General features: G+C 70.9%; 50 protein-coding genes. 34 read left to right on the forward strand and 16 right to left on the reverse strand.

Annotated features, from left to right (window positions below):
• From AC156L_RS16170 to AC156L_RS16185, 4 genes are all read left to right on the forward strand, one after another.
• The coding region (locus tag AC156L_RS16170; RefSeq protein WP_484406979.1) for a sodium:solute symporter family transporter at positions 1-1455 on the forward strand (1455 nt) is incomplete at its 5' end.
• Positions 1456-1467: 12 nt separating this feature from the next.
• Positions 1468-1746: a hypothetical protein gene (locus AC156L_RS16175; protein ID WP_330873804.1), complete on the forward strand. Its 279-nt coding sequence runs from the start codon at positions 1468-1470 to the stop codon at positions 1744-1746.
• A 403-nt stretch (positions 1747-2149) separates the two neighbouring features.
• Positions 2150-3160 (forward strand): DUF3558 domain-containing protein, encoded by a 1011-nt coding sequence (locus AC156L_RS16180; protein ID WP_330873805.1) that lies wholly within the window; start codon positions 2150-2152, stop codon positions 3158-3160.
• Between the two features lie 65 nt (positions 3161-3225).
• The gene (locus AC156L_RS16185; protein WP_330873806.1) at positions 3226-4734 is read left to right on the forward strand and encodes an aldehyde dehydrogenase family protein; all 1509 of its coding nucleotides are present in this window, start codon (positions 3226-3228) and stop codon (positions 4732-4734) included.
• Positions 4735-4774: 40 nt separating this feature from the next.
• On the opposite strand, the gene AC156L_RS16190 is transcribed toward AC156L_RS16185, so the two are convergent.
• Complete coding sequence (locus tag AC156L_RS16190) at positions 4775-5785, reverse strand: ABC transporter substrate-binding protein (protein WP_330873807.1); 1011 nt, start codon at positions 5783-5785, stop codon at positions 4775-4777.
• A gap of 140 nt (positions 5786-5925) precedes the next feature.
• Between AC156L_RS16190 and dhaK the strand changes: the two genes are divergently transcribed.
• The 5 genes from dhaK to AC156L_RS16215 all read left to right on the forward strand — a co-directional run bounded on the left by dhaK (position 5926) and on the right by AC156L_RS16215 (position 10924).
• Complete coding sequence (gene dhaK, locus AC156L_RS16195) at positions 5926-6927, forward strand: dihydroxyacetone kinase subunit DhaK (protein ID WP_330873808.1); 1002 nt, start codon at positions 5926-5928, stop codon at positions 6925-6927.
• 5 nt (positions 6928-6932) lie between these two features.
• Positions 6933-7571 (forward strand): dihydroxyacetone kinase subunit DhaL, encoded by a 639-nt coding sequence (gene dhaL / locus AC156L_RS16200; protein WP_330873809.1) that lies wholly within the window; start codon positions 6933-6935, stop codon positions 7569-7571.
• A gap of 43 nt (positions 7572-7614) precedes the next feature.
• Complete coding sequence (gene dhaM, locus AC156L_RS16205; protein ID WP_330873810.1) at positions 7615-8319, forward strand: dihydroxyacetone kinase phosphoryl donor subunit DhaM; 705 nt, start codon at positions 7615-7617, stop codon at positions 8317-8319.
• Positions 8320-8422: 103 nt separating this feature from the next.
• The gene (locus tag AC156L_RS16210; protein WP_330873811.1) at positions 8423-10198 is read left to right on the forward strand and encodes a 3-hydroxyacyl-CoA dehydrogenase family protein; all 1776 of its coding nucleotides are present in this window, start codon (positions 8423-8425) and stop codon (positions 10196-10198) included.
• A gap of 174 nt (positions 10199-10372) precedes the next feature.
• Entirely contained in the window at positions 10373-10924 is a 552-nt protein-coding gene (locus AC156L_RS16215; protein ID WP_330873812.1) for a DUF3558 family protein, read from the forward strand.
• Here the strand turns inward: AC156L_RS16215 and AC156L_RS16220 are convergent.
• Positions 10921-11124, reverse strand: a complete 204-nt coding sequence (locus tag AC156L_RS16220; RefSeq protein ID WP_330873813.1) for an FmdB family zinc ribbon protein — start codon at positions 11122-11124, stop codon at positions 10921-10923. The two genes, AC156L_RS16215 and AC156L_RS16220, sit on opposite strands and share 4 nt — an antisense overlap.
• A gap of 47 nt (positions 11125-11171) precedes the next feature.
• On the opposite strand from AC156L_RS16220, the gene AC156L_RS16225 reads away from it, so the two are divergent.
• Both AC156L_RS16225 and AC156L_RS16230 read left to right on the forward strand, forming a co-directional pair.
• A complete protein-coding gene (locus AC156L_RS16225) occupies positions 11172-11468 on the forward strand; it encodes a hypothetical protein (protein WP_330873814.1) in 297 nt (98 codons plus the stop codon).
• A 712-nt stretch (positions 11469-12180) separates the two neighbouring features.
• Positions 12181-12813, forward strand: coding sequence for an alpha/beta hydrolase (locus AC156L_RS16230; protein WP_330873815.1), 633 nt, complete (start codon positions 12181-12183; stop codon positions 12811-12813).
• Here AC156L_RS16230 and AC156L_RS16235 read toward each other — a convergent pair.
• From AC156L_RS16235 to ccrA, 3 genes are read right to left on the reverse strand one after another with little or no spacing between them, the layout of a single operon-like run.
• Positions 12789-13301 (reverse strand): GNAT family N-acetyltransferase, encoded by a 513-nt coding sequence (locus AC156L_RS16235; RefSeq protein ID WP_330873816.1) that lies wholly within the window; start codon positions 13299-13301, stop codon positions 12789-12791. The genes AC156L_RS16230 and AC156L_RS16235 overlap by 25 nt on opposite strands.
• Before the next feature lie 29 nt (positions 13302-13330).
• Positions 13331-14545, reverse strand: coding sequence for a chromosome segregation protein (locus tag AC156L_RS16240; protein ID WP_330873817.1), 1215 nt, complete (start codon positions 14543-14545; stop codon positions 13331-13333).
• 54 nt (positions 14546-14599) lie between these two features.
• The gene (gene ccrA / locus AC156L_RS16245) at positions 14600-15946 is read right to left on the reverse strand and encodes a crotonyl-CoA carboxylase/reductase (protein ID WP_330873818.1); all 1347 of its coding nucleotides are present in this window, start codon (positions 15944-15946) and stop codon (positions 14600-14602) included.
• 170 nt (positions 15947-16116) lie between these two features.
• On the opposite strand from ccrA, the gene AC156L_RS16250 reads away from it, so the two are divergent.
• Together AC156L_RS16250 and AC156L_RS16255 are read left to right on the forward strand one after the other, a co-directional pair.
• On the forward strand, positions 16117-16485 hold the full coding sequence (locus tag AC156L_RS16250) for an SPW repeat protein (protein ID WP_330873819.1): 369 nt from the start codon (positions 16117-16119) through the stop codon (positions 16483-16485).
• Positions 16486-16551: 66 nt separating this feature from the next.
• Positions 16552-17106, forward strand: coding sequence for a TetR/AcrR family transcriptional regulator (locus tag AC156L_RS16255; protein ID WP_330873820.1), 555 nt, complete (start codon positions 16552-16554; stop codon positions 17104-17106).
• Here the strand turns inward: AC156L_RS16255 and mce are convergent.
• On the reverse strand, positions 17090-17539 hold the full coding sequence (mce, locus tag AC156L_RS16260; protein WP_330873821.1) for a methylmalonyl-CoA epimerase: 450 nt from the start codon (positions 17537-17539) through the stop codon (positions 17090-17092). The two genes, AC156L_RS16255 and mce, sit on opposite strands and share 17 nt — an antisense overlap.
• Positions 17540-17658: 119 nt before the next feature.
• On the opposite strand from mce, the gene AC156L_RS16265 reads away from it, so the two are divergent.
• The 6 genes from AC156L_RS16265 to AC156L_RS16290 all read left to right on the forward strand — a co-directional run bounded on the left by AC156L_RS16265 (position 17659) and on the right by AC156L_RS16290 (position 25939).
• Positions 17659-18846 carry an acetyl-CoA C-acetyltransferase gene (locus AC156L_RS16265; protein ID WP_330873822.1) on the forward strand — a complete coding sequence of 396 codons (1188 nt, stop codon included), beginning with the start codon at positions 17659-17661 and terminating at the stop codon, positions 18844-18846.
• A 3-nt stretch (positions 18847-18849) separates the two neighbouring features.
• Positions 18850-19815, forward strand: a complete 966-nt coding sequence (gene meaB / locus AC156L_RS16270) for a methylmalonyl Co-A mutase-associated GTPase MeaB (protein WP_330873823.1) — start codon at positions 18850-18852, stop codon at positions 19813-19815.
• Positions 19816-19897: 82 nt separating this feature from the next.
• Positions 19898-20323, forward strand: a complete 426-nt coding sequence (locus AC156L_RS16275) for a pyridoxamine 5'-phosphate oxidase family protein (RefSeq protein WP_330873824.1) — start codon at positions 19898-19900, stop codon at positions 20321-20323.
• A gap of 96 nt (positions 20324-20419) precedes the next feature.
• The gene (locus tag AC156L_RS16280) at positions 20420-22096 is read left to right on the forward strand and encodes a GAF domain-containing sensor histidine kinase (RefSeq protein WP_330873825.1); all 1677 of its coding nucleotides are present in this window, start codon (positions 20420-20422) and stop codon (positions 22094-22096) included.
• Positions 22093-22749, forward strand: a complete 657-nt coding sequence (locus AC156L_RS16285) for a response regulator transcription factor (protein ID WP_330873826.1) — start codon at positions 22093-22095, stop codon at positions 22747-22749. Before AC156L_RS16280 ends, AC156L_RS16285 begins: the two co-directional genes overlap by 4 nt.
• A gap of 79 nt (positions 22750-22828) precedes the next feature.
• Positions 22829-25939, forward strand: coding sequence for an amidohydrolase family protein (locus AC156L_RS16290; protein WP_330873827.1), 3111 nt, complete (start codon positions 22829-22831; stop codon positions 25937-25939).
• A 45-nt stretch (positions 25940-25984) separates the two neighbouring features.
• Here the strand turns inward: AC156L_RS16290 and AC156L_RS16295 are convergent, their stop codons facing one another.
• A complete protein-coding gene (locus tag AC156L_RS16295) occupies positions 25985-27568 on the reverse strand; it encodes an alpha/beta hydrolase (RefSeq protein ID WP_330873828.1) in 1584 nt (527 codons plus the stop codon).
• Positions 27569-27723: 155 nt separating this feature from the next.
• Between AC156L_RS16295 and AC156L_RS16300 the strand changes: the two genes are divergently transcribed.
• On the forward strand, positions 27724-28722 hold the full coding sequence (locus AC156L_RS16300; protein ID WP_330873829.1) for a hypothetical protein: 999 nt from the start codon (positions 27724-27726) through the stop codon (positions 28720-28722).
• Positions 28723-28725: 3 nt separating this feature from the next.
• On the opposite strand, the gene AC156L_RS16305 is transcribed toward AC156L_RS16300, so the two are convergent.
• A complete protein-coding gene (locus tag AC156L_RS16305) occupies positions 28726-30945 on the reverse strand; it encodes a GH92 family glycosyl hydrolase (protein WP_330873830.1) in 2220 nt (739 codons plus the stop codon).
• Positions 30946-31181: 236 nt separating this feature from the next.
• Between AC156L_RS16305 and AC156L_RS16310 the strand changes: the two genes are divergently transcribed.
• From AC156L_RS16310 to AC156L_RS16345, 8 genes are all read left to right on the forward strand, one after another.
• Positions 31182-32165: a LacI family DNA-binding transcriptional regulator gene (locus AC156L_RS16310; RefSeq protein ID WP_330873831.1), complete on the forward strand. Its 984-nt coding sequence runs from the start codon at positions 31182-31184 to the stop codon at positions 32163-32165.
• Positions 32162-33169, forward strand: a complete 1008-nt coding sequence (locus AC156L_RS16315) for a class I mannose-6-phosphate isomerase (protein ID WP_330873832.1) — start codon at positions 32162-32164, stop codon at positions 33167-33169. The genes AC156L_RS16310 and AC156L_RS16315 overlap by 4 nt, the downstream gene beginning before the upstream one ends.
• 11 nt (positions 33170-33180) lie before the next feature.
• Positions 33181-33945, forward strand: coding sequence for an ATP-binding cassette domain-containing protein (locus AC156L_RS16320; protein ID WP_330873833.1), 765 nt, complete (start codon positions 33181-33183; stop codon positions 33943-33945).
• The gene (locus AC156L_RS16325; RefSeq protein WP_484406983.1) at positions 33942-34955 is read left to right on the forward strand and encodes an ABC transporter permease; all 1014 of its coding nucleotides are present in this window, start codon (positions 33942-33944) and stop codon (positions 34953-34955) included. The genes AC156L_RS16320 and AC156L_RS16325 overlap by 4 nt, the downstream gene beginning before the upstream one ends.
• A 10-nt stretch (positions 34956-34965) precedes the next feature.
• Positions 34966-35943: an ABC transporter substrate-binding protein gene (locus tag AC156L_RS16330; protein ID WP_330873835.1), complete on the forward strand. Its 978-nt coding sequence runs from the start codon at positions 34966-34968 to the stop codon at positions 35941-35943.
• Between the two features lie 117 nt (positions 35944-36060).
• On the forward strand, positions 36061-36963 hold the full coding sequence (locus tag AC156L_RS16335) for an ABC transporter ATP-binding protein (protein ID WP_330873836.1): 903 nt from the start codon (positions 36061-36063) through the stop codon (positions 36961-36963).
• A complete protein-coding gene (locus AC156L_RS16340; protein WP_330873837.1) occupies positions 36960-38009 on the forward strand; it encodes an ABC transporter permease in 1050 nt (349 codons plus the stop codon). The genes AC156L_RS16335 and AC156L_RS16340 overlap by 4 nt, the downstream gene beginning before the upstream one ends.
• Positions 38010-38055: 46 nt before the next feature.
• Complete coding sequence (locus AC156L_RS16345; protein WP_330873838.1) at positions 38056-38373, forward strand: DUF3817 domain-containing protein; 318 nt, start codon at positions 38056-38058, stop codon at positions 38371-38373.
• Here AC156L_RS16345 and AC156L_RS16350 read toward each other — a convergent pair.
• Positions 38355-39446, reverse strand: coding sequence for an aminoglycoside phosphotransferase family protein (locus tag AC156L_RS16350; protein ID WP_330873839.1), 1092 nt, complete (start codon positions 39444-39446; stop codon positions 38355-38357). The two genes, AC156L_RS16345 and AC156L_RS16350, sit on opposite strands and share 19 nt — an antisense overlap.
• 43 nt (positions 39447-39489) lie before the next feature.
• On the reverse strand, positions 39490-39993 hold the full coding sequence (locus AC156L_RS16355; protein ID WP_330873840.1) for a MarR family winged helix-turn-helix transcriptional regulator: 504 nt from the start codon (positions 39991-39993) through the stop codon (positions 39490-39492).
• Between the two features lie 48 nt (positions 39994-40041).
• Here AC156L_RS16355 and AC156L_RS16360 point away from each other — a divergent pair, with 48 nt between their 5' ends.
• The 3 genes from AC156L_RS16360 to AC156L_RS16370 all read left to right on the forward strand — a co-directional run bounded on the left by AC156L_RS16360 (position 40042) and on the right by AC156L_RS16370 (position 43735).
• Positions 40042-40341 (forward strand): MTH1187 family thiamine-binding protein, encoded by a 300-nt coding sequence (locus tag AC156L_RS16360; RefSeq protein WP_330873841.1) that lies wholly within the window; start codon positions 40042-40044, stop codon positions 40339-40341.
• A gap of 71 nt (positions 40342-40412) precedes the next feature.
• Complete coding sequence (icmA, locus tag AC156L_RS16365; RefSeq protein ID WP_330873842.1) at positions 40413-42146, forward strand: coenzyme B12-dependent isobutyryl-CoA mutase large subunit; 1734 nt, start codon at positions 40413-40415, stop codon at positions 42144-42146.
• Positions 42147-42769: 623 nt separating this feature from the next.
• Positions 42770-43735 (forward strand): tetratricopeptide repeat protein, encoded by a 966-nt coding sequence (locus AC156L_RS16370; RefSeq protein ID WP_414720079.1) that lies wholly within the window; start codon positions 42770-42772, stop codon positions 43733-43735.
• A 45-nt stretch (positions 43736-43780) separates the two neighbouring features.
• Here AC156L_RS16370 and AC156L_RS16375 read toward each other — a convergent pair whose 3' ends face one another.
• Both AC156L_RS16375 and AC156L_RS16380 read right to left on the reverse strand, forming a co-directional pair.
• The gene (locus AC156L_RS16375) at positions 43781-45217 is read right to left on the reverse strand and encodes a neutral zinc metallopeptidase (protein WP_330879942.1); all 1437 of its coding nucleotides are present in this window, start codon (positions 45215-45217) and stop codon (positions 43781-43783) included.
• A 137-nt stretch (positions 45218-45354) separates the two neighbouring features.
• Positions 45355-46743 carry a neutral zinc metallopeptidase gene (locus tag AC156L_RS16380; protein WP_330879940.1) on the reverse strand — a complete coding sequence of 463 codons (1389 nt, stop codon included), beginning with the start codon at positions 46741-46743 and terminating at the stop codon, positions 45355-45357.
• A gap of 86 nt (positions 46744-46829) precedes the next feature.
• Here AC156L_RS16380 and AC156L_RS16385 point away from each other — a divergent pair, with 86 nt between their 5' ends.
• Positions 46830-47339 carry an N-acetyltransferase gene (locus AC156L_RS16385; RefSeq protein WP_330879938.1) on the forward strand — a complete coding sequence of 170 codons (510 nt, stop codon included), beginning with the start codon at positions 46830-46832 and terminating at the stop codon, positions 47337-47339.
• On the opposite strand, the gene cas6e is transcribed toward AC156L_RS16385, so the two are convergent.
• On the reverse strand, positions 47314-47967 hold the full coding sequence (gene cas6e, locus AC156L_RS16390; RefSeq protein WP_330879935.1) for a type I-E CRISPR-associated protein Cas6/Cse3/CasE: 654 nt from the start codon (positions 47965-47967) through the stop codon (positions 47314-47316). The two genes, AC156L_RS16385 and cas6e, sit on opposite strands and share 26 nt — an antisense overlap.
• Positions 47968-48492: 525 nt before the next feature.
• Here cas6e and AC156L_RS16395 point away from each other — a divergent pair.
• A complete protein-coding gene (locus AC156L_RS16395) occupies positions 48493-48714 on the forward strand; it encodes a hypothetical protein (protein WP_330879933.1) in 222 nt (73 codons plus the stop codon).
• Positions 48715-48782: 68 nt separating this feature from the next.
• On the forward strand, positions 48783-49700 hold the full coding sequence (locus AC156L_RS16400) for an SDR family oxidoreductase (RefSeq protein WP_330879931.1): 918 nt from the start codon (positions 48783-48785) through the stop codon (positions 49698-49700).
• 211 nt (positions 49701-49911) lie between these two features.
• Here AC156L_RS16400 and glgB read toward each other — a convergent pair whose 3' ends face one another.
• From glgB to treS, 3 genes are all read right to left on the reverse strand, one after another.
• Positions 49912-52107, reverse strand: a complete 2196-nt coding sequence (gene glgB, locus AC156L_RS16405) for a 1,4-alpha-glucan branching protein GlgB (RefSeq protein ID WP_330879929.1) — start codon at positions 52105-52107, stop codon at positions 49912-49914.
• 7 nt (positions 52108-52114) lie between these two features.
• Entirely contained in the window at positions 52115-53446 is a 1332-nt protein-coding gene (locus AC156L_RS16410; protein WP_330879927.1) for a maltokinase N-terminal cap-like domain-containing protein, read from the reverse strand.
• A gap of 5 nt (positions 53447-53451) precedes the next feature.
• On the reverse strand, positions 53452-54826 hold a 1375-nt coding region (gene treS / locus AC156L_RS16415; protein WP_484406985.1), incomplete at its 5' end, for a maltose alpha-D-glucosyltransferase.

Genomic DNA, 54826 nt, shown 5'->3' on the forward strand with positions numbered 1-54826 from the left:
CACTACTTCTGGATCGGCGCGGTGCCGGCCATGTTGTTCCTCGGCGTGGTGATGATGCCGTTCTACTACGGCTCCAAGGTGCGCAGCGTGCCGGAGTTCATGCGCCGCCGTTTCGGCAAACCGGCGCACCTGGTCAACGGGATCAGCTTCGCGGTCGCCCAGGTGCTGATCGCGGGCGCGAACCTGTTCCTGCTCGCCTCCGTCGTGAACCTGCTGCTCGGCTGGCCGATCTGGGTGTCGGTCATCGTCGCGGCCGCGATCGTGCTCAGCTACACCGCGCTCGGCGGGCTCTCCGCGGCGATCTACAACGAGGTCCTGCAGTTCGTCGTCATCGTGGCCGCGTTGCTGCCGCTGACGATCGTGGGTCTGTACAAGGTCGGCGGCTGGCAGGGGCTCGTCGACAAGGTGTCGGCGGGGCCGGGTGGCGCGGAACAGCTCGAGAGCTGGCCGGGCAACCAGCTGACCGGGTTCACCGACAACTTCCTGTCCGTCCTCGGCCTGGTGTTCGGGCTCGGGTTCGTGCTGTCCTTCGGTTACTGGACGACGAACTTCGTCGAGGTGCAGCGGGCGATGGCGGCTCACAGCATGTCGGCGGCGCAGCGGACCCCGATCATCGGCGCGTTCCCGAAGATGTTCATCCCCTTCATCGTGATCATCCCCGGCATGATCGCCGGTGTCGCGGTCACCGAACTGCAGGGCGAGAACAAGGCAGCGCTCATGGCGGGCGAGGCGGCACCCAGCGGTGCCACCTTCAACAACGCACTGCTGCTGCTGATGCGGGATCTGCTGCCCAACGGCATGCTCGGCATCGCGATCGCCGGTCTGCTGGCCTCGTTCATGGCGGGCATGGCGGCCAACCTCAGTTCGTTCAACACCGTCTTCACCTACGACATCTGGCAGACCTACATCCGCAAGGACCGGCCGGACGGCTACTACCTGACGGTCGGCCGGGTGGTGACGGCGATCGCGACCGTGCTGGCCATCGGCACCGCGTTCATCGCCTCCACCTACGCGAACCTGATGGACTACCTGCAGCAACTGTTCTCGTTCTTCAACGCGCCGCTGTTCGCCACGTTCATCCTCGGCATGTTCTGGAAGAGGATGTCCGCGGCGGCGGGCTGGATCGGCCTCGTGGCGGGCACGCTCGGCGCCGTCGCGGTCTTCGTGATGGCGGACCCGAAGCTGCTCGGCGTGCTCGACCTGCCGGGCCAGGGCGCCAGCTTCGTCGGCGCCAGCGTCGCGTTCGTGCTCGACATCGTGGTCAGCGTGGTCGTCACGATGTTCACGAAGCCGGTGCCGGAGAAGCAGCTGGGCGGGTTGGTCTACAGCCTCACGCCCAAGGCGGACCGCACCCACTCCACCACGGGCGACGACGCCGGGTGGTACCGCTCGCCCGCGCTGCTCGGCGGCGGGGTGCTCGCCCTGACCGCCGCGCTCTACATCATCTTCGGCTGAGGGAGGTAGACGATGGCCGAGAAGGGACACCGGGCGGGTCTGTTCGACCTGCGCCTGATCATCGCCGTGCTGTTCGGCGTGTACGGGGTCATCCTGACGATCGTGGGGCTGGGCTTCACCAGCGACGAGGACCTGGCCAAGGCGGACGGGTTGAACATCAACCTCTGGTCCGGGCTCGGGATGCTCGCGCTCGCCGCGTTCTTCGGCGTGTGGACGTTCACGAAGCCGCTGATCGTGCCCGACGAGGTCCCCGAGGGGACCAGGGCCGGGGAAGCGCCCCACCAGGGGTGAGCCTCGGCGACGCTGCCGGGCTCGTGACGGGTCGGGGGAGTCCTCGGCCGGTCACTACCGCGGGTAGGACTCTGAACGCGCAGCGTTCGAAGGGAAGGCGTTTCGAACGCTGCGCGTCCGGGGGTTGAACGCCTCGACGGTCCAGTCGTCGATCCAGCGGACCGCGCGGCCCACGGTGCGACCGATCGCCGAGCGCTTGTTCCGGTGCTTGCCCAACACGGGTTCCTTTCGACGGGGAGTGCTTCCACCAGTTACATCGCGTCGATCTTCTGAATCGTTCCCGAAGCCCTCCGTGACCTCGACCACGCTCCCGGTGTCGGTCGGACGACGAACCGCTGTCGATCGCCTGTGGGTTCGGGGGTTCGGTCCGCGCACGTCAGCACCGCTCGCTACCGTGCACCTCGTGCCCCGTCCCACCCGCACCTTCCCCGCGGTCGCCGCAGCCCTCAGCGCGCTCGCCCTGCTCGCCGCAGGGTGCGGGTCCGACGCGCTCGCGAAGCAGCCGCCGTTCCCGCGCAGCACGATCCAGGCGAACGCCGCCGACCCGTCGGACAAACCCGTGACCGGCACCACGACCACGGGTGAACCCGCCGACCCGGCGTTCTCCGTCGACAAGCTGCGGCTGCTCGACCCGTGCAAGCTCCTGGACGCCGACGCGCTCAAGGAGCTGGGCAAGCCGGACGAGGCCGTGCCGGGCGGGTTCAGCCGCTGCTCCAACTTCATGCAGGACAAGGACGGCAAGGACCTCTCGATCACCGTCGAGGTCGGGCAGACCATGACCAGCGAGATCAAGAAGGCGGACAAGACGCTCGCCGGTCTGCGCAGCTACGAGCAGGTGCTGGAGGGCAGCGCGTGCTTCGTCTCGGTCATCACCCAGGAGGAGCCGGGCCTCGCGTTCACCGTGCAGATCGGCTACAAGGACGGCGACGGGTGCGTGCCCGGCCGCAAGGTCGCCGAGTCCGTGGTGAAGCTGGCCAAGGGCAAGACGGCCGTCCGGACCGCGCCCAAGGGCTCGCTGATCACGCTCGACCCGTGCGCGCTGCCGTCGGACGCCGCCGTGGTCGAGGCGTCGGACAAGTCACCGCGCGTCTACCCGTACGGCCTGCACAACTGCTCGTGGGTCGGCGACGACGCCGAGATGACCCTCGACTTCCGCGGCGGGTTCGTCCCGAAGGACGACAAGTTCGACTCCAAGCAGACCGAGATCGACCTCGGCGGGGTGAAGGCGTACCAGGTCGACACCGCCACCTCGTTCCCGTCGTGCACGATCAAGTGGGTCCAGCTCAGGGGTGAGGACGACGACGGCGAGGTGGTCGAGGTGAAGTCCGCGGGCCCGAAGGACGCGCAGTTCGACCGCTGCGCGAAGGCCCAGGCGTTCGCCAAGGCGCTCCTGCCGAAGCTCCCCAAGCCCTGATGGGGCTTACTGTGGTGCGGAATTCCCCTACTCTTGGGTAACCCCGCAGCACCTCTGGAGGGCTCATGACGCAGACCGCCCCGGCCGAGTCCACCGAAGCGGACGGCGACCAGACGCGGTTCGCGTCACTGGACCCGCGCACGGGCGAGGTCGTCGGCCACCACCCGGTGCACACCGCCGCCGACGTCGAGGCCGCCGTGGCGCGGGCCCGCACCGCGGGCGAGGAGTGGGCCGCGCTGGGCTTCGACGGCAGGCGCGCCCGGCTCGACGCGTGGCGCAAGCTCCTGGTCCGCAGGCTCGACGAGTTCCAGGCGCTGATCAGCAACGAGACCGGCAAGTCGGCCGACGACGCGCGCACCGAGCTGGCGCTGGTCGTCGACCACCTGCACTGGGCGGGCAAGCACGCGAGCCGCGTGCTCGGCAAGCGCCGCGTGTCGCCCGGCATGCTGATGTACAACCACGCCGCGAGCGTCGAGTACAAGCCGCTGGGCGTGGTCGGCGTGATCGGCCCGTGGAACTACCCGGCGTTCACGCCGCTGGGCTCCATCGCGTACGCGCTCGCCGCGGGCAACGCCGTGGTGTTCAAACCCAGCGAGTACACCCCCGGCGTCGGCGAGTTCCTCGCCAGGACGTTCGCCGAGGCCTCGCCCGAGCACGCCGACCTGTTCCAGGTCGTGACGGGCTTCGGCGAGACGGGCGCGGCGCTGTGCCGGGCAGGCGTCGACAAGGTCGCGTTCACCGGCTCCACGCCGACCGGCAAGCGCGTCATGGCGGCCTGCTCCGAGACGCTGACGCCGGTGCTCGTGGAGTGCGGCGGCAAGGACGCGCTGATCGTCGCGGACGACGCGGACGTGAAGGCCGCCGCCGCGGCGGCCGTGTGGGGCGGGATCTTCAACTCCGGCCAGACCTGCGCGGGCGTGGAGCGCGTCTACGTGGCCGAGGCCGTGGCGGACGAGTTCATCGAGCTGGTCACGAGGCAGGCGTCGAAGCTGCGGCCCGGCGGTGAGCCCAACGCCCCGTTCGGGCCGATCACCATGCCGCGCCAGGTCGAGGTCATCCAGGCGCACGTGCGCGACGCCCTGGACCGGGGCGGCCGGGCGGTCGTCGGCGGGCTGGACTCGATCCGGCCGCCGTACGTCGCGCCGATCGTGCTCGTGGACGTGCCGGAGGAGTCCACGGCCGTGACCGAGGAGACGTTCGGCCCGACCCTGGTGATCACCAGGGTGCCCGACGCCGACGAGGGCGTCCGGCTGGCCAACGCGCTGCGCTACGGGCTCGGCGGCTCGGTGTTCTCCCGCGGCCGTGGTGAGGAGCTGGCCCGCAAGCTGCGCTGCGGCATGGTGTCGGTGAACGCCGTGCTGGCGTTCGCGGCGATCCCCGGCCTGCCCTTCGGCGGCGTCGGCGACTCCGGGTTCGGCCGCATCCACGGTGACGACGGGCTGCGCGAGTTCACCACCCCGCAGTCGGTGACCCGGCTGCGCTTCCGGGCGCTGCTGAACCCGATGACCTACGACCGCGGCTCGCGGACCGTGCGCCACGTCGTCCGGCTCACCAGGCTGCTCTACGGCCGGTGACCGGCGGCCCGGTGCGGAGACCCCGCACCGGGCGCCCGGTTCAGTTCGAGACCTGCTTCTCCAGGTCGGTCAGCACGGCCTCGGCGCCGATGACGCCCAGCCCGAGGAACCACGTCTCGTCCGCGACCGGCTTCGCGTGGCCCGCCTTCACCGCGGTCAGGCCCGCCCACAGCGGCCCTCCGAGGATCTCCTGCCGCGCGGTCTTGGACGCGTCGCCGTAGGTGGCGTAGAGGATCCAGTCGGCGTCGGCCTTGCCGATCTGCTCGGTGCTGACCTCCACCGCGAGGTCGTCGACCTGCTGGCTCTCCGGCTGCGGGAGCTTCGCGTCGATCAGGATCGTGCCGATGAACGACTTCCTGGCGTACAGCCTGGTCTTGCCCGCGAGGAACCGGACCATCGAGATGGTCGGGCGCTTGCCGAACTCCTGCTCCACGGCGTTGCCGACGGCTTCGGCGTGCGCGGTGTAGTCGGCGAGCATCTTCCGAGCGTCGGCGACGCGGTCGAGCGCGGCGGCGTTGAGCCGGAAGTTCTCCTTCCAGGTGTAGCCGGGGCGGACCGCGAACACGGTGGGCGCGATGGCGGAGAGCTTGGCGTACTGGGCCTCCTCGCGCAGCCGCGAGCCGAGGATGAGGTCCGGCCGCAGCTCGGCGATCGCCTCCAGGTTCAGCGAGCCGATCGTGCCGACGTTCTCCGGCGTGCCCGCCTTGTCGCCGATGTAGGGCGGCATGGTCGGCGCGCCGTCGGGGAACGCGACGCCGACGGGCTTGACGCCCAGCGCGACCACGTTGTCCAGTTCGCCGCCGTCGAGCACGACGACCCGCTCCGGCTTCTTCTCCAGCGTCGTCTCGCCCATCGCGTGGCGGATCGTGCGGGGGAACACGCCGGGCTCCGCGTCGGTGCCGAACGTCTTGCTCTTGTCGCCCGCTTGGCCGAACTCCGCTCCGCCCTGTGCCACGGCGGGCTGTCCGGCGGGTTGCGCCGTCTGGCCGCACGCCGTCAGCGCGAGGGTGCAGGCGAGCGCTGCCGCCCAGATGGTCCTTCGGTTCGACACAGCGCGAATCCTTCGCTACTCAAGGTCACTGAGCTGGACTTATTAGGCCTTCCTAACCGTAGTCGAGGGCGTTGTGCCGTTACGACGACTCGTGACGTGGGGTACTAATGGCATCGGTCAGCGGCGATCGGGAGGCAACGGTGAAGAAGATCATCAATGATCCGTCCACAGTGGTCGAGGAATCCCTGAAGGGGATGGCCTTGGCCCACCAGGACCTGATCGCGGTCCAGTTCGACCCCACCGTGGTCGTCCGGGCGGACGCCCCCGTGCCGGGCAAGGTGGCCGTCATCTCCGGCGGCGGAGCGGGCCACGAGCCCCTCCACGGCGGTTTCGTCGGCCGGGGGATGCTCGACGCCGCCTGCCCCGGCCACGTGTTCACCTCGCCGACCCCCGACCAGGTCCAGGCCGCCGTGCGGAGGACCGACGCGGGCGCCGGGGCGCTGCTGGTCGTGAAGAACTACACCGGCGACGTGCTCAACTTCGAGACCGCCGCCGAGCTGGCCGCCGCCGACGGCGTGGAGGTCCGCACCGTCGTGATCGACGACGACGTGGCCGTGACCGACTCGCTCTACACCGCGGGCAGGCGCGGCGTCGGCGGGACGCTGCTGCTGGAGAAGGTCGTCGGGGCCGCCGCCGAACGCGGGGTCGACCTCGACGGCTGCGAGGCGCTGGCGCGCCGGGTGGTCGGCCGGGTCCGGTCGATGGGCCTCGCGCTCGCGGCGGGCACCGTGCCGCACGCGGGCGAGCCCGGCTTCACCCTCGCCGAGGACGAGATCGAACTCGGCATCGGCATCCACGGCGAGCCCGGCAGGCGCCGGGTGAAGATCGGCACCGCCGACGAGATGGTCAGGAGCCTGCTGGACCCGATCCTGGAGGACATGCCGCTCGCGGACGGCGACCGCGTGCTGCTGTTCACCAACGGGATGGGAGGGACCCCGCTCATCGAGCTCTACCTGGCGCACGGCATCGCGGAGCGGTTGCTGGCGGAACGGGGGATCGTGGTGGAACGCCGGTTGGTCGGACCCTTCGTCACCAGTCTGGAGATGCAGGGCATGAGCCTCACCGTGCTGGAGCTGGACGACGAACTGCTCGACCTGTGGGACGCACCGGTCCACACGGCCGCTCTCCGCTGGGGGGTCTGACCGTGGTGGCGTGTTCTGGGCACGGGGTGGCCGTCGCGATGCGGACGGCGGCCAAGGTGCTGGAGGAGCACCGGGAGGAGCTGAGCAGGCTCGACCGGGAGATCGGCGACGGCGACCACGGCGAGAACATGCACCGCGGCTTCGCGGCCCTCGTGACCGCGCTGGAGCGCGACGCCCCCGACTCGCCGGGCGGCGTGCTGAAGCTGGTCGCCATGACGCTGATCTCCAAGGTCGGCGGCGCGGCCGGGCCGCTGTACGGCACGGCGTTCCTGCGGGCCGCGACGGCCGTCAAGGACACCGGCGAGCTGGACGCGGCCACCGTGGCGCTCGCGCTGCGCGCCGCGCTGGACGGCGTGGTCGCGCGCGGCAAGGCCGAGCGCGGCGACAAGACGATGGTGGACGCGCTGCTGCCCGCCGTGCTGGCGGCCGAGGGCGCGGTGGAGCGCGACGAGGACGTCCCGGCCCTCCTGCGCGCCGCCGCCGACGCGGCGGCCGAGGGCGCGGACTCCACGGTGCTCGTGCTGGCCCGCAAGGGGCGCGCGTCGTACCTGGGGGAGCGCAGCATCGGGCACATGGACCCCGGCGCCCGCTCCACCGCGCTGCTGCTGCGCACCTTCGCCGACGTGGCGAGCGGCCAGCGATGACCGCTCACCCCGAAACCCCGGCCGACCGTCGGGGCGGCACCCGATGACCGCGCTGGTCGGGCTGGTGGTCGTCTCGCACAGCCGCAAGCTCGCCGAGGGCGTCGCGGAGCTGGCCGGGCAGATGGCGCCCGACGTCGACGTGCTGCCCGTGGGCGGGGACGGCGAGGGCGGGCTGGGCACGGACTACGCCGCGGTCGCCGACGCCGTGGTCGAGGCCGACTCCGGGGCGGGCGTCGTCGTGCTCTACGACCTCGGCAGCGCCAAGATGGTCGCCGAGATGGCGGTCGAGGAGGTCGACGACGGGCGGGTGCTCGTGGTCGACGCGCCGCTCGTCGAGGGCGCGGTGGCCGCCGCCGTGGCCGCGCAGGGCGGCGTGGCGATGGCGGAGGTGGGCGTGGCGGCGGCGAGCGCCACCCCCGGCAGCGCGGGCCAGGTCACCGCCGTCAAGCCGAGCGGACGGCCGTCGCTGCGGCTGGTGACGAACGCCGCCAGCCTGGAACTGGTGCTGACCAACGACGTCGGGCTGCACGCGCGGCCGTCGGCGCTGCTGGCGCGCACGATCGCCGACCTGGACGCGAACGTGCTCGTGCGGTTCGACGGGGACGAGGCCGACGCGCGCAGCGTGCTGGCGCTGATGGGTCTCGGGGCGCCCGGCGGCGCGCGGATCGAGGTCGTGGCCAGCGGCGCGGACGCCGAGGAGGCGCTGCGGCGCATCGAGGAGCTGGCGGAGCGCGGTTTCGACGAGTGAACCGGCAACTTGCACGATCCCGATGGTGAAGCTCACGCGTCGGTGCGCCCGGACCGTGGCATAGTCGCCACAAGTTACCGTTCGGTAGCACCGGGAGGTCGTCGTGGCGCGCCAGTTCAGCACGGTCGGAGTGGTCGGACTCGGCACGATGGGCGCGGGCATCGCCGAGGTGTTCGCCCGCACCGGGGTCGCGGTGATCGCGGTGGACGTGGACGAGCGGGGCATCGAACGCGGTCTCGGCCACCTGGAGCACTCGACCTCGCGGGCCGTGGAGCGCGGCAAGCTGGACGAGGCTGGCAAGGCCGAACTGCTCGGCCGGATCAGCACCAGCACGTCGCTCGCGGACCTCGCGGGCTGCGACCTCGTGGTCGAGGCCGTGCCGGAACGCATGGACCTCAAGGCCTCCGTGCTCGCCGAACTGGACCGGATCTGCCCGCCCGACACCGTGTTCGCGTCCAACACCTCGTCGCTGTCGATCACCGAGATCGGTGTCCACACCGGACGCCCCGGCAAGGTCGTCGGACTGCACTTCTTCAACCCGACCCAGGTGCTCAAGCTGGTCGAGGTCGTCCGGTCCGTCGTCACCGAGCCCGACGTCGTCGCGGACGTCGTCGCACTGGTGGAGGGCCTCGGCAAGACCCCCGTCGTGATCGGCGACCGGGCCGGGTTCATCGCCAACGCCCTGCTCTTCGGCTACCTCAACCACGCCGTCCGGATGTACGAATCCCGTTACGCCACGAGGGAAGACCTCGACGCCGCCATGCGCTACGGCTGCGGCTACCCGATGGGCCCGCTGGCGCTGCTCGACCTCATCGGCCTCGACACGGCCTACGAGATCCTCGACACGATGTACCACCAGTCCCGCAACCGCCTGCACGCCCCGGCGCCGGTGCTCAAGCAGATGATCACCGCGGGCCTGCTCGGCCGGAAGTCCGGCCGCGGCTTCTACACCTACGACGGCCCCGACTCCTCCACCGTCGTGCCCGACGTGCACACGCCCGCCGCCGCGTCGGACACCACCGCGGTGCGCGACGTCCGGCGCGTCGGCGTCATCGGCACCGGCACCATGGCCACCGGCATCGTCGAGGTGTTCGCCAAGCGCGGCTACGACGTCGTGCTGCGCGCCCGCTCCCTCGACAAGGCCGAGGCGGCGCTCGCGAGGGTGCGCAAGTCGCTGGACCGCGCCGTGTCGAAGGGCAAGCTGTCCGAAGTGGACGCCGCGGCCGTGCTCGGCCGCGTCTCGCCCGCCGTGGAGTTCGACGAGCTGGCCGACTGCGACCTGCTGGTCGAGGCCGTCGCCGAGGACCTGGCGGTCAAGAAGGCCGTCTTCCGGTCGCTGGACGAGGTCTGCAAGCCCGGCGCGATCCTCGCGACCACCACGTCGTCGCTGCCGGTCATCGAGTGCGCCGCCGCCACCGCCAGGCCCGGCGACGTCGTCGGCCTGCACTTCTTCAACCCCGCGCAGGTGATGAAGCTGGTGGAGGTCGTCGACACCATCTCCACCTCCGCCGACGTCGTCGCCACCGCCCGCGCGGTGTGCCTCGACCTGGGCAAGCAACCGGTCCACTGCGGCGACCGCGCCGGGTTCATCGTCAACGCGCTGCTGTTCCCGTACCTCAACGACGCCGTCAAGATGCTCGAAGCCCACTACGCCGACGCCGACGACATCGACAACGCCATGAAGGTCGGCTGCGGCCTGCCCATGGGCCCGTTCGAGCTGCTCGACGTCGTCGGCCTCGACGTGTCGCTGGCGATCGAACGCACCCTGTACCTGGAGTTCCGCGAAGCGGGCTTCGCCCCCGCTCCGCTCCTGGAGCACCTCGTGACCGCCGGGCGGCTCGGCCGCAAGACCGGGAAGGGGTTCCGCGACTACGCCTGATCCGCCGTCGTGAGCTGCGCGGATGAGCGGGAGCGCCCCCGATACCAGTGGCCGCCGCACACGGGGGCGTCCACGTTTGGCATGGTGGTAGTCATGCGGCGCGCGGTGATCTCGCTCTTGGTGGTGTTGCTCGGGTTGACGAGCGGATGTGCGTACTCGGTGCGGGGTGCGGCAGTGGCGGAACCGCAACTGGACATCGACTCGCCGTTCTCACCCGGCGGCGAGTCGACCGACCCTTCCGTCGACCCGTCCGAGGACCCCTACCCGTCGACGTCGGGCTCGGCGCCCACGTCGACGTCCGACGACCCCGCGGCAGACCCGGTCAAGAACCTGTGCGGCCTGATCGGCTGGGGCGACCTGCCCTACACCGGCACCGACAAGAGCAGCCCGCCGTCGGACCGCGACTACGACCCCACCTACGACCAGTCGTGCAAGTGGCAGACCAGATCCGGGGAACTGGACGTCGGCGTCACCCTCCGCTACCGCGCGGGCAAGCCCGTCGCGCTCCAGGAGAACTCCGGCGAGTACGACCTCAACGGCCGCAAGGTCACCTACCTGGACCGCACCGCCGACACCGAGGTCCAGCCGTCCTGCGTGCTCGTCCTGGACTACGCGGGCGGCGGCCTCGGCATCATCGTGATCGACGGCTCGAACAAGTTCGGCGCCATCTGCGACCAGGGCAAGCACCTGGCCGAGGTGCTGCTCGCCAAGGAGCCGAAGGGCTAACCGCAGCACCCACCGCCGCAGCAGCCGCCGCCGCCCTGGGGCGCCTCCGCGGCGGCCGTCGCCACCCCGACGACGGACAGCAGCTTCACCGTGTCCGAATGGCCCTCGGGGCAGTCGGCGGGCTCCGATGAGGCGCTCATCGGCCGCTTGACGTCGAACGTGGAACCGCAAGCCTTGCAGCGAAACTCGTAGGTGGGCACCCGACCATTCTCCTCGGCCAGGAGGCCCATCGGTAGTCTGGTCCCTCGTGCCACGCCGCAACCACCCCAAACGACCAGCGTCGGCCGACGACCGACCACTCGGCGGGGGCCACGGCTGGGCCCGCAACGAGTCGGCGTCGGACGGCGAGTGGCTGGTGCGGAACGTGGCCGGGGCGCAGACGACGAAGCACTACCGGTGTCCGGGGTGCGACCACGAGATCCAACCGGGAACGCCCCACGTGGTCGCGTGGCCCGCGGCGGACTACGGGTCGGTGGAGGAACGACGGCACTGGCACCAGGGGTGCTGGAACTCCCGCACTCGAAGGCCTCGGCGGGGGTATTGAGTCCGGGGTTCGGGTCGTGCGGGGAAGCCGTGGCGACCGTTGTCTCGGGCCCGCAAGCACCCAACCCGCCGCAGCCGAAGCGGACCCCACCCAACCAAGCCCACCAGAAGTGGAAGCGCTCAACCCGCCGCAGCAAAGCGGACCCACCCAACTGGACCGAGTCCAGACCCCTCCCTGCCCCCGATCCACAGCGCCCTCATGGTCGGCCGTGCCGGGTCAAGGCGTCTTTCCAGCCTTGACGCGGTACGTCCGGCCATGAAGACAATTGCGCGACCGGGGGGAGGCTCCACCCCCCCGCACCCCCGGCACGCAACTCTCAAAGAGGTCCCCCATAGTGCAGGGCCCCCCGATGCACACGCTACGACAGACCACCGACGAAACCGGATCGTCGCAGGTCCGAGGACCGCAAGGGCAGACTTCGCCCCGCCCGTCAATCGTCTCGATGCCCCGCTGTGTCAAGGTGGGAAAGATGCCTTGACGAACAAGGCGAGACACGATGGGAGTGGGGAACGGGCTCTGCCCCCGCTTCGCGGTGGACGTGTCCCGTTTGTTGGGTGGGTCGGGTTTCGGTTTCGGTGAAGGGGTTGTCGTGGGTGGTGTGAAGGTCGGTGCGAACACCGTGTTGCCCGCTGTGCGGGAGGCTGTCGTGCTGCGCACTGCTGATGGGCTTGAGTTGGTGGGGGAGTTGGCCCTTCCCGTCGAGGTGGCGCCCGTGGCGACCTTGGTGTTGTTGCACCCGTTGCCCACGCATGGCGGGATGATGGACTCGCACCTCTACCGCAAGGCTGCTTGGCGGTTGCCCGCTCTGGCCGGGATCGCTGTTCTGCGGTTCAACACCCGTGGCACGGTCAGTGAGGCCGGTCGCAGCCAAGGCGCGTTCGACGGGGGTGTGGGGGAGCAGTTCGACGTTGCTTCCGCCGTCGAGTTCGTGCGGGAGCGGGGGTTGCCCGGTGTGTGGTTGGTCGGGTGGTCGTTCGGGACCGATCTCGCGTTGATGCACGGGTGCCTGCCCGGTGTTCGCGGCGCGGTGCTGATCTCGCCGCCGCTGCGGTGGAGTTCGCCCGCGGAGCTGCGGGTGTGGGAGCGGTCCGGGAAGGCCGTGGTGTGCCTGGTGCCCGAACTGGACGACTACCTGCGGCCCGACGAAGCCGCGGAGCGGTTCGGGGCCGATCTGCCCAGCGCTTCCGTGGTCCCGTTCGAGAACGCCCGGCACCTGATGGTGGGGCAGTCGGACAAGGTGCTCGACGCGATCGTGGGCGTGGTCGCGCCGGACGTGCGGACGCCGCTCGCGCGCACGTGGGACGGGGCGTGGGAGAAGCGTCAGGTGACGATCGTCGAGTCCTGACGGCGGTGGACGTGCAGGTTCCCCTGGTTCGTCGTGCGGACGAAGCCCAGCTTCTCCGCCACGCGCTGTGACGGCGTGTTGTCCGGGTCGGTGAGGATCACCACCGGCAGGTCCGGGCGGGCCCGGTCGGCCCACTCCAGCGCCGTGCGCGCCATCTCCGGGGCGTAACCGCGGCCCCAGTGCGCGGGCGTGAAGCGGTAGAAGAGGTTGAGGGTCCGCTCGCCGTCCAGGTCGTGGGTGCGCAGGCCGCCGAACCCGATGACCTCGCCCGCCAGCTCCACGGCCCAGTAGCCGATGCCGTCCTCGACCCAGTGCCGCAGCCAGGCCGCCAGGTTCTCGGCCGTGCGCTCCGGCGACGGGGTGCCGTCCGCGTTGTGCCGGTTCGTCTCGGGGTCGCCCATGATCGCCAGCGCGGACGCCAGGTCGCCGGGCACGACCCGGCGCAGCCGGAGGCGTTCGGTGTGCAGTTCGTCCGGTGGCGCTGTCATGCCCCGACGGTAGCGCCGGGGTCCGACGGTCAGCGCTTGGCGGCCGGAGCCACCTGCTGGGTGGGCGTGGGCTTGGGCAGGTTCACGGTCTCCTCCGACCGGGCCTGCTTGTCCGCTGCGGGAGCGGCGGGAGCGGCGGACTTGGCCGGAGCGGCGGGACCGGCCGGGGTGACCGGAGCGGCCTGGACGGTGGGTGCGCTCGCCACCGCGGCGGCGGGGACCGCGTGCGGTGCGGCGGCCTCCTTCTCCACCTCCAGCGGTTCCAGCAGCGGTGCGATGTCCTGCAACGCCGTGCGGGCGTTGCGCAGCTGCTGCGACAACCCGTTGCGGAGCTTGGCCAGCGCCTCGACCTGCTGCGTGGCCGCCGCGACCCGCCGGTTCGACTCCTCCGTGGCCTCGCGCACGCGCCGGTTCGACTCGTCCGTCGCCTCCTGCACGCGGGCGGTCGCCTCGCTGATCGAGTCGTGCCTGCGCCGGTTCGCCTCCTCCGTCGCCTCGCGCACGAGGCGCTGGGCCTCGGCGTTGCTGGAGGCCTGCTCCTGCGAGATCTGCGCGCGGATCCGGTTCGCCTCGTCCTGCGACTCGCGCAGCCTGCGGTCCGCCTCGGCCTTGCTGGCCGCCTCGGCCTCCGCGAGCGTCTTCATCGACTCGACCCGGCGCGCGGCCATCGCGATCTCGAAGTCCTCCTCGACGGTGACGCGGCGCTGCTCGGCCTCCTTGACCACGACGTCGGCCGCGGCGCGCGCGTCCTCGACGATCTTCTCCGCCTCGGCGCGGGCCTTGTCCAGCACGCCGCGGTGCTCGGCCTCCATCGCGGCACGGCGCTGGTCCAGCTCGGCGATCAGCTTCTCGTAGCGGGCGCGCAGCACGCCCGCCTCGCCCTCGGCCTTGGCGCGGATGTGCCCGCCCTCGGCCTCGGCACGGGACTTGATCTCCGCGGCCTCCTCCTGGGCGAGGCGCAGCATGCGCTGCAACCGCTCGCTCAGGCCCTCCAGCGTGTTCGGCGGCATGGAGAGCCGCTCGACCTGACCCCGCATCTCGGCGATCTCGGATCGAGCGGCTTCGAGCTGGCGTGCCAGGTCGTTGGTCTGGGACACCGCGGCGTCACGGTCGGCAGCCAGCAGCCGGAGGTCCGAGTCGAGCCGTTCGAGGTGGTCCTCGACCTGGCCCTTGTCGTACCCCCGCTTGGCGATGTCGAAGCCGGATCCCAGCGGGACGAGGTCACGATCGTCGGCGAGGCCCATGCCCCCACGCTACCCGCTCGCGGTGACCCGGTGGCACCCCGGCGCGGACTTCGCCTACACGCCGCGGAAGCGGTTGATGCCGCTCAGGTGCGTTGCCCGCAGGGCCTGGTCGCGCACGCCGAGGCCCTCGCCCGGAGCGAGGCACAGCACGCCGACCTTGCCCTGGTGGGCGTTGCGGTGCACGTCGTGCGCCGCCTGTCCGGTGTCCGCCAACGAGTACACCTTGGACACCGTGGGGTGGATCTTCCCCTTGGCGACCAAGCGATTCGCCTCCCAGGCCTCGCGGTAGTTGGCGAAGTGCGAGCCGACGATCCGCTTGAGGTTCATCCACAGGTAGCGGTTGTCGTACTGGTGCAGGAACCCGCTCGTGGAGGCGCAGGTCACGATCGTGCCGCCGCGCTTGGCGACGAACACGCTGGCGCCGAACGTCTCGCGGCCGGGGTGCTCGAACACGATGTCCGGGTCGTCGCCACCGGTGAGCTCGCGGATCCGCGAGCCGAACCGCTTCCACTCCTTGGGGTCCTGCTCGTGCTCGTCCTTCCAGAACCGGTAGCCCTCGGCGCTGCGGTCGATGATCAGCTCCGCGCCCATCGACCGGACCAGCTCCGCCTTCTCCGGGCTCGACACGACGCAGATCGGCGTCGCTCCGCCGTTCAGCGCGAACTGCGTGGCGTAGGAGCCGAGACCGCCGGACGCGCCCCAGATGAGCACGGTGTCGCCCTGCTTCATGCCCGCGCCGTTGCGGGACACCAGCTGCCGGTACGCGGTCGAGTTGACCAGTCCGGGCGACGCGGCCTCCTCCCACGTGAGGTGGTCGGGCATCGGCATGAGCTGGTTGGACTTCACCAGCGCGAGTTCGGCGAGCCCGCCGAAGTTCGTCTCGAAGCCCCAGATCCGCTGCTCCGGGTCGAGCATCGTGTCGCTGTGCCCGTCCGCGTGCTCCAGCTGCACGTCCAGGCAGTGCGCGACGACGCGGTCGCCGGGCTTCCAGGCGTTCACGCCGGGGCCCGTGCGCAGCACGACGCCCGCCAGGTCGGAGCCGACCACGTGGTAGGGCAGGTCGTGCTTGGCCGCGAGCGGCGAGGACTTCCCGTAGCGCTTGAGGAACCCGAAGGTCGACATCGGCTCGAAGATCGACGTCCACACGGTGTTGTAGTTGATGGCGCTGGCCATCACCGCGACGAGCGCCTCACCGGGACCGGGTTCCGGCGTGGGGACCTCGTCCAGGTGCAGCGACTTGCGCGGGTCCTTGTCCTTGGTGGCCAAGCCCTCGAACATCCCGGTCTCGTCCTCGTGGACCGTGATGCCGCGGTACGTCTCGGGCACAGGGAGTGACGCGATGGCGTCGAGTTCGTCGGCCAGGATCGCGTCGAGGATCTTCTGCACGGCGGGTCCTCCCATGTGAGGAGTATCAGGTGGCGAGGCGAGAAGCGCTGGGAGCCGGAGGTTACCGACGAGTAACCGATTCAGAACGACCGTTGTGAGCCAGGGCACGGAAAGTAATGTTGACCGGTCGGCCAATCAAGGCGGACCATCGGTGGTGTCCCTCTCCAGGACGGAGGTAAAGGATCATGGACAAGGCGTGGACCAGGTGGCAGGACTGGGCGGAGGTCGTGATCGGCGTCGTGGTGCTCTTGGCCCCGATCGTCGTCGACACCACCAACGGCGCGATGTGGACGATGATCGTGCTGGGAGCCCTGATCGCCATCGACGGACTGGCGTCGCTCGCGGCGCCCGCGATGGTGTACGGCGAGTGGTTCCAGATGGTGCTGGGCGTGCTGTTGTTCATCTCGCCGTTCGTGATCGGCTACACCGACCTCACCGGCGCCGCCTGGACGTCGTGGGTCGCCGGTGTGCTGACCGTCGCGGCGGGGGCCATCGCCCTCCCGGCCGCGAACAGCGCCCACTCGGGACGTTCGGGGCTGGCGGGCCAGCACTGACGGCAGGACAGGTCGGGGCTCACGACTCGCGGGTCGTGAGCCCCTCGCACGTCGAGGAGGCCGATCGTGGCTGAGGACGGGTCGGCCAGGGAGCGCATCCTCGTGGCCGCCGAGGAGCTGTTCGCCGAGCTGGGTTTCGACGCCACGCCGACGTCGCGCATCGCGGAGCGGGCCGGGGTGCCGAAGGGCCTCGTGCACTACTACTTCCGCCGCAAACCCGACCTGCTGGCCGCGCTCGTGCGCAGGCTGCCCAGCGGCGCCGTCGACCCCGATCTGGTCGTGGTCGACGGCGACATCGCGGCCAGCCTCGCCGAGCTGGTGGCCGTGCTGGACGCCAGGAGCGACGCGTCCCCGCTGCTCTCGCACCTGCTGTGGCGCGAGGCCGACACCCACCCGGACGTGCGCGACGCCCTGCACGAGCGGCACCGCGCGGTCGCGGTCCAGGTCCGCGACGTCATCCTCGCCGCCGGTGGTCCCGCCGTGGCGGGCAAGGACGTCGACAGCGCGGCCGCCCTCGTGGCGCTCGCCGTGAGCTACCGGCACTCGGTCGCCCGGCACAGCCCCGAGGAGGACCGGCTGATGGACCGCGAGCTGGCCTTCGTGGCTAGTGCGCTCGCGTAGCGGGCTCGACCAGCTCCACCAGCACGCCGCCCGCGTCCTTCGGGTGGACGAAGTTGACCCGGCTGCCGGACGTGCCGCGCCTGGCCTCCTCGTAGAGCAGCCGCAGGCCCTTGGTGCGCAGCGCGGCGGCCGCCGCGTCCACATCGGACACCCGGTAGGCCAGCTGCTGGAGCCCCGGACCCGAGCGGCCGATGAACTTCGCGATCGTCGACGTCTCGTTCAGCGGCGCGAGCAGCTGCACGGCCGGTCCGGTGCCGTCGTCGCCGGGCGCGCGGAGCATGGCCTCGTGGACGCCCTGCTCCTCGTTGACCTCGGTGTGCGCCACCTCCAGGCCGAAGTTGTCCCGGTGGAACGCGATGGCGGCGTCGAGGTCCGGCACGGCGATGCCGACGTGGTCGATGGCGGTGACGAGACCGCGGAGTGCTTCCTGCATCGGGCCAGCGTAGTGACGGAATCGGTCTAGCGGCAGTTGTGCGGCGCCTCACAGGGGTACCGCCCGGTAACCCTGGGTATCGTGTGAAGTTAACGCTCGCTCACCTCCTGGAGGCTCTTGTGTCCGGTTCCGTCATCGTCGCCGGTGCCCGTACCCCGATGGGCAGGCTGCTCGGGCAGCTCAAGGACTTCTCGGGCGCGCAGCTCGGCGGCGTCGCGATCAGGGCGGCGCTCGACCGGGCCGGTGTCGCCCCGGAGCAGGTGCAGTACGTGATCATGGGCCAGGTGCTGACGGCCGGAGCGGGCCAGATCCCGGCCCGCCAGGCCGCCGTGGCCGGTGGCATCCCGATGAGCGTGCCCGCGCTGACGATTAACAAGGTGTGCCTGTCGGGCGTGGACGCCATCGCGCTCGCCGACCAGCTGATCCGCGCGGGGGAGTTCGACATCGTCGTTGCGGGCGGCCAGGAGTCGATGACCCAGGCGCCCCACCTGGTGCAGAAGTCGCGCGGCGGCTTCAAGTACGGCGACGTGACGATGGTCGACCACATGGCCAACGACGGCCTGTTCTGCGCGTTCGACCAGGTCGCCATGGGCGCGTCGACGGAGAAGTACAACGGCCGCTACGAGCTGACCCGCGAGCAGCAGGACGAGTTCGCCGCCCGCTCGCACCAGCGCGCCGCCGCGGCGATCGAGAAGGGCCTGTTCGCGCAGGAGATCGCACCGGTCAGCATCCCGCAGCGCAAGGGTGAGCCGGTCGTGGTCAGCACCGACGAGGGCGTGCGGCCGGACACGACCGTCGACACGCTCGGCAAGCTGCGCCCCGCGTTCGCCGCCGACGGCACGATCACCGCGGGCTCGGCCTCGCCGATCTCCGACGGCGCCGCCGCCGTGGTCGTGATGAGCAAGGCCAAGGCCGAGGAGCTGGGCCTGGCCTGGATCGCCGAGATCGGCGCGCACGGCGTCGTGGCCGGGCCGGACGCGAGCCTGCACGAGCAGCCCGCGAACGCGATCAAGGCCGCCTGCGCCAAGGAGGGCATCGACCCCGCCGACCTGGACCTCGTCGAGATCAACGAGGCGTTCGCGGCCGTCGGCATCGTGTCCGCGCGGCAGCTCGGCGTGTCCGAGGACAAGGTCAACGTCAACGGCGGCGCCATCGCCCTCGGCCACCCGATCGGCATGTCCGGCGCCCGCATCGCGCTGCACCTCGCGCTGGAGCTCCAGCGCCGCGGTGGCGGCGTCGGCGCGGCCGCCCTGTGCGGTGGCGGCGGTCAGGGCGACGCGCTCATCGTGCGGGTCCCTAAGGTCTGACGTGTGACGCGGACTGTTGAGGTATCCGACCTGGTCGACCGCGCGCGGGCCGGACAGCCCCGCGCGGTCGCCAGGCTGATCTCCCTGGTCGAGGACGCGAGTCCGCACCTGCGCGAGGTCGCCGAGGTGTTGGCGCCGTTGACCGGTCGGGCCCGCGTGATCGGCCTGACCGGCCCGCCCGGCGTCGGCAAGTCGACGTCCACGTCCGTGCTGGTCTCGGCGTTCCGCGAGCAGGGCAAACGGGTCGGCGTGCTCGCCGTCGACCCGTCCTCGCCGTTCTCCGGCGGGGCGCTGCTCGGCGACCGGGTGCGGATGCAGGACCACGCCACCGACCCCGGCGTGTTCATCCGCTCCATGGCGACGCGCGGTCACCTCGGCGGCCTGTCGTGGGCCACGCCGCAGGCGCTGCGCGTGCTGGACGCGGCCGGGTTCGACGTGGTGCTGGTCGAGACCGTCGGCGTCGGCCAGTCCGAGGTCGAGGTCGTCTCGCTGGCCGACAGCACGCTGGTGCTGCTCGCGCCCGGCATGGGCGACGGCATCCAGGCCGCCAAGGCGGGCATCCTGGAGGTCGCGGACGTGTTCGTGGTCAACAAGGCCGACCGCGACGGCGCCGACGCGACCGCGCGCGACCTCAAGTACATGATCTCGCTGGGCAGGCGCGACCGCGAGGGGCCGTCGTGGCGGCCCCCGATCGTGAAGACCGTCGCGGCCAGGGGCGAGGGCGTCACCGAGCTGGTCGAGGCGGTCGACGCCCACCACGCGTGGATGACCGAGCACGGCGAGCTGGAGCGCAGGCGCGCCCAGCGGGCGGCGAGCGAGGTCGAGGCCATCGCCGTCGCCCAGCTCCGGTCGCGCATCGGTGACCTGCGCGGGGGCGCCGCGCTGGAGCAGCTCGCGAAGCGCGTCGCCATCGGGGAACTCGATCCCTACACCGCGGCCGATCACCTGATCGAGGGGCTCCAGGCGTAGGCCGGGCCTTCCGACTCTAGGCAACGGTGCACGAACAGCAGACCGTATTGGTTTCGCGCTCACCGCCTAGAGAGGTGCCACCGTGGACTCCGCAGAGGTGGATTCCGCAGGCTTGGAGGTGCTCTCCCGCCGGGACTGCCTCGGACTCCTCGCCTCGGTCACCATCGGCAGGCTGGTGTTCACCGACCGGGCCCTGCCCGCGGTGCAGCCGGTGGCGTTCGTCCTGCACGACGAGGGTGTGGTGGTCCGGCTGGCCGCGGGCAGCCCGGCACTGGCGGCGGGCGGCGCCGTCGTGGCGTTCGAGATCGACAACATCGCCCACGACCTCCGCGAGGGCTGGAGCGTCACGGTCGTCGGCCACGCGCACGAGGTCCGCGACCCGGAGTGGCTGAGGAGGCTGGCGGAGCTGAGGCTGCCGTCCCGCGGCGAAGGCGTGACGGACCGCTACCTGGTCATCACGATCGAGGTGGTGACCGGCACCCGGATCCCGATGCCGCGTCTGGGCTGATCGCCCGGAACAGGGGTTCGGTCACCAATGCGGCACTCCCGCTGACTACGGAGAGCAGTTACCCTCGTGCACGTCCCCACGAAAGGGATGGGTCACGTGGTCGGTTCGGGCGGATCGCACGCACTGCGACTGGACGGTCTCCTGCGCAAGCTGACCGAACGCACCACCGACGCGTCGGTCTCGCAGGAACGGCTGCACCTGCTGCTCAGCGCCGTCGTCTCCCTGGCCAGCGACCTCTCCCTCCCCGACGTGCTGCGCCGCGTGGTCGAGTCGTCGTGCAGCCTGGTCGGCGCCCGCTACGGAGCGCTCACGGTGGTCAGCCCCGACCGCCGCCTGCTGGAGTTCACCTACGTCGGCTCCGACGGCGACGCGGGCGTGGACCGGGACGCGCTGCCGAGGGTGCGCTCCCACCCGGACCCCAGCGGTGCCGCGGGCGAGTCCGGCGCCTGCCTCCGGCTGCCCGTGCACCTGCGCACCGAGGTCTTCGGCAACCTGTACCTGGCGGACAGGGAGGACGGCGGCGAGTTCACCGAGGTGGACGTCGAGATCGTCACCGCCGTCGCCGCCGCCGCGGGCATCGCGATCGAGAACGCCCGCCTCTACGAGCAGACCCGGCAGCGCGAGGTGTGGCACCGCGCGTCCAACGAGGTCACGCTCGCGCTGCTCACCGGCATCCCCGGCCACGACGCGCTCAGCCAGGTGGCCGCGCAGGCCCGCGGCGCGGCGGACGGGATCGCCGCCGCGCTCGTCCTGCCCGACCACCGGGGCGAGCTGGTGCTGGAGGTCGTGGACGGGATCCTCGGCAGGCACGCGAAGGGCTTCACCGTGCCCGGCGCCGCGGCGTCCTGGGAGGTCTTCTCCACCGGCAAGGCGAAGGTGATCGACCGGCTCGCGCAGGCGGCGCCGTGGCCGGAGGACGTCAACCCCGGCCTGGTGGAGGACTTCGGCCGGATCGGGCCGATCGTGCTGGTGCCGATGGCCGCGGGCGACCGCGTGCTCGGCGTGCTCCTGGTGGCACGCCCCCACGGGCACCCCCCGTTCAACACCGCCGACGTGGAGCTGGTGGAGTCGTTCGCGTCGCAGGCGGCGCTGGTGCTGGAGTTCACCCGCGCGCAGGAGGACAGCAGGCGGCTCGCGATCCTGGAGGACCGCGACCGCATCGCGCGCGACCTGCACGACCTGGTGATCCAGCGTCTGTTCGGGCTGGGGCTGGGGTTGCAGGGCCTCAACGGCTCGGTCGACCAGCCGATGGTCGCGGCCAGGCTGGCCGGGTTCATCGAGGAGGTCGACCACACCATCCGCGAGATCCGGCGGACCATCTTCTCCCTGCACGAACCGCCCAGCGGCGGCATCAGCCTGCGCGGCCAGCTGCTGCGCGCGGTGCGGGAGTCGACGCGGCTGCTGGGGTTCGAGCCGACCGTGGCGCTGGACGGCCCGCTCGACTCGGTCGTGCCGGACCCCGTGCGCCCCGACCTGCTGGCCTGCCTGCGCGAGGCGTTGACCAACGCCGCCCGGCACGCGTGCGCCACGTCGGTCTCGGTCTCCATCGCGGTGGACCGGGCGGCCACGGCGCTGGAACTGGTCGTGCGCGACAACGGGAGGGGCCTGCCCGAGCTCCGGGGCAGGCACAGCGGCGGACTGGTCAACATGTGCGCGCGCGCCGACCGGTGGTCCGGGCGGTGCGCGGTCGACTCCGAACCGGGCCGGGGCGTCGCCGTGGTCTGGTCGGTCCCCCTCGTCCGGCACCACGACTTCGGCTTGGAGGCGGAATGACGATCACCGTGCTGCTGGTGGACGACCACGAGATCGTGCGCCGCGGTCTTCAGCAACTGCTGGCGGTCGAGACCGACATCACCGTGGTGGGCGAGGCGGACACGGCCGCGGCGGCGGTGGCCGCGGCCCCGGTGCTCAAGCCGGACGTGGTGATCATCGACGTGCGGCTGCCGGACGGCAACGGCGTGACCGTGTGCCGGGAGATCCGGTCGACGACGCAGCCGCCGCCCGCGTGCCTGATGCTCACCTCGTACTCCGACGACGAGGCGCTGTTCGGCGCGATCATGGCCGGGGCCGCCGGGTACATGCTCAAGCAGGTGTCCGGCAACGACCTCGTCGCCGCCGTCCGCACGCTCGCCGCGGGCGGGTCGCTGCTGCACGCGGGCGTGACCGCGACCGTGCTGCAACGGCTGCGCAGCGGGCCGGAGGAGGACCCGAGGTACGCGACGCTGAGCCCGCAGGAGCGGCGGATCCTGGACCTGATCGCCGAGGGCCTGACCAACCGGCAGATCGCGCACCGGCTGTACCTGGCGGAGAAGACCGTGAAGAACTACGTGTCGTCGCTGCTGCACAAGCTCGGGTTCGACCGGCGCACGGAGGCGGGCGTGTACGCGGCACGCCGAAGGGACAACGGCTCGCACTCCCCCGGGTGAGACGAAACCGGCCGGTATGACATGTCAACCTGGGTACGGTGGCGGTGGATCATCGTCGCTCATCCCCTGGGGGACTGGCATGGACTCTGACCACTCGAAGCTCAGCCGCCGCGGCCTGCTCCGCGGCGCGGCCGTGCTCGGCGGTGCCGCGATCGTGGGCACACCCGGCGTCGCGGCGGCGCGGGAGCCGTCCGCGGGGACGGCGGGCGGGCGCCGGTTCACCGCCCGCGAGGGCACCGGCATCTCGGCCGCGCTCTCGCCGGACGGCAAGCTGGCCGCGATCGACCTCTACACCGCGATCTGGGTCCTGCCCGCCGGGGGCGGCCGGGCCCGCAGGCTCACCGGCGACGACCAGGACGCCACCCGCCCGCACTTCTCACCGGACTCCAGGACGCTCGTCTTCCAGTCCTACCGGGACGGCAACTACCACCTCTGGACCATCGGCGTCGACGGCGGCGGCCTGCGGCAGCTGACCACCGGCCCCGACGACCACCGCGAGCCCCGGTTCTCCCCGGACGGCACGCGGATCGCGTTCAGCTCCGACGTCGGCGGCAGCTACAACCTGTGGGTGCTCGACCTGCGCACCGGGCGCAAGACCCAGGTGACCAGCACGGACCTCGACGAGGGCGAGCCGAACTGGTCGCCGGACGGCAGCCGGCTCCTGTGCACGGTCGACGGCACCGCGATCGACTCCGTCGACCTCTCGGGCGGCAGGCAGCGGCTGGTCGAGCCGGTGGCCGACACCCGCCTGTTCGGTCCGGGGTTCGCCCCGGACGGCGCGCTGGCCTACACCACGCTGCGCGGCGCCGTGACGGAACTGGTCGTGGACGGCCGGGTCGTGACCGAGGGCGAGGACCTGTTCGGCTTCCCGGTCGCGTGGACGGCGGCGAGCACGGTCCTCTACACCGCCGACGGCGGCCTGCGCACCCGCGACCTCGCGAGCGGGGCCAGGGGCTCGGTGCCGTTCGACGCGACGGTGGACTACCGCAGGCACGAGAACCGGCGCGCGAAGCGGGACGTGTCGTCGCGCGCGCCGCGGCCGGTGCGGGGGATAGCGAGCCCCGTCCTCTCGCCAGACGGGGGGTCGGTCGCGTTCCGGGCGCTGAACGCCCTGTGGCTGCTGCCCGTCGGCGGCCGGCCGCGCAAGCTCGTGGACGACGGCTTCTTCAACTCCGACCCCGACTGGCACCCCGACGGCACGTCGCTGGTGTACTCCAGCGACCGCGGCGGCACGGCGGCGCTGTGGCGGCACGACCTCGCGACCGGTGGGCGGACGAGGCTCACGACCCTGCCCGGCGCGCAGATCACGCCCCGCTGGTCGCCGGACGGCACGCGGATCGCCTACCAGGACGCCGACGGCGCGACCTGGGTGTTCGACGTCGCGGCGGGCACGGCGTCCCGACTGCTCCCGGCCCTGTTCCAGCCCGGTCGCCCCACGTGGTCGCCCGACGGGAAGACCATCGCCCTGGCCGCCGTGAAGCCGTTCACCCGACGCTTCCGCGAGGGCACCAGCCAGGTCCTCACCGTCGGGCTGGACGACGGCGTCGTCCGCTACACCGAGCCCATGCCGTACAGGTCGCTCTCCACCAGGGGTGACGACGGCCCCGTGTGGTCGCCGGACGGCAGGTGGCTCGCGTTCGTCGTCGAGAGCGTCGTGTGGGTCGTCCCCGTCGACGCGCGCGGGGTGTTCACCGGCGAGCCGAGGCAGCTCACCCGCGAGGCGAGCGACGCGCCGTCGTGGAGCGGCGACTCGAAGACCCTGCTGTACCTCAACAACGGCCGGTTGAAGCTGGTCGACGTCCACGGCGGCCGGGCCCGTCCCGTGGAGCTGCCGCTGACCTGGACCCGGTCCCGTCCGCGCGGCAGGACCGTCGTGCGGGCGGGCGCCCTGTGGGACGGCAGGAGCGAGACCCTGCGGCGCGACGCGGACGTGCTGCTCGACGGCGACCGGATCGTCGGGGTGCACGACCGCCGCGACTGGCCCGGACTGTCCGTCGTGGACGCTTCCGGCCTCACGGTGATGCCGGGCCTGATCGACGCGCACAACCACTGGCACCTGCGCGGGCGGCAGTGGGGCGACCGCCAGGGCAGGCTGTGGCTCTCCTACGGCATCACGACCACGCGCTCACCGGGCGACCCGGCGTACCAGATGCTGGAGACCAGGGAGGCGCTCGACTCGGGCGCGCGCGTCGGCCCCCGCTTCTTCGCCACCGGCGAGGCCGTGGACGGCAGCCGGGTCTACTACAACTTCATGCGCCCCACCCGCGGTGAGGACCAGTTGGCGCTGGAGCTGTCGCGGGCCGTCGAACTCGACTACGACCTGATCAAGACCTACGTCCGGCTGCCCGTCGCGTCGCAGCGCGAGGTCGTGGAGATGGCCCACCGCGAGGGGATGCCGCTCAGCTCCCACTACCTCTACCCGGCGGTCAACGTCGGCATGGACGGCATGGAGCACGTCGGCGCCACCAACCGGCTCGGCTACTCCCAGACCACCAGCAGGCTCGGCCGCAGCTACCAGGACGTCACCGGCCTGTTCGCCGCGTCGGGCATGTCGGTCACGCCGACCCTGTTCCACGCCGCGATCCTCTACGCCGACGACCGCTCGCTGCTGGACGACCCGCGCACCAGGGCGCTGCTGCCGCCGTGGGAGTACGCGCGGCTGGAGCAGAAGGTCGCCGACGCGGGCAAGGACACCCCAGCCAACCAGCTGTCCCGCACCGCCCTCCCCGGCTGGGTGGCGATGCTGCTGGCGATCCACCGCGGCGGCGGGTTCGTCATCTCCGGCACCGACGCCCCGCTCGACGACGTGGCGCTGAGCCTGCACCAGAACCTGCGGGCGATGGTCCGGCACGGTTTCACGCCCCACGAGGCCCTCACCACCGCCACCCGCAACCCCGCGCGCTGGCTCGGCCTCGCCGACCGGCTGGGCACCGTGGAGCCGGGCAGGCTCGCGGACCTCGTCGCCGTGCGGGGCAACCCGCTCGCCGACATCACCGCCGCCGCGGCGGTCGAGGTCGTCGTGGCGGGCGGCGTGCCGCACCGGGTCGCCGACCTGGCGGCCCCGTTCACCGATCCGGCCGCGCTGTCGGCCCCGGCCGAGGGGCGCACGGGCGCGGACTACCCGAGCGCCGACCCGGACCTGTTCTGGTGGCACGGCGAACCGGAGTGGGCCGTGCACCACTGCCACTAGTGGCGACGAGGGGGCCCCGGCCGTCGGGGCCCCCTCGTTCCCGGCCTACTCCAGCAGGTCCGCGTACCTCTGGAGCGGGTTCCCGACCGGGTGGTGCGCCTGCGCCGACACACCCGCGGTGGGCACCGGCAGCGGCACCCCGGCGCACGTGAGGTCGCGGGCGGGGACCACGCCGTCGACGATGAACGACTCGACGATCGTGTCCACGCACGTGTTGCCGAACGCGTAGACGCCGTGGTCACCCTCGTCGGTCACGGTCAGCAACCGCGAGCCCGCGAACTTCGCGTGCGCCCGCTGCGCCCCCTCCAGCGGCGTGGCCGGGTCGCGGACGGACTGCACCATCAGGATCGGCGGCACCCCGCGCCCGGTCGGCGCCTTGAGCCGCAACGGCGGCCGGTCCCAGAACGCGCACGGCGCGGCCACGACGTACCAGCCGATCAGCGGGTACAGCGCGCCCTGCCGACCGGACTCCCGGACCAGGTGGTCGCGGTCGCCGCGGAACGGCGTGTCGTTGCAGATGATCGAGTGCAGGGTCCCGTTCGGCGCGTCGGCGAACCGGCCGAGCGCGGCGACCGACCCCCGCTGGTCCACGACGATCTGCCGGAGCTGCGCGAACTGCTCCGCGGCGGGCTGGAAGTTGTACTTGGAGTACTGCGCCCGGAACAGGAACAGGTCGAACAGCACCGACGTGAGCAGCGAGCCGTCCGGCAGCGGCAGCGGGTTCGCGGCCAGCTTCGCCCGGACGTCCTCGTAGTTGAGCCGCACGGCCTCCGCGGTCGTGCCGAGGTGGTAGAGCGAGTCGTACTTCGCCACCCACGGCAGGAAGTCGGTGCGGAAGCGGCGTTCGAAGCCCATGCCGAACGCGCCGAAGATCGTCTGGAACGTCGACGTGAACTCGGTGTTGGAGTCGATCACGAACTTGCCCACGCGGTGCGGGAAGTACGTGGCGTAGTAGGCGCCCAACCAGCTGCCGCCGGAGTACCCGACCCAGTTGACCTTCTCCCGGCCGAGCAGGTGCCGCAGCAGGTCCAGGTCCCGCACGGTCTGCTCGGTGTTGACGACCTTCCCGAACTCGCCGGAGCTGACCTGGCACGCCCGCGCCTGCTGCTCGGCGGCGTCGAACAGCAGTTCCAGGTTGGCCCGACCGCGGTCGCGCGGGTCGGTGATGCCGAGCCAGTCGTAGCCGCCGCAGGTGACGTTCGTGCTGTCACCGGTGCCGCGGACGTCGATCCCGATGATCTCCTGGTCCGCCAGGAGCTTCGGCTGGCCCAGGAACAGCAGCGGGAACGTCCGCCCCGGTCCGCCCGGTCCGCCGGGGTTGGTCAGGACGCTGCCCTTCGCCTCGCCGCTCACCGGCCGCAACCGGCTCACGGCGATCGTGATGTCCTCGCCCCGGCCCGCTCGCCGCCAGTCCTGCGGCGACAGGAACGTGCCGCACTCCAGCCGTTCCCCGCCGGGAGGCAGCCCCTCCGGCGGGTTCTCCTGGTCGAAGCAGGGTGCCCACTCGATCCGCTGCGCCAGGTACCGGTCCGGAACCGGCGCCTCGCGCGCTTCCCGCGCCTGTGCGGGCAGGCCTCCGCCCACCAGCGCTCCGATCAGCGCGATCACCAGCAGTGGTGTTCTCCGCATTGATCCCCCTCAGGATGTCGGAGCCTCCACCTCATCGCTGCGGTGAGGTCCGCCACAACCACCGAAAGTAGAAGGTCTGCTACCCCCGAAGGACTACGCCGTTTCCCACTGAGACGACCTGGGCAGGCCGGCCGTGGATAAGTACTGTTCTTGAGGTGGGGATCTTTCGAAGGAAGCGCCCGGTGGCGGTCGCCCGCGAAGTGATCAGGGATCACACCTACGACGACCCGATCGTCGACATCGCGGCGGAGGAGATGGACGCGGGCCACCTGCGCGCGGCCACGACCGTGCTGGCCGAGTGCCGGGACCAGCCGGAGCTGCGCGCGCTCCGCCTGGAGGTGCTGCGCGACCACGCCGTCGGCCACGCCGACGAGCTGCTTGACCTCGCCAAGAACGCCAACGACCCGGACCTGTGGCTGCTGGCGGGCGCGTCCTTCATCGGCGAGGCCTGGGCCGTGCGCGGCACGGGCAGGGCGGACGACATCGGCGAGGACCGCTTCAAGATGTTCTTCGCGACCCTCCGCAAGGCGGTGTCCCCGCTGCACGAGGCGGCGAACCTCCTGCCGCGCGACGCGGTCCCGTGGGCCCAGTTGCAGACCACGGGCATGGGTCTCCAGGTCGACCGGGGGCAGAAGGACGAGGTGTGGCGGGAGATCGTCCAGCGCTGCCCGACCCTCTACCCGGCCCACTGGGTGCGGGCCCAGATCCTGGCCCCCAAGTGGGGCGGCTCGACCGAGGAGATGATGGCGTTCGCCAAGGGCAGCGTGGACGCGGCGGCCCCCGGCGACCCGGTGGTGGCGATGCTCCCGCTGGCCCACTTCGAGGTCTTCCTGGAGCGCTTCGCCGAAGCCGTCCAGTCCAGGAGCGCGTTGAAGGTCGCCTCGCTGAAGATGCGCTACTTCGGCAAGGTCCACGACGAGATCGCCGAGGCGGCGGACAAGTGGGACATCGCGGTCCCGAGGGTGCACCCGAGGGCCCTCCAGGCGCACAACCTCTTCGCCGCGGCCTTCGCGCTGGCCGACGACGGCCCGAGGGCGAAGCGGCACCTGATCGGGATGCGCGACCACGTGCACGACATCCCGTGGACCTACGTCGCCTACCTCAAGGACGACGTGGAGAAGGAGTACACGGAGTTGGCGAACAAGTACCTGTAGCCCTCACCCCACGAGGGGCGGCGGCGCCCCGCCGGGTCCGGTCGCCCAGTCGGCCTCGCCCGCGTCGGCGGTCACCGCGAACTCCAGCACCGCCCCGTCGCGCAGCTCCTCCAGTTCCACCCAGGCCCGGTCGCGGACCTCGCCGTCCACCACCAGCCCGCGCACGTACTGGAGCACCCCCGGATCGGCCCCGGCGGCCGTGACCACCACGTCGCCGCCCTCCAGGTGGAGCACGGCCCGCTCGTACCGGGGCGCGTGCAGCAGGAACTGCCCGGTCCCCGGCACCACCGGGTACAGGCCCAGCGCGCTCAGCACGTACCAGGCGGACATCTGCCCGAGGTCGTCGTTCCCGGTCACGCCCGCGGGCCCGTCCACGAACAGGGTGTGCGCGGCCCTGACCACCGCCGAGGTCTTCCAGGGCTGCCCCACCAGGACGTACATCCACGGCGCGTGCAGGTCGGGTTCGTTGTTGGGGTTGTAGCGGAACTGGTTGTAGTACTCGTAGGCGCCCACGACCCACCTGTTCCGCGCGGTGCCCGCGGGGTCGTCGACCAGGTCCTCGTAGGCGAAGAAGTCGTCCAGCCTGGCCGCGGCGGCCTCGGCCCCGCCCAGCCTCTCCACCAGCCCCGGCACGTCCTGCTGCACCAGCCACTGGTACTGCCAGGCCGTCCCCTCGTGGAACCCGTCGTCGCCCTGGGGGGTGAACGACGGCAGCCACCCGCCTCCGGCGACGCGGGGCCGGGGGAAGCCGGTGAACCCGCGGTCAGACACCGCCCGGTCCCACAGCGACCGGTAGTTCAGGCCTCGGGCCCGCAGCGCGGCGGCGTCCTCGGCGTGCCCCAGCGCCTCCGCCATCACCGACAGCGAGGCGTCGGCCAGCGCGTACTCCAGCGTCGCGGAGGCCCCGTGGTGCGGGTCGACGTCCTGCCCCTTGCGGGGGAAGTCCCGGTCGTGCGGCACGAACCCGTGGGCCAGGTAGCCGGGGTTGCCCGCCCGGCCGCTGAACCGCGACCCGGCCTCGGGGACCCCGGAGGCGTTCTCCCACAGCGCCCGGTAGGCCTGCTCCTCCACCCCCTCCAGCGCGCCGAACCGCCACAGGTCGACGAGGAACGGCGTGACCGGGTCCCCGGTCATCGTGTTGGTCTCCTGGTTGGCGTAGGCCCACCGCGGCAGCCACCCGCCCTGCTCGTGCACGGCCAGCAGGGACCGCCCGACGTCCCGCGCCCTGCCCGGCCGCAGCAGGGCCAGCAGCTGGTTGTGCCCCCGGTAGGTGTCCCACAGCGAGAAGTACTCGTGGTAGGTCCACCCGTCGGCCACGTGGACCCGCCCGTCGAACCCCCGGTACCGGCCGTCGACGTCGTCGCCCGTCAACGGTTGCAGCAGCACGTGGTAGAGCGCGGTGTAGAACACCGTCCGGTCCACGTCCGAGCCCGAGACCTCCACCGACGACAGCTCGGCCAGCCAGGCCTCCTCGGCGAGGGCCCGCAGCGCGTCGAACGACTTCCCCCGCGCCTCCTCCAGGTTCCGCGCCGCCCCCTCGGGGTCCACCTGGGAGAGCGCGGTCGCGGCCGTCACCGGCCCCGGCGGGAACGTGACCCAGGCACCCCGCAACCCCGACGCGCCGGAGGCGCCGCCCCACACCCCCGAGGTCAGGAACGGCCGGTCGAACGTGGTCGTGAAGTGCGTGACGTAGGGCCGTCCGCCGCAGAACGCCTGCGCCGTGACGGTCCCGGCGATCGTCCGGTCGTCCACCACCCGCACGGCGCTGGCGAACACCGGCTCCTTGTCGTTGGCCTGCCCCACGTTCACCAGCACGGTCCCGCCGACCCCGTCGGGGAACGTGAACCTCTCCACCCCGCACCGCAGGGTCGCGGTGCACTCCGCGGTGATCCCGCCCTCCAGCGCGACCCGGTAGTAGCCGGGCTTCCCGACCTCGCCGTCGTGGGTGTACCGGGCCCCGTAGACCCGGTGGTCGAACGTCCGGGGCAGCGGCCCGACGATCGGCAGGATCGACACCAGCCCGCCCTGCTCCCAGCACCCGGCGCCGGACAGGAAGAAGTGCCCGAACCCCCGGATCACCGGGTCGTCGTACCGGTACCCCGCGTAGTGCGACCCGATCGGGCTCGACTGGGCCTTCCCGAACGGCATCGACGCGCCGGGGAAGGTGTTCCCGTCGTCCTTCGTCCCGATGAACGTGTTGACGGCCGCGAGAGGAGAGGTCATCAGGCCATTATCGGCGCCGCGGCGGTGATCGGACACTCCTCGTCCTGACACCGTTGTCCACCGCCGCCCGCACCATCCGGTCTGCGACGTATGGCCCCTTGACCAGCTTTACCGGTACCGAAACGTTGACAGGACCTGTCGGATCGGTGTGAAATGCCGCCACTATGACAACGTTGTCCGCGAATGGGGCGTCCGCCGTGGCCGGCGCTGCTGGGCGCAAGGTGCGTCGCGCGACGATGAACGACGTCGCACGGCTGGCCGGCGTCAGCATCAAGACCGTGTCCCGTGTCGTCAACGACGAGCCGGGCGTGCACCCGGCGACCGCCGAGCGCGTTCTGGCGGCCATCGACCAGCTCGGCTTCCGCCGCAACCTCAGCGCGCGCAACCTGCGCCGCGGGTCGTCGACGGGCACGATCGGGTTCGTCCTCGAAGACGTCGCCAACCCCTTCTACTCCGGTGTCACCCGCGCGGTGGAGGAGATCTCCCGCCTGCGCGGCCGCCAGGTGATCACCGGTTCGTCCGACGAGGACCCGGCCCGCGAACGCGAGCTGGCGCTGGAGTTCTGCTCCCGCAGGGTCGACGGGCTGCTGATCGTCCCCGCCGGGCTCCAGCACGGCTACCTCGTGCCCGAGATGCGCGCGGGCACCCCCGTGGTGTTCCTCGACCGCCCGGCGGGCGACGTCGTCGCCGACACCGTGCTGGTCGACAACATCGGCGGCACGGTCGAGGCCGTCGCCCACCTGGCCGCGCACGGCCACCGCCGGATCGCCTTCCTCGGCGACGCCCCGGACATCTTCACCGCCAACGAGCGCTTGCGCGGCTACCGCGAGGGCTGCGTCCGCTCCGGCGTCGGCTACCAGGAGGACCTGGTGGTCATGGGCCCGCACGACGAGCGCAGCATCGCCGCGGCGCTGCACCGGCTGCGCGGCTTCCGCGAGCCCCCGACGGCGCTCGTGACCGGCAACAACCGGATCACCGTCTACGTGCTGCGCGCGCTCGCGGGCACGGTCGACCGCCCCGCGCTCGTCGGCTTCGACGACTTCGAGCTCGCCGACCTCCTCTCCCCACCGGTGACCGTGATCGCGCACGACGCGAGCGCGCTCGGCAAAGCCGCCGGTGACCTCCTCTTCGCCCGTCTGGACGGCGACAGCTCGCCACCGCGCCGCGTCGTGCTGCCGGTGCGCTTGGTACCACGTGGATCAGGGGAGGTTCGTGCGTGAGCTCCGGTGACAGGCCCGTCGTACTACCGGCCAACCAGCCCAGGCAGTTCTACCGGGGTGGGGCGTCGATCGCGGCGTTGAGGGGCGACGAGTCGGCCGACTTCGGCCCCGAGGACTGGGTCGCGTCGACCACGACGCTCTACGGCCGGGACGACGCGGGGCTCTCCACGCTGCCCGACGGCACGCTGCTGCGCGACGCCGTGGCGGCGAACCCGACCGCCTGGCTGGGGGAGCGGCACGTCGCCGAGTTCGGCGCCGACACCGCGCTCCTGGTGAAGCTGCTGGACGCGGGCCAGCGGCTGCCGGTGCACTGCCACCCGTCGAACGAGTTCGCCTCGACCCACCTGAACTGCCGTCACGGCAAGACGGAGTCGTGGATCGTCGTCGGCACCAGCGGTGCCGAGCCGACCGTCTACATCGGATTCCGGGAGGACGTCGAGCCCGAGGTGGTGCGGGGCTGGGTGGCCGCGCAGGACACCGACGACATGCTCGCCGCGCTGAACCCGGTCCGGGTCGCGGCGGGCGACACCGTCTTCGTCCCCGCGGGCCTCCCGCACGCCATCGGCGAGGGCGTCTTCATCGTGGAGCTCCAGCAGCCGACGGACTTCTCCGTCACGTTGGAGTGGAAGGGTTTCCTGGCCAACGCCGACATCGGCCACCTGGGGCTCGGCTACGACGCCGCGCTCGGGTGCGTCGACCGCAGCGGGTGGGCCGGGACCCTCGACACCCTCGTCCGGCGCACGGCGGGCGACACCGCCGAGGTGGTGCCGCTGTTCTCCGAGCAGGCCGACCCGTTCTTCCGGGCCGACCGGCTCCAGGTGAGCGGCTCGCTGGTCCTCGACGCCTCGTTCGCGGTGCTCGTGGTGCTGGAGGGGGAGGGGAAGCTCGGCGACGTGCCCCTGCGCAGGGGCAGCACGGTCGTCGTTCCGCACGGTGCTGGTGAGGAGGTGCTCAACGGTGAGCTCGTCGCGATCCGATGCAGGCCGCCGAGGTTGGTCGGCTGAACGGGTGGTCCATGGCTGACCCGCTGCTCGAAGCCAAGGACCTGGTCAAGCACTACGGCAGCGTGGAGGCGCTGAGGGGGGCGTCGTTCACCGCCTACGAGGGCGAGGTCGTGTCCCTCATCGGCGACAACGGCGCGGGGAAGTCCACCCTGGTCAAGTGCCTGTCGGGCGTGCAGCGGCCGGATTCCGGCTCCCTGGTGCTCGGCGGTCGCGAGGTGGTGCTGGACTCGCCCGTCGCCGCCAGGGAACTGGGGATCGAAACGGTCTTCCAGGACCTGGCGGTGGCCCCGGACCTCGACCCGGCCGCCAACCTCTACCTGGGGCGCGAGCTGCGCAAGCCCGGTCTGCTGGGGATGTTGGGCGTGCTGGACAAGAAGGAGATGCGCCGCCGCGCGACCGCCTCCTTCGAGGACCTGGGCGTGAGCCTCCAGAGCATCGACGTGCCCATCGGCTCGCTGTCCGGCGGGCAGCGCCAGAGCGTCGCCGTGGCCAGGTCGGTGGTGTGGGCCAGCAAGCTCGTCTTCATGGACGAGCCGACGGCGGCGCTGGGCGTCGTGCAGCGCGAGCGCGTCCTGGACGTGATCCGCCGCGTCCGCGACCAGGGCGTGGCCGTGGTGCTCATCAGCCACAACATGCCCGAGGTGCTGGCGGTCTCCGACCGCGTGGAGGTGCTGCGGCTGGGCAGGCGGGTGGCCAGGTTCCAGGCCGCCGACACCACCGTCGAGGAACTGGTGGGCGCCATGACCGGCGCGCTGTCGCAGGAGGACGCCGGATGACGACCACCACCACCCCTGCGCGCGAGTCCCTGCTCAAACGCCTGGCAGGCACGAACACCCTGTGGATCGCGCTGGTCCTGCTGCTGCTGGTCGCGGTGTTCGGCGCGCTGCGCCCGGACGCCGTCCTCACGGTCTTCACGCTCCAGACCACCCTGGTGGAGACGGCGGTGCTGCTGGTGCTGGCCGTCGGCATGACCTTCGTGATCATCACCTCCGGCATCGACCTGTCCGTGGGGTCGGTGCTCGTGTTCTCCGGCGTCACCTCGGCCATGACCATGAACGCGCTGAGCGGCGGCGACGCCACCGGCGCCGGGTGGGGCGTCGTGGCGGTCGGCCTGCTGGTGGCGCTGCTCAGCGGCGCGGCCTGGGGCACGCTCAACGGCGTCCTCATCGCGAAGGCCAAGATCCCGCCGCTGATCGTCACGCTCGGCTCGTTCGGCGCGGCGCTGGGCGCGGGCCAGCTGATCTCCAACGGCTCCAACGTCAGCGGCGTCCCGAACGTGCTGGGCGACAACCTCGGCACCGGCACGACGTTCGGCGTCCCCAACCTCGTGATCCTCGCGGCCGTCGTCACCGCCGCGGGCGCGCTGGTGCTCGGCACGACCAGGTTCGGCAGGCACACCTACGCCATCGGCTCCAACGAGGAGGCCGCGCGGCGGGTGGGCATCTCCGTGACGAACCACCTGATGAAGGTCTACCTGCTGGCGGGCGTCCTGGCGGGGCTGGCGGGCTTCATGGCCATGGCCTACTTCCGGGTCGCCTCCATCACCGGGCACGACACCGACAACCTGAACGCCATCGCGGGCGTCGTCCTCGGCGGCACGTCCCTGTTCGGCGGGGCGGGTTCCGTCGTCGGCACGATCTTCGGCGTCTTCATCCCCGCCGTGCTCCGCAAGGGCTTCGTCATCATCGGCGTCAACGTCTACTGGCAACCCGTCGCGGTCGCCGTCGTCCTGGTCGCCGCAGTCTGGTTCGACCAGTCCCGCCGCAAGGCACGCGATCAACGCTAGGAGGAAGAACGTGTCAACGAGGACAGTTCGCACCCTGGGACTCGCCGCCGCCGCGCTGCTGCTGACGGCCTGCGGCAGCGGCGGCCAGATCGGCGACTCGGGGACCGCGAGCACCGCGAAGAAGATGGTGCTCATCCCCGGTGTCGCCGCTGAACCCTTCTACATCTCCATGGAGTGCGGCTTCCGCGAGGCGGCGAAGGCGGCGGGCTACGAGGTCGACGTCCAGGCCCCCGCCAGGTTCGACGCCACGCTCCAGACGCCGATCGTCACCGGTGTCCTGGCCAACAAGCCGGGTGCGGTGCTGATCGCGCCGACCGACGACAAGGCGCTCGCGGGCCCGATGAGGCAGCTCAAGGACGCGGGCGTGAAGGTGGTCGAGGTGGACACCAAGCTCCAGGACACCTCGATCGCGTCGGCCACCATCTCGTCCGACAACGAGCAGGGCGGCGAGAAGGCGGCCGAGACCCTGGCCGAGCTGGTGGGCGACAAGCAGGGTTCGGTGCTGGTGCTCAACACCAAGGCGGGCACGTCCACGACGGACGCGCGGGCGAAGGGCTTCGAGACCGCGGTCAAGAAGTACCCGAACCTCAAGTACCTGGGCCAGCAGTACACCGACAACGAGCCGGACCAGGCCGCGCAGAAGGTCACCGCGACGCTGGCGGCGAACCCCGACCTGATCGGCGTCTTCGCCACCAACCTCAACACCGGTGAGGGCGCCGCGACCGGCCTGCGCAACGCGGGCAGGACCGGTGCGGTCAACCTGGTCGGGTTCGACGCGAGCCCGAAGCAGGTCCAGGACCTCCAGGCGGGCGTGGTGCAGGCGCTCATCGCCCAGGACCCGGCCACGATCGGCAAGACCGGTGTGGAGCAGGCGCTGGCGGCCATCGAGGGCAAGGAGGTGACGAGGGACACCGAGACCGACCTCGTGGCGATCACCAAGGCCGACGCGGACGCCAACTCGAAGTACTTCTACAAGCAGGCCTGCTGACGGCACCGGGTCGGACGGCACCGCGAGTCGTCCGACCCGGCTACCGAAGTCCCCGTTCCCGGCGACTTTCGTCGTTCACCGCTCCGCGACGGCGTGCGAGCACCTACCGTCCACACCATGACAGACGCCGTGGCCGTCACCGACATCCGCAAGTCGTACGGCTCCCTCACCGCCGTGGACGGCGTGTCCTTCACGGTCGCCGAGGGCGAGTTCTTCGGCATCCTCGGGCCGAACGGGGCAGGCAAGACCACCACGCTGGAGATCGTGGAGGGTTTGCGCGAACCCGATTCCGGCACCGTGACGCTGCTGGGCGAGACCCCGTGGCCGCGCAACCCGAAGCTGCTGCCGCGCGTCGGCGTGCAGCTCCAGGCGTCCAGCTTCTTCGAGAAGCTCACCGCGCGCGAGCAGCTGGAGACGTTCGGTTCCCTCTACGGCGTCGGTCCGGCGAGGGCCGCGGAGATGCTGGAGCTGGTGGGCCTGACGGACAAGGCCGAGGTCCAGGAGAACAAGCTTTCCGGCGGCCAGCGCCAGCGCCTGTCGATCGCGTGCTCCCTGGTCCACGACCCGGACGTGGTGTTCCTCGATGAGCCGACGGCCGCGCTGGACCCGCAGGCCCGGCGCAACCTCTGGGACGTGCTGCGCGCGATCCAGGACCGGGGCAAGACCATCGTCTACACCACGCACCACCTGGACGAGGCCGAGATCCTCTGCGACCGGGTGGCCATCATGGACCGCGGCAGGATCCTCGCGATGGACTCGCCCGCCGCGCTCGTGCGCGGGCTGGACGCGCCGACGCGGATCACCCTGCAACCCGGCTCGCTGCCGCTGGAGGGCGCGCGCGAGCTGGAGGGCGTGGACAGCGCGACCGAGGACGACGGCGGGCTGACGATCTCCACGCGCAAGCCCGCGCAGGTCCTGTCCGCCCTCGCCGAGCGGGGCACCCTGGACGGTCTCCAGGTCCGCACCGCCACCCTGGAGGACGTCTTCCTGGACCTCACCGGACGGGAGTACCGGGCATGAGCACGACCGCGTTCAAGAGCCTGTCGACGGCGATGTTCAAGGGCTTCGTCCGCGACCGGATGTCGCTGTTCTTCATGTTCTTCTTCCCGCTCATGTTCCTGGTGGTCTTCGGGCTCCTCCTGGGCGACCCCGGCGACGACAGGATCAAGATCGCGGTGACCGGCGACGGCCCGGTCGTCGCGGCGCTGGACCAGACCGGCGCGGTGGAGATCCAGCGGTTCGACGACGAGGGGGCCGCCGTCGCCAAGGTCCAGGACGGCGACCTGCCCGCCGCGATGATCCTGCGCGGCACCGCGATCGAGCTGCGGTTCGCCGCCAGCGACCAGGTCGCCGCAGGCACCGTGAACGGCCTCGTGTCCGGCGTGGTCGACAAGATCAACCTGGGTGCCACCGGTCAGCCCGCGACGTTCACCCTCCAGCAGCGGCCGGTCGAGGACGCGTCCCTCAAACCGATCCAGTACCTCACCCCCGGCATCCTCTCCTGGGGCATCTCCATCTCGGCCGTCTTCGGCGCCGCGCTGACCATGGTGTCGTGGCGCAAGAAGCAGGTGCTGCGCCGCATCCGGCTCGCCCCGGTCAGCGCCGTCACGGTCCTCACCTCGCGGCTGACCGTCAGCGTGGGCATCGCGGTCGTCCAGGCCATCACGTTCGTCCTGGTGGCCCTGACCCCGCCGTTCGGGCTCCGGCTCTCCGGGAACTGGTACCTCGCGCTGCCGCTGCTGATCCTCGGCACGCTGGCGTTCTTCGCCATCGGGATGCTCGTGGGCGCGTTCTGCAAGACCGAGGAGTCGGCCAGCGGCGCCGCGAACATCCTGGTGATGCCGATGTCGTTCCTGTCCGGCTCGTTCTTCCCCATCGAGAACGCCCCCGCCTGGCTCCAGGCGGTGTCGCAGGCGCTGCCGCTGCGGCACATGAACGACGGGATGCTCGACGTCCTGGTGCGGGGCAAGGGGATCGAGGCGCTGCTGCTGCCGTGCTCGGTGCTCATCGCGTTCACGGCGGTCGTCGGCCTCCTCGCGGCGAAGGTCTTCCGCTGGGAGGACTGACACCCCGCAACGCCGGTGAGCCCGCTCACGCAGCACAATGGGGGGCATGCTCTCCACCTCGGCAGGCCGGTTCCGCCTCTTCGCACAGGCAGAGGCGGTGTCCTGGGCGGGTCTCCTGATCGGCATGCTCTTCAAGTACGTGCTGTCGGACAACGAGATCGGCGTGAAGATCTTCGGCCCGATCCACGGGTTCATCTTCGTCGTCTACATCTTCGTGGCGCTGTTCGCGAGCGTCGCGCAGAAGTGGGAGCGCCGCACCACGGTCCTCGCGCTGCTGGCGAGCATCCCGCCGTTCGGGACGATCGTCTTCGAGCGCTGGGCGATCCGGACGGGCAGGCTGAACGTTCAGACCAGCGCGGCCTGAGCCTTCCTGATCTCCTCCTCCGGGTCGCCGGAGTGGTAGACTTGCTCGCTCTCCTCGATGTTCGCCAGGAACTCGCGGTAGCGGAACGCGTTGAACACGTGCACGAGCGGGATCGCCAGTTCCAGCGCCGCGGCGGGGTCGCTGTCCGGCACCCGCTCCCGCCACGCCGCCGTCCACACCTCGGCGAGCAGCGGTCGCTCGTCCGGACCGATGAACGTCCACAGCCGCGCGGCGTCCAGTGCCGGGTGCCCCCAGTGCGCGTCGGCCCAGTCGATCACCTGGGTGGTCGTGCCGTCGGACTGCCAGTTGCCGGGGTGGAAGTCGCCGTGCAGCAGCGTCAGCGGCAGGCCGGTGGCGAGCAGCGCCTCGGCCCGTTCGCGGGAGCCCTCGACCTCGGGTGACCAGATCGGCACCTCCGGCATCGCGGGGTGCTTCTCGCCCGCGAGCGCGGCCTGGACGGCCACGAGCCTCGGCACCACCGACCGGAGCCGCTCCGGTTCGAGCGGCCAGCACGGTGTCCCGGGGGCGTCGGCCATCAGCACCCGCAGCGGCGCGCTCGCGATCACCTCGGGCACCAGGGTCGGGTCCTGCTCGGCCACCAGCCGCAGCGCGGTCGGCTCGGCCGCGAAGAACGGCGGCAGTTCCTTCACCCACACCCGTCCGGCGTCGGTCTCCAGCCGGTACACGCAGGACAGGTTCCACGTCTTCTTCTGCCGCGCCTCACCGGTGCGGGTGACGTGCTCCTCGGCCCACGCGAGCAGGGCGGCCGGGCCGCCCGGTTTCGCCCACGGCAGCCTCAGCGGGGTGTCCGGGAACGCGTGCGCGGGCTCGGTGACCAGGGCGCTCCGGTCCGGCGCGCCGTAGGCCTCCACCTGGTAGGTGACCTGGCCGCCCGCGGTGTACTCGCCGATCCCCTCGACGAGCCGCAGCACGCTCGTCGGCACGCCCAGCACCTCGTCGAGGTGCGCGGTGACGTCGTCGACCAGGGCCCACCACCGGCTCTCCACCGTGAACGGCCCGAGTGATCCGACGTACTCGCCGTCGACCGTGACCAGGGCTATGACCTCGCGCATCCGCACAGGGTGGCTGATCGACCCCGGCGGGCGCGACGGGTTTTCAGTCCTCGAAGTCCCCGACCGCGCGCCGCACCTTGGCCAGCAGGTCGGTCAACTGCTCGGTCTGCCGCTCGGTCAGCCCGCGCAGCCCGAAGTCCACCCCGGTCACGGCCTCGGTGGCGATCTCCCGCCTGGCCCGGCCGTCGTCGGTGATCCCCACCAGCGTGGTGCGCCGGTCGGTCGGGTGCGGGTTGCGCCGCACCAGCCCGTCGGCCTCCAGCCTGTCCACGATGTTCGTGACGCTGGTGGGGTGGAGCTGGAGCCGCTCGCCCATGACCCGCATCGGCAGGCTGCCCGCCTTCGAGAAGGTCAGCAGCACCAGCGCCTCGTAGCGGGCGAACGTCAGCCCGTGCGGCTTGAGCGCCGCGTCGACGGCCGACTGGATGATTTGCTGTACCCGCATGACGCTCGTGACCGCCGCCATCGCCGTCGACGGCCCGATCCTCTTCTCCCACAGCTCGGCTGCTCGTGCGATCGGGTCGAACGGCAGCGGCTGGGGCGTCATGCAGGCGAAGCTACCAGTGGGTACCAGTCGACGATCCAGGAGGCACGCGTGCTCATCGCGTTCAGCGTCAGCCCGCTCGGCGGGGAGTCCGACAGCGTCGCGGAGGCCGTCGCGGCGGCCGTGCGGGTGGTCCGCGAGTCGGGCCTGCCGAACGAGACCAACGCCATGTTCACCCTCGTGGAGGGCGAGTGGGACGAGGTGATGGCCGTGGTGAAGGCGGCGACCGAGGCCGTGCAGGCCGCCGCGCCGCGCGTCAGCCTCGTGCTCAAGGCCGACATCCGGCCCGGCTTCACCGGGCAGATGGCCGCGAAGGTCGAGCGCGTGGAGGCCCACCTGCGTGAGCTGTGACAGGTGACACGATGGCGACCGATAGTCGGACGTCCTACTATTTGGGTATCGACGACGATGCGGAGACCGCCATGCCTGCTCCCGGCTACGACGAGAACCACGCCGACCACGAGGCCGGCCGTGAGCGTTGGCAGGCCGCCTACGCGGAGGCGGAGGCGGCCGGTCGGGTCCGCGACGCCGACTTCACCACCCTCTCCGGCGTCGAGGTCGACCCCGTGTACGGGCCTCGACCCGGTGAGGTGGTCGAGGGCTTCGAGCGCATCGGCTGGCCCGGCGAGTACCCGTTCACCCGCGGCCTGCACCCGACCGGGTACCGCGGCAAGAACTGGACCATCCGGCAGTTCGCGGGCTTCGGCAACGCCGAGCAGACCAACGAGCGCTACAAGATGATCCTGGCGCGCGGCGGGGGCGGCCTGTCGGTCGCCTTCGACATGCCCACGCTGATGGGCAAGGACTCCGACGACCCCCGGTCGCTGGGGGAGGTCGGGCACTGCGGTGTGGCGATCGACTCGGCGGCCGACATGGACGTCCTGTTCGGCGACATCCCGCTGGAGCGGGTCACGACGTCGATGACGATCTCGGGGCCAGCCGTGCCGGTGTTCGTGATGTACCTCGTGGCCGCCGAGCGGCAGGGCGCGGACATCTCGAAGCTCAACGGCACGCTCCAGACGGACATCTTCAAGGAGTACATCGCCCAGAAGGAGTGGCTGTTCGCGCCCGAGCCGCACCTGCGGCTCATCGGCGACCTGATGGCGTACTGCCAGGACAACATCCCCGCGTACAAGCCGCTGTCGGTGTCCGGCTACCACATCCGCGAGGCCGGGGCGACGGCCGCGCAGGAGCTGGCGTTCACCCTCGCGGACGGGTTCGGGTACGTCGAGCTGGGACTGTCGCGCGGGTTGGACATCGAGAAGTTCGCGCCGGGGCTGAGCTTCTTCTTCGACTCCCACCTCGACTTCTTCGAGGAGATCGCGAAGTTCCGGGCCGCTCGGCGGATCTGGGCCCGGTGGATGCGGGACGTCTACGGGGCCAAGACCGCGAAGGCGCAGCAGTTGCGGTTCCACACGCAGACCGCCGGGGTGTCGTTGACCGCGCAGCAGCCGGACAACAACATCGTCCGCACGGCGGTGGAGGCGCTCGCCGCGGTGCTGGGCGGGACGAACTCCTTGCACACCAACGCGTTGGACGAGGTGCTCGCCCTCCCCAGCGAGAAGGCCGCCCAGATCGCGCTGCGCACCCAGCAGGTGATCATGGAGGAGACCGGCGTGTCGAACGTCGCCGACCCGCTGGGCGGGTCCTGGTACGTCGAGGCGCTGACCGACAAGATCGAGGCCGAGGCCGAGAAGATCTTCGACCGCATCAAGGACATGGCCCGCGCGGCGGTCCCGTCCGGTGAGCACGAGATCGGCGAGATGACGTCGGGGATCCTGCGCGGCATCGAGGACGGCTGGTTCACCGGGGAGACCGCCGACTCGGCGTTCGTGTACCAGGTGGCGCTGGAGAAGGGCGACAAGAAGGTCGTCGGGGTGAACGTGCACACCGAGTCGCTGTCGGAGAACCTGGAGATCCTGCGGGTCAGCCACGAGGTGGAGCGCGAGCAGAACCGCGTGCTGGCCGAGCGGCGGGGGCGGCGTGACCAGGGGGCTGTCGATCGGGCCTTGGCGCACATGGTCGAGGTGGCTCGGACCGACGGGAACCTGATCGAGCCGATGCTGGCGGCGGCTCGGGTCGAGGCGACGCTGGGGGAGATCTGCGGGGTGTTGAAGGACGAGTGGGGCGGGTACACGGAGCCTGCTCGGTTCTGAGCTGGTCGTTCGTGAAAGACGGTCTGGTCGCTGACGTGATGGGTGCGTGAAAGACGGTCTGGTCGCCGACGTCGTGGTGTGGCCGGTTTGACTTGGGGCCCCTGGATTTGACCCTTTGATCGGGCTGAAGGGCAGGTGGTGCCACCCTGCCCGATCTACCAGGGTAAGGGTCGAATCCCCCAAGTAAGACCGGCCACGCTTCGCATCCGGCCAGGTCGAGCAGGTGGTCATGCGAGTCCGCCTGCCGTGGTGGTTGTTCGAACTCCCGGCTCTCCTGCCGGCTGCCAGCTGTCACGTCCGCTCCTGCTGGCTCCCGGCAGTCACGTCTGCTCCCGCCGTCTTCCGCCGGCTCCCCGTCTCCCGTCAGTCTCGCCGTGCCTCGTCCTGCCTCGCCGTGCCTCGTCCGCCATCTCTCGTCTTCGAAAACTGTCGTACCCCCTCCCTACCCCGTATCTCGGGGGGTCTTCACGTTCAGGGGACCTCCGCTTCGGCGTCTTCTAGCAGAACTCTCGCCTTCGTGGGTGACACGTGGAGGTGAATGGGGGAAGCCGTGTGGCGCAATCCGTCGCGACTCGACCCGGTCCCTGCACCCGGCCGTGGGTACTCGTGCCAGGATGGACGGCGTGACAAGGCCAGACCCTCGTAAAACTGCAGCTCTGTCCGCCGCGCTCTCCGGGGCGGTGGATCTCGGCGCGCTCAAGGCGCGTGCTGACGCGGCTCGTCAGCGTCCCGCGGCTCAGCCCCCCGCTCCTGGTGCTCCCTCCGGCGGGCCCAGTCCGTGGGTTCTCGACGTCACCGAGGCGACGTTCCAGTCGGTGGTCGAGCGGTCCATGGAGATCCCGGTGGTGGTCGAACTGACCGCCACGTGGAGTCCGGAGGCGCAGCAGTTGTCGCCCGTCCTGGAAGCGGCGGCCCGCAACAGCGGCGGTGCGTGGATCCTCGCCAGGGTCGACCTGGACGCGAGTCCGCGCATCGGGCAGGCGTTCGGTGTGCAGTCGGTGCCGACGGTCGTCGCGGTGGCGGCCGGGCAGCCGATCGACGCGTTCGCGGGGCCACTGCCGCAGGCCGAGTTCGACCAGTGGATCGTCCGGTTGCTGGACGCGCTGCGCGACAAGCTGCCCGGCATCGCCGCCGCCGAGAACGGTGCGGGCGCGCAGGCCGCTCCGGTCGAGGAGCCGGAGGACCCGCGGTTCGTCGCGGCCGAGGAGGCGTTCGAGCAGGGCGACTTCGCCGCTGCCGAGTCGGCCTACGAGGCGATCCTGTCGGTCGAGCCCTCCAACGAGGAGGCCAAGGCCGCCCTCGTGCAGGTGCGGTTCACCGCGCGCGCCGAGGCGATCGACCAGGACGCGGTCAGCCGCGCCGACGCCGCTCCGGACGACCTGGACGCCCAGCTCGCCGCCGCCGACCTCCAGATCGTGAACCAGGACGTCGAGGGCGCGTTCAAGCGCCTGGTCGACACCGTGCGCCGCGTGTACGGCGACGACCGCAACAAGGTCCGCGAGCACCTGGTCGGCCTGTTCGAGCTGTTCCCGGTCGACGACCCGAGGGTCGCCGCCGCTCGCCGGAACCTGGCCAGCGCCCTGTTCTAGTGCCGGGCGGGGGGGGGAGCACGTGCTCCCCCCACCGCGTCCGGTTCAGGAGTACTTGCGCGTGCAGATGCCGTTGCCGCCGTCGAAGAACCCGTCGCGGAACGCCTCGACGCGTGCGAACCCGGACGGCACCACGGCCCCGTTCACGTCCGCGGCGATCAGGCTCTTGTCGGCCAGCAGCTCCGCGACGGCCTCGTCCAGGTCGCCCGCGGACAGCCGCAGCTTCGACGTGCTCTTGGTCGTGGTCCCGGCCCACGCCCCGGTCAGGCACGCCGTCCGCAGCCCGGCGGCGGGCCCGTCCAGCGGGTAGCCGGTGGCCTTCTGGATGGACAGCGTGAACCGGGACGCGATCTCGGCGAACGCGGCGAAGTCGCCGATCCCGCCCTTCTGCCCCTTCTTCGGCACCGCCCCGATCTTCGTCAGCTCCGCCAGGTCCAGCGACACCTGGTTCGTGCTCGGGCAGTAGGCGGCGGGTGAGGTGGTCTGCGCGTCGGGGCAGCTCGCCGCGCCCTCCTTGAACGCGGGCGGCGCCGCGCCGGTCTGCTTGTAGGCGTCGCGCAGGCTGCTCTCCAGCAGGTCCAGGTTCTTCCGCTCGGCGACCGCGATCTGCCCCTTCGACTGGTCGTCCGGGCTGAACGTCTGCTGGGTGATGCGCTCCTCGATCTCCGCCTCGTCGATCCTGGCGCACCGCGCGGGGTTGGACGAGAAGCCGAACTGGAACGCCGCCACCCGGTCGAACGCGCTGCCGTGCGCACCCTGCTTCTCAGCGCTCGTCCCGGCGGCGTCGCGGATGAAGAACATGGTGGCCAGCACCTGGTTGAGGCCGGGGCCGGTGGAGATCCGGAAGTGCTCGGACTTGCCCTCGGCGATCCAGCGGAAGAAGTTGCCCGCGTAGCAGTCGGCCTGCTGCTCCTTGATGATGGTCGCCGTGGCCTGGGTGATGCCGCTCTCGGCACCCAGCTTGTACTGCACGGCGTGGCCGGTCTCGTGGGCCAGCACGGTCACCACGGACATCGGGCCGAACGCGTCGTTGAGCATCGGCAGGAGTTCGCCGCGGTCCCAGGCGATGCTGTCGTCGAGCGAGCAGTAGAACGCGTTGGCGACGCCCGCGGTGCTGGTGCGGCAGATCTCGACGCCGTCGCCGGTCGAGTCGTAGGACACCAGGCGTTTGACCGGCTCGAACTTCTTGCCCCCGAAGTTCGCGGGCATCGCCTCGGCCCAGTACGCCTCGACGTCGGCGAGCGCGTTGAGGGCCAGCCGGTCCATCTCGCCGCCGTCGCCGTTCTCCACCGGCAGGGTCGCGTCCGGCACACCGGGTTTCGCGCCGCTCTCGCCGGTGGTGATGTCCAGACCGGCGATCTTCGTGATGTCCGGGCGTTCAGCCTTGGGTGTGCCGCCGACGGTGGTCGCGCAGCCGCCGACCAAGCCCGCCACCGACACCACCGCGACGAGCGCCGCACCTCGCCAAGCCCGCCGCGTCATCCCAGGGTCCCCATTCCGGTCCGCGTTTCGCCTGCTTCGCGCACCCTACTTGGTTCATTCGAGTGACAGCGTGAGGCGGCGAACCCACCGGGGCGACCGCGCGGGACGGCGACCCGCCCGGAGCGCCCCGGAGCCGATCAGCGGATGCCGCACGCCTTGTCGCCCTCGAACACACCGGTGCGGAACACCTCGACTCGCTTGAAGCCCGGTTCCAGCCCGGAGCGACCCTTCGCGTCACGGGTCGGGAAGTTCGCCGCCAGCAGCACCTGCACGGCCTCGTCCATGTCTCCGGGGGAGAGGCCGAAGCCCTGCTTGCGGGCCAGGACGACCCCGGTGTACGCGCCGGCCATGCACAGCGCGTTGCTGCCCGCGGTGGTCCCCTCGGTCTGCTTCCCGGCCTGCGCGAGTGCCGACAGCCCGTACCGGCTGGCCATCAGCAGACCCGTCGCGTAGTCACCGATCTGCTCGTGCAGCTTGAGGAGGTCGCCCTCCACGTCGATCTCGACCGACTTCTCGTCCTTGCAGAACGCCACCGGCCCCTGGTCGCCGGAGCAGTTCGGCTCCGTGCCGACCTTCGTCGACCTGGGCGGCACCCACGTCTTGCCGAGCGAGGTGATCACACCCTGGTAGTAGGCGCTCAGGTCCGGGGTGAGCTGGACGATCATCTCGTCGAACGGCAGGTTGCCGCCGCGGTCGCGGTCCTCGACGTTGGTGAACGTCGACTGCGTGAACACCCGGTTCTGCACGGTCATCGCACCGCAGAACTTCGAGTCCTTCTGGAACCCGTCCTGGAACGCCGACACGCGGTCGAACGCGTTGCCGTGCGCCTGCTGGTCGGTCGGCGACGTCCCGACCGGGTCGCGGAACGTGATCAGCGCGCCGAGCGCGGAGTCCAGCGCGTCCTGCCCGATGTCCAGCGACTTCGACTTGCCGTCGGCGACCCACTTCGTGAACGACCCGGCGAAGCAGTCCGCCATCGCCTCGGTGAGGATCGTCGGGAACCTGCCGGGGTTGGCGCGTTCGGACTCGGGCGTGATGCCCATCCGCTTCTGCACCGCGTGGCCCATCTCGTGCGCCAGCACGATCACCACGGCCGCGTCCCCGAACTTGTCCTGCAACACCGGGAGCAGCGCCGCGCGGTCGTAGGCGACCGCGTCCGCCGACGGGCAGTAGAACGCGTTGCCCTCGACGTCGGACGCCTTCTCCGTGCACGGCGGCGGCTTCGCCGACGCGTCCGCGGTGTCGACGGAGAAGATCCCGCCGCTCAACGGCTCCCACGGCTTGCCGAACGCGGCGGGGAACGCCTCTTCCCAGAACCGGTCGATGTCGGCCAGCGCCGTACCGGCGAGCTGGTCGATCTGCCCGCCGTCGCTGCCCCGGATAACGCCGGTCGACGTCGTGTCGCGCGCGACGACCCGTGCCGCCCTCGGCTGGCCGCTGACCGCGACCGTGCACCCGCTGCCGACCACCGCGACCGCCGTCACCAGCGTCGCGAGCCGAACCAGCCGTCCTGATCGGTGTCGCATCGCACCATTGTGCCCCGATCGGGGGGCGCTCGGCGTCGAACAGCCGATAGCGCGACGTCCACCACGTCCGCTTGTACGCTCCGCGCATGTCCTGGCTGCCCGCTGACTTCGTCCACCCGACCACCGTGCCCGTGACCGCGGACCGGCACCTGCGACCCATCAGGGCCACCGACGTCGACCTGGACCACCCGCTGGTCATGGGTGCGCGGGAGAAGCTCTGGGCCGTCTACGGCGAGGCGTGGGGCTGGCCGCCGGAGACCATGACCTACGAGCAGGACCGCGACGACCTGGCCCGCCACGAGCGCGAGGCCGAGGAGCACGAGTCCTTCAACTACGCGCTCTTCAACTCCGACGAGACCGAGCTGTTCGGCTGCGTCTACGTGGATCCGCCGCGGAAGGTGGGCGGTGACGCGGAAATCTCGTGGTGGACCGAGGACGACACCGACCTCGACTCGTTCGTCCCGGCGTGGATCGCGCGGGCGTGGCCGTTCACCGAGCCCCGCTACGTCGGCCGCGATCTGACGTGGACCGAGTGGATCGCGCTGCCGGACGCCGGGACCGACCGGTCGGTCACGACTCCGCGGGCGCCAGACTGATCAGTCCGCACCCGTAGGCCTTCGCGCGCCCGATCCCCGCGACGACGGCCTCGGTGAACGCGTCCGGGTCGGTGACGACCAGGTGCCCGTCGAACCGCACCGCCTCGACGGTGATCTTCGTGGCGGCGTTCTTGCGACCGACGAGCGTCGGGATCGGCGACGGCGCCACGTCCGGCTCGGCGCCCGCGTTCGGGATCACGAACCCGTGCTGCTCGCCCTTGCGCATCAACCACTCGACCTGCCGCTGGGGCTCGCGGTGCACCAGCCGCTTGCGCGACTTGGCCTCGCACCAGGTCGGGTTGGCGACGATCCGGAACGCCAACCGCCGCCCAGGGGTCACCGCGTCCAGCACCGGTCGCAACGGCCGCACCTCGGCGGGCGCCGTCAGGTGGCCCTCGGGCAGCACGCCCCAGTCCGGTTCCGTGCGACTTTGCACGTACTGGACATATCCGTCGTTCGTGCTGTCCAGCCGCCACAGCACGGCGTGCGCCTGCCGAGCCGGCGTCGCCTCGGTGATGTTCGGGAACGCCGACATGACCGTTCGGTGCATGTCGTGGATGTTGGCGTGGTCGCGGCGGAACTCGCGCGATCCGGTGTTGATGTCGAGCTTGGTCAGGAACACGGTCATCCCGATTCGGTGAGCGGGGCGAATGCGGTTCCGGCAATGGCGCCAGGGTCAAGACCGAGCTGTCTGCCTGCTGCTATGCCTCCGGCACTCGATCCCGACCATGGTGCGATCGTCGAGATCGGCAATGTAATCAGAACTCGTTGGACACGTCTGCACATCAACCGGAACATCGCCCTGAATGACGTTCGACTTCACCCGGTTGATGCAATATCCGCGACGGGGTATTGAATTGGTCTAAAGGTGTTACGGATCTATTCCGCAGTTTTGCGCACAGGCTCGCATACCCCACCACCCCGGATCTGTCGACCGCCGCTCGGCCGGTGGGCGAGAAGTAGACAAATCCTCGTCACGTGGTATTGGTCATCTGTGAACTCGCGAAGACTGAGCGAGCACGTCGACACCACGTGAACCACCGCCGCCCAGCGCGAGTTCCCAACCGGAACGGGCTCCGCCGTGATGCTGACCCTAGGTCAACTGGCCCAGATCGGGCGCCTCCAACACCTCTGCGAGGTGCGCGGGTGGAGGATGCAGCTCAAGCGCTCGCCGGAACCGCCGCACGACGTCGACGAACTCGTGTACTTCGCCGAGAACGGCCTGTGGCTGGACGTCCTGCGCGTCCGCTCGGACACCGACGCCCAGGCGGCGAGGCTGATCCGCCAGTCCGTTGTGGAGAACCGCCCCACCGCGGTGTGGGAAGCCGAAGGCACCCTGGCCGAAGTCCTGGACCGCTTGGCGGAACTGGGCTAGTACCTCCACAGTGGACGGGAGGGGTACCGGTGCCGGCGCGGCGGCGCGACTGACGGCAAGCTGTCCGGATGGACACACCATTGAGGGGAAGGGTGGCCCTGGTCGCGGGCGCCACCAGGGGTGCGGGCAGGGCGATCGCGGTGGAACTGGCCAGGGCCGGAGCGTTCGTCTACGCGACGGGCAGGAGCAGCCGTGCCACGGGCAGATCGGAGATGGACCGCCGGGAAACCATCGACGACACCGGCGACCTCATCAACGAGGTGGGCGAGGGCAAAGCCCTGCGCGTCGACCACGTGGAAGCGGACGAGGTCCGCGCACTGGTGGAGGGGATCGACCGCGAACAGGGCCGCCTGGACGTCCTGGTCAACGACATCTTCGGCGGCGACCCCTACGCGGACTTCGGCAAGACCCTGTGGGAACACCGGCTGGACGCGGGCCTGCACATGCTGCGACTGGGCATCGACACCCACGCCATCACCAGCCACCACGCCATCCCCCTGCTGATCCGCAGGCCAGGAGGCCTCGTCATCGAGATGACCGACGGCACGGCCGAGTACAACAGCGCCTACCGCCACCGAGAAGGCTTCTTCTACGACCTGGTCAAAACGGCCGTGGGCCGCATGGCACTGGCCCAGAGCGTGGAACTACCACCACACGGAGCGACGGCAACGGCGGTAACCCCCGGCTGGCTCCGCTCGGAAATGATGCTGGACGCCTTCGGCGTCACCGAGGAGAACTGGCGAGAAGCAACAAAGGCAGAACCACACTTCTGCATCTCGGAATCCCCGACCTACGTGGGCCGAGTGGTAGCAGCACTAGCAGCAGACCCCGACAGGGGAAGGTGGAACGGCAAGACGGTCTCCAGCGGCCAACTGGCCCCGATCTACAACGTCACCGACACGGACGGCACCCAACCAGACGCCTGGCGCTACGTGGTAGAGGTGCAAGACACCGGAAAACCGGCGAACGACACCGGCTACCGCTAACGAGGCGAAGGCCTGAAAGTCAACCAGCAACCAGCGGCGAGCCACGGCTTTACTGAAACCAAGGCCGATTTCACTCGGGATCTGCTCCTTGCACCGGTTGATCGGGCAGGCCACCGCCTCTGCGCTGGGACCGGCACACCCCGATCCACCACAACCGGTACTCACGAAGGAACGGCCGCCCCACCAGGAGCGGCCGTCCCCAAACCCACGATCAGACCTGCTCCCCCTCGGGGGCCAACCACAACACCCCAGCGGGCGGCAACTGCAACACGGCAGAAAACTCCCTCCCGTGCCAGGGGTGCTCCTCGGCGGTCACGGCCCCGAGATTCCCCACCCCGGACCCACCGTAAACAGCGGAATCCGTGTTCACCACCTCAAGCCACCGCCCAGCGGAAGGCAGTCCCACCCGATAATCGTGGTGCGGCTGCCCGGAGAAGTTGGCCACGCACACCAACTGCGACCCGTCCTCCCCGATGCGGACGAAGCTCAAGACGTTTCCAGCGGAGTCGTTCGCGTCGATCCACGAAAAACCCTCAGGCTTGTTGTCAGCGCTGTACAGGGCGGGCGACGCCCGATAAACCCGGTTCAGATCGCCCAACAACTTCCGCACCCCACCGTGCAGCGGCGAATCCAACAGGTGCCAGTCGAGCGACTTCGACTCGGACCACTCCTCGGGCTGCCCGAACTCCCCACCCATGAACAGCAGCTGCTTACCCGGATGCGCCCACATGAAGGCGAGCAGCGTCCTCAGCCCGGCGGCCTTGTTCCAGTCGTCCCCCGGCATCCGCTGCCACAGGGAGCCCTTCCCGTGCACCACCTCGTCGTGCGACAGCGGCAGCACGAAGTTCTCGCTCCACGCGTACACCAGCGAGAACGTGATCTCGTTGTGGTGGAACGACCGGTGGATGGGCTCGCGGCCCAGGTAGTGGAGCGTGTCGTGCATCCACCCCATGTTCCACTTGAACCCGAACCCCAACCCGCCGAGGTGGGTGGGCCGGGACACCCCCGGCCACGCCGTCGACTCCTCGGCGATCATCATGACGCCGGGGTGCCGCCGGTACACCGTCGCGTTCAGCTCCTGGAGGAACCGCACCGCGTCGAGGTTCTCCCGACCGCCGAACTGGTTGGGCAGCCACTGCCCTTCCTCGCGCGAGTAGTCCAGGTACAGCATCGACGCGACGGCGTCGACCCGCAGCCCGTCGAGGTGGAACTCCTCGATCCAGTACAGCGCGTTCGCGACCAGGAAGTTCCGCACCTCGTTGCGCCCGAAGTCGAAGACGAGCGTGCCCCAGTCGGGCTGCTCGCCGCGCCGGGGGTCGGCGTGCTCGTACAGCGAGGTGCCGTCGAACTTCGCGAGCGCCCAGCTGTCCTTCGGGAAGTGCGCGGGCACCCAGTCGACGATCACGCCGATGCCGCGCTGGTGCAGCACGTCGACGAAGTACCGGAAGTCGTCCGGCGACCCGAAGCGGGACGTGGGCGCGTAGTACGACGTGACCTGGTAGCCCCACGAGCCGCCGAACGGGTGCTCGGCGACGGGCAGCAGCTCGACGTGGGTGAAGCCGGTCTCCACGACGTAGTCGGCCAGCTCCACCGCGAGTTCGCGGTAGCTCAGACCGGGACGCCAGGAACCGAGGTGGACCTCGTAGGTGCTGACCGGCGCGTTGATCCACGTGGTGGCCTCGCGCCTGGTCTCCCACTCCAGGTCGTTCCACTCGTGGTTCGAGACCGTGACGACGGACGCGGTCTGCGGCGGCACCTCGGTGCCGAACGCCATCGGGTCGGCCTTCTCGTGCCACGCGCCGTCGGCGCCGAGGATGCGGAACTTGTACCTGGTGCCGACCGGGATGCCGGGGATGAACACCTCCCACACGCCCGACGAGCCCAGGGAGCGCATCGGGTTCGCGCGGCCGTCCCAGCCGTCGAAGTCGCCGATCACGCGCACGCCGCGGGCGGTCGGCGCCCAGACGGCGAACGACGTTCCCTCGACGCGCCCCAACGGGGTGTCGTAGCCGCGGTGGTGGGCGCCCAGCACGTCCCACAGCCGCTCGTGGCGGCCCTCGCCGATCAGGTGCAGGTCGAGTTCACCGACGGTCGGCAGCCACCGGTACGGGTCGTCGACCGTGACGGTGTCGCCGTCGTAGTCGATCTCCAACCGGTAGTCGCCGGGGTGCTCGGGGAGCCTGCCCGCGAACAGGCTGTCGACCACGCGCGGCAGGTCCCACCTGTTCTCGCCCGCGACGACGGCGACGGACTTGGCGCCCGGCCGCAGCGCGCGGGCCACGACGCCGCCGCCGACCTGGTGCACACCCAGCACCGAGTGCGGATCGTGGTGCGCCCCGGCCAGCAGCCGGTCCACGTCGCTCGGCGGCGGCGCGGCGTCGGGAAGATCGGCCGGTTTGGCGTTCACGATGCCGTCACGCTCCTTCTCCGGTGATCCGGGCGATCGACGACAGGGGAACCGTCAACCACTCCGGCCTGTTCGCGTACTCGTATGCGACCTCGTAGACGGCCTTGTCCAGCTCGAACGCCCTCAGCAGCTCCCCGTGCCGCCGGGGGTCGCCGACCGACTCGGCCGCCGCCTCCGCGTAACCCTCGCAGAAGGCCGCGCGGTTGCGCCGCGACCACTCCAGCGCGCGCTCGGTGAGCAGGGCGTCCTCGTCCTGCCCGACGAGCATCTGGTGCGCCGCGTAGTCGAAGGATCGCAGCATTCCGGCCACGTCGCGCAGCGGCGACTTGAGCGCGGCCCGCTCCTCGGCGGGTGCGGCGGGCTCGCCCTCGAAGTCGATCAGCAGCCAGCCGTGCACGGTGCGCAGGACCTGGCCCAGGTGCAGGTCGCCGTGGATGTTCTGCACGGCGATGGCGCCCCGGCCGTCCAGCGCCTTGTCGAACGCGTCCCGCAGCGCGGGCACGAACGGCTCCAGCGCCGGGACCATCGTGGCCACGGAGTCGAGCCGGGCCTTCATCGCCCGCACGGTCGCGGTGATGTCGTCGTCGTCCGCGTCCTGCTGCCCGAGCGCCCGCTCCAGGTCGGCGTGCACGGTCGCGACCGCCTGCCCGAGCCGGTTGGCCTCGGCGGCGAAGTCGCCGCCCGCCTGGTCGGCGTGCTGGGCCTCGGGGTCGGCCATCAGGTCGCGCACGCTCGTCGTCGCCATCGCCCAGCCGTCGACCGCGTCCGGCAGGAACTGCTGGAGCATGCCGATGGTGACCTGCTCGCCGTTCAGGTCGCCGGTGATCGAGCCGAGCGGCTGCGCGATGTGCTCGCAGCCGACCTTCCGCAGCGCCCGGTGCAGCACCAGGTCCGGGTTCGGCCCGTAGGAGAGCTTCCGGAACAGCTTGAGGATGTACTGGCTGCCGAAGATGATCGACGTGTTGCTCTGCTCCGAGGTGATGGGCCGCCCGCGCAGTCCGCCGGTCAGCTCGGCGTCCGGTTCGTGCGCGAAGCGCAGCCCGTCGACCTCGCGGCCCTCGACGATCAGGTCCAGGAGATGACCGGTCAGCTCGGCGTCGCCCGCCGCCTCGTACGACTCGTCGCGGTCGGTCACCAGCAGCTGGTAGGCCTCGACGCGGTCGGCCTGCTCGACCTCGACGACCACGTGCAGCAGCACCGGGTCGTCGAGCAGCACGGTCGTCCGGAGTGGACGGACCGAGTCCACCGGCCGGTCCTTGCCTGCGAACCAGCGCTGCGCGGGCAACCAGTCCGGCAGCTCCGTCAGCAGTTTCTCGACCAGGTCACGGGGTTCGGTCACGTCGCTCACCTCGATTCGCCGTCGTCGCCCACGGTGGCCAGCTGGAACCAGTAGAACCCGTGGCCGGGGAGTGTGAGCAGGTACGGCAGCTCGCCGACCTGCGGGAAGTGGACCCCGCCGGTCAGCTCCACCGGGGTGGTGCCCCGGTGCTCGGACAGGTCAAGTTCGACCGGCTGCGGGAAGCGCGACAGGTTGTTGACGCACAGCACGATGTCCTCGTGCCCGTCCGGTCGCGTCCAGCGCCGCTTGTAGGCGAGGACGCTCGGGTTCGACCCACCGAGGTCGATGAAGGTGCCCTCGGCGAGCGCGTGGTGCTGCTTGCGCACCTCGATCATCCGCCGGGTCCAGTTCAGCAGCGACGGGGCGCTGTTGAGCTGGGACTCGACGTTGAGCGCCTGGTAGCCGTAGATCGGGTCCATGATCACCGGCAGGTAGATCCGGCCCGGATCGCAGCTGGAGAACCCGGCGTTGCGGTCCGGGGTCCACTGCATCGGCGTGCGGACCGCGTCGCGGTCGCCCAGCCAGATGTTGTCGCCCATGCCGATCTCGTCGCCGTAGTAGAGAACGGGCGAACCGGGCAGCGACAGCAGCATCGCGGTGAACAGCTCCTGCTGGTTGCGGTCGTTCTCCAGCAGCGGCGCCAGCCGTCGGCGGATGCCGATGTTGGCCTTCATCCGCGGGTCCTTGGCGTACTCGGTGTACATGTAGTCGCGCTCTTCGTCCGTGACCATCTCGAGCGTCAGCTCGTCGTGGTTGCGCAGGAAGATGCCCCACTGCGTGCCCGTCGGGATCTCCGGCGTCTGAGCCAGGATCTCCGAGATCGGGAAGCGCGACTCGCGCCGGACCGCCATGAAGATGCGCGGCATCAGCGGGAAGTGGAACGCCATGTGGCACTCGTCGCCGCCGGAACGCGGATCGCCGAAGTACTCCACCACGTCGGCCGGCCACTGGTTCGCCTCGGCCAGCAGCACCCGGCCGGGGAACTCGTCGTCGATCACCTTGCGGCAGTGCTTCAGGAAGGCGTGCGTGGCCGGCAGGTTCTCGCAGTTGGTGCCCTCCTCCTCGAACAGGTACGGCACCGCGTCCAGGCGGAACCCGTCGATGCCCAGGTCCAGCCAGAACCGCAGGACGTCGAGCATCGCCTCCTGCACGGCCGGGTTCTCGTAGTTGAGGTCGGGCTGGTGGGAGAAGAAGCGGTGCCAGTAGAACTGCCGGCGCACCGGGTCGAACGTCCAGTTGGACTCCTCGGTGTCGACGAAGATGATCCGGGCGTCGGGATACCTGTCGTCGGTGTCGCTCCACATGTAGTAGTCGCCGTACGGTCCGTCGGGGTCGCTGCGCGACTCCTGGAACCAGGGGTGACTGTCGGACGTGTGGTTC

It is taken from the genome of Umezawaea sp. (assembly GCF_057122925.1).

What these genes read in the sequence shown, in the direction of transcription:
- AC156L_RS16175 (WP_330873804.1), top strand. Translation starts at nt 1,468, where the DNA reads ATGGCCGAGAAGGGACACCGGGCGGGTCTGTTCGACCTGCGCCTGATC.
- AC156L_RS16185 (WP_330873806.1), top strand. Translation starts at nt 3,226, where the DNA reads ATGACGCAGACCGCCCCGGCCGAGTCCACCGAAGCGGACGGCGACCAG.
- dhaM (WP_330873810.1), top strand. Translation starts at nt 7,615, where the DNA reads ATGACCGCGCTGGTCGGGCTGGTGGTCGTCTCGCACAGCCGCAAGCTC.
- AC156L_RS16235 (WP_330873816.1), bottom strand. Translation starts at nt 13,301, where the DNA reads ATGACAGCGCCACCGGACGAACTGCACACCGAACGCCTCCGGCTGCGC.
- AC156L_RS16240 (WP_330873817.1), bottom strand. Translation starts at nt 14,545, where the DNA reads ATGGGCCTCGCCGACGATCGTGACCTCGTCCCGCTGGGATCCGGCTTC.
- ccrA (WP_330873818.1), bottom strand. Translation starts at nt 15,946, where the DNA reads ATGGGAGGACCCGCCGTGCAGAAGATCCTCGACGCGATCCTGGCCGAC.
- AC156L_RS16250 (WP_330873819.1), top strand. Translation starts at nt 16,117, where the DNA reads ATGGACAAGGCGTGGACCAGGTGGCAGGACTGGGCGGAGGTCGTGATC.
- mce (WP_330873821.1), bottom strand. Translation starts at nt 17,539, where the DNA reads ATGCAGGAAGCACTCCGCGGTCTCGTCACCGCCATCGACCACGTCGGC.
- AC156L_RS16285 (WP_330873826.1), top strand. Translation starts at nt 22,093, where the DNA reads ATGACGATCACCGTGCTGCTGGTGGACGACCACGAGATCGTGCGCCGC.
- AC156L_RS16290 (WP_330873827.1), top strand. Translation starts at nt 22,829, where the DNA reads ATGGACTCTGACCACTCGAAGCTCAGCCGCCGCGGCCTGCTCCGCGGC.
- AC156L_RS16295 (WP_330873828.1), bottom strand. Translation starts at nt 27,568, where the DNA reads ATGCGGAGAACACCACTGCTGGTGATCGCGCTGATCGGAGCGCTGGTG.
- AC156L_RS16305 (WP_330873830.1), bottom strand. Translation starts at nt 30,945, where the DNA reads ATGACCTCTCCTCTCGCGGCCGTCAACACGTTCATCGGGACGAAGGAC.
- AC156L_RS16310 (WP_330873831.1), top strand. Translation starts at nt 31,182, where the DNA reads ATGAACGACGTCGCACGGCTGGCCGGCGTCAGCATCAAGACCGTGTCC.
- AC156L_RS16320 (WP_330873833.1), top strand. Translation starts at nt 33,181, where the DNA reads ATGGCTGACCCGCTGCTCGAAGCCAAGGACCTGGTCAAGCACTACGGC.
- AC156L_RS16325 (WP_484406983.1), top strand. Translation starts at nt 33,942, where the DNA reads ATGACGACCACCACCACCCCTGCGCGCGAGTCCCTGCTCAAACGCCTG.
- AC156L_RS16335 (WP_330873836.1), top strand. Translation starts at nt 36,061, where the DNA reads ATGACAGACGCCGTGGCCGTCACCGACATCCGCAAGTCGTACGGCTCC.
- AC156L_RS16340 (WP_330873837.1), top strand. Translation starts at nt 36,960, where the DNA reads ATGAGCACGACCGCGTTCAAGAGCCTGTCGACGGCGATGTTCAAGGGC.
- AC156L_RS16345 (WP_330873838.1), top strand. Translation starts at nt 38,056, where the DNA reads ATGCTCTCCACCTCGGCAGGCCGGTTCCGCCTCTTCGCACAGGCAGAG.
- AC156L_RS16350 (WP_330873839.1), bottom strand. Translation starts at nt 39,446, where the DNA reads ATGCGCGAGGTCATAGCCCTGGTCACGGTCGACGGCGAGTACGTCGGA.
- AC156L_RS16355 (WP_330873840.1), bottom strand. Translation starts at nt 39,993, where the DNA reads ATGACGCCCCAGCCGCTGCCGTTCGACCCGATCGCACGAGCAGCCGAG.
- icmA (WP_330873842.1), top strand. Translation starts at nt 40,413, where the DNA reads ATGCCTGCTCCCGGCTACGACGAGAACCACGCCGACCACGAGGCCGGC.
- AC156L_RS16375 (WP_330879942.1), bottom strand. Translation starts at nt 45,217, where the DNA reads ATGACGCGGCGGGCTTGGCGAGGTGCGGCGCTCGTCGCGGTGGTGTCG.
- AC156L_RS16380 (WP_330879940.1), bottom strand. Translation starts at nt 46,743, where the DNA reads ATGCGACACCGATCAGGACGGCTGGTTCGGCTCGCGACGCTGGTGACG.
- AC156L_RS16385 (WP_330879938.1), top strand. Translation starts at nt 46,830, where the DNA reads ATGTCCTGGCTGCCCGCTGACTTCGTCCACCCGACCACCGTGCCCGTG.
- cas6e (WP_330879935.1), bottom strand. Translation starts at nt 47,967, where the DNA reads ATGACCGTGTTCCTGACCAAGCTCGACATCAACACCGGATCGCGCGAG.
- AC156L_RS16395 (WP_330879933.1), top strand. Translation starts at nt 48,493, where the DNA reads ATGCAGCTCAAGCGCTCGCCGGAACCGCCGCACGACGTCGACGAACTC.
- AC156L_RS16400 (WP_330879931.1), top strand. Translation starts at nt 48,783, where the DNA reads ATGGACACACCATTGAGGGGAAGGGTGGCCCTGGTCGCGGGCGCCACC.